The 56,115-nt window shown below is 64.6% G+C and carries 63 protein-coding genes and 1 pseudogene (2 of these 64 cut by a window edge); 31 read left to right on the top strand and 33 right to left on the bottom strand.

Features of this window, described 5'->3' with window-relative positions; all coding sequences use genetic code 11:
* From BN972_RS26040 to BN972_RS26015, 6 genes are all read left to right on the top strand, one after another.
* Positions 1–170, top strand: the 3' portion of a protein-coding gene (locus BN972_RS26040) for a thiolase family protein (RefSeq protein WP_036365198.1). It extends 982 nt beyond the left edge of the window; only the last 170 of its 1,152 coding nucleotides appear in the window; its start codon lies off the left edge, out of view; its stop codon occupies positions 168–170.
* A 95-nt stretch (positions 171–265) separates the two neighbouring features.
* Positions 266–871: a TetR/AcrR family transcriptional regulator gene (locus BN972_RS26035; protein ID WP_036365195.1), complete on the top strand. Its 606-nt coding sequence runs from the start codon at positions 266–268 to the stop codon at positions 869–871.
* An 8-nt stretch (positions 872–879) separates the two neighbouring features.
* Positions 880–1,383, top strand: a complete 504-nt coding sequence (locus BN972_RS26030; protein WP_036365192.1) for a hypothetical protein — start codon at positions 880–882, stop codon at positions 1,381–1,383.
* 104 nt (positions 1,384–1,487) lie between these two features.
* Positions 1,488–2,771: a cytochrome P450 gene (locus tag BN972_RS26025; RefSeq protein WP_036365189.1), complete on the top strand. Its 1,284-nt coding sequence runs from the start codon at positions 1,488–1,490 to the stop codon at positions 2,769–2,771.
* Complete coding sequence (locus BN972_RS26020) at positions 2,768–2,956, top strand: ferredoxin (RefSeq protein ID WP_036365186.1); 189 nt, start codon at positions 2,768–2,770, stop codon at positions 2,954–2,956. Before BN972_RS26025 ends, BN972_RS26020 begins: the two co-directional genes overlap by 4 nt.
* 12 nt (positions 2,957–2,968) lie before the next feature.
* Positions 2,969–3,262, top strand: a complete 294-nt coding sequence (locus BN972_RS26015) for a DUF1330 domain-containing protein (RefSeq protein ID WP_036365183.1) — start codon at positions 2,969–2,971, stop codon at positions 3,260–3,262.
* Between the two features lie 40 nt (positions 3,263–3,302).
* On the opposite strand, the gene BN972_RS26010 is transcribed toward BN972_RS26015, so the two are convergent.
* The 5 genes from BN972_RS26010 to BN972_RS25990 form a co-directional block, all read right to left on the bottom strand.
* The gene (locus tag BN972_RS26010) at positions 3,303–3,494 is read right to left on the bottom strand and encodes a ferredoxin (RefSeq protein ID WP_036365181.1); all 192 of its coding nucleotides are present in this window, start codon (positions 3,492–3,494) and stop codon (positions 3,303–3,305) included.
* Positions 3,495–3,502: 8 nt separating this feature from the next.
* Positions 3,503–4,711, bottom strand: coding sequence for a cytochrome P450 (locus tag BN972_RS26005; protein WP_036365178.1), 1,209 nt, complete (start codon positions 4,709–4,711; stop codon positions 3,503–3,505).
* Between the two features lie 108 nt (positions 4,712–4,819).
* The gene (locus tag BN972_RS26000) at positions 4,820–5,632 is read right to left on the bottom strand and encodes an NAD(P)-dependent oxidoreductase (RefSeq protein WP_036365175.1); all 813 of its coding nucleotides are present in this window, start codon (positions 5,630–5,632) and stop codon (positions 4,820–4,822) included.
* Positions 5,632–6,468 carry an alpha/beta hydrolase gene (locus BN972_RS25995; RefSeq protein ID WP_051545839.1) on the bottom strand — a complete coding sequence of 279 codons (837 nt, stop codon included), beginning with the start codon at positions 6,466–6,468 and terminating at the stop codon, positions 5,632–5,634. Before BN972_RS25995 ends, BN972_RS26000 begins: the two co-directional genes overlap by 1 nt.
* Before the next feature lie 142 nt (positions 6,469–6,610).
* Entirely contained in the window at positions 6,611–8,266 is a 1,656-nt protein-coding gene (locus BN972_RS25990; RefSeq protein ID WP_036365169.1) for a thiolase C-terminal domain-containing protein, read from the bottom strand.
* Positions 8,267–8,373: 107 nt separating this feature from the next.
* Between BN972_RS25990 and BN972_RS25985 the strand changes: the two genes are divergently transcribed.
* Both BN972_RS25985 and BN972_RS25980 read left to right on the top strand, forming a co-directional pair.
* Positions 8,374–9,159 (top strand): enoyl-CoA hydratase/isomerase family protein, encoded by a 786-nt coding sequence (locus BN972_RS25985; protein ID WP_036365166.1) that lies wholly within the window; start codon positions 8,374–8,376, stop codon positions 9,157–9,159.
* Positions 9,160–9,243: 84 nt separating this feature from the next.
* Positions 9,244–10,539, top strand: coding sequence for an acyl-CoA dehydrogenase family protein (locus BN972_RS25980; RefSeq protein WP_036365164.1), 1,296 nt, complete (start codon positions 9,244–9,246; stop codon positions 10,537–10,539).
* Here BN972_RS25980 and BN972_RS25975 read toward each other — a convergent pair.
* From BN972_RS25975 to BN972_RS25960, 4 genes are read right to left on the bottom strand one after another with little or no spacing between them, the layout of a single operon-like run.
* Positions 10,536–11,504, bottom strand: a complete 969-nt coding sequence (locus tag BN972_RS25975) for a phosphotransferase family protein (protein WP_036365160.1) — start codon at positions 11,502–11,504, stop codon at positions 10,536–10,538. The genes BN972_RS25980 and BN972_RS25975 overlap by 4 nt on opposite strands.
* Positions 11,492–12,277 (bottom strand): SDR family NAD(P)-dependent oxidoreductase, encoded by a 786-nt coding sequence (locus BN972_RS25970; protein ID WP_036365156.1) that lies wholly within the window; start codon positions 12,275–12,277, stop codon positions 11,492–11,494. Before BN972_RS25970 ends, BN972_RS25975 begins: the two co-directional genes overlap by 13 nt.
* The gene (locus tag BN972_RS25965; protein ID WP_036365153.1) at positions 12,274–12,570 is read right to left on the bottom strand and encodes a ferredoxin; all 297 of its coding nucleotides are present in this window, start codon (positions 12,568–12,570) and stop codon (positions 12,274–12,276) included. The genes BN972_RS25970 and BN972_RS25965 overlap by 4 nt, the downstream gene beginning before the upstream one ends.
* A 2-nt stretch (positions 12,571–12,572) precedes the next feature.
* Entirely contained in the window at positions 12,573–13,856 is a 1,284-nt protein-coding gene (locus BN972_RS25960) for an NADH-ubiquinone oxidoreductase-F iron-sulfur binding region domain-containing protein (protein ID WP_036365150.1), read from the bottom strand.
* 33 nt (positions 13,857–13,889) lie between these two features.
* Here BN972_RS25960 and BN972_RS25955 point away from each other — a divergent pair, with 33 nt between their 5' ends.
* On the top strand, positions 13,890–14,363 hold the full coding sequence (locus BN972_RS25955; protein ID WP_036365147.1) for a hypothetical protein: 474 nt from the start codon (positions 13,890–13,892) through the stop codon (positions 14,361–14,363).
* A 17-nt stretch (positions 14,364–14,380) separates the two neighbouring features.
* Here the strand turns inward: BN972_RS25955 and BN972_RS25950 are convergent, their stop codons facing one another.
* The 8 genes from BN972_RS25950 to BN972_RS25915 form a co-directional block, all read right to left on the bottom strand.
* The gene (locus tag BN972_RS25950; RefSeq protein ID WP_036365945.1) at positions 14,381–15,247 is read right to left on the bottom strand and encodes an alpha/beta fold hydrolase; all 867 of its coding nucleotides are present in this window, start codon (positions 15,245–15,247) and stop codon (positions 14,381–14,383) included.
* 17 nt (positions 15,248–15,264) lie between these two features.
* Positions 15,265–15,669: a Rieske (2Fe-2S) protein gene (locus tag BN972_RS25945; RefSeq protein WP_172831297.1), complete on the bottom strand. Its 405-nt coding sequence runs from the start codon at positions 15,667–15,669 to the stop codon at positions 15,265–15,267.
* Position 15,670: 1 nt separating this feature from the next.
* Positions 15,671–16,816 (bottom strand): amidohydrolase family protein, encoded by a 1,146-nt coding sequence (locus BN972_RS25940; protein WP_036365144.1) that lies wholly within the window; start codon positions 16,814–16,816, stop codon positions 15,671–15,673.
* A 22-nt stretch (positions 16,817–16,838) separates the two neighbouring features.
* Entirely contained in the window at positions 16,839–17,921 is a 1,083-nt protein-coding gene (locus tag BN972_RS25935; protein WP_036365939.1) for an amidohydrolase family protein, read from the bottom strand.
* Positions 17,922–18,128: 207 nt separating this feature from the next.
* On the bottom strand, positions 18,129–19,022 hold the full coding sequence (locus BN972_RS25930) for an NAD(P)-dependent oxidoreductase (protein ID WP_036365142.1): 894 nt from the start codon (positions 19,020–19,022) through the stop codon (positions 18,129–18,131).
* A gap of 2 nt (positions 19,023–19,024) precedes the next feature.
* A complete protein-coding gene (locus tag BN972_RS25925) occupies positions 19,025–19,405 on the bottom strand; it encodes a carboxymuconolactone decarboxylase family protein (protein ID WP_036365139.1) in 381 nt (126 codons plus the stop codon).
* A gap of 143 nt (positions 19,406–19,548) precedes the next feature.
* Positions 19,549–19,926: a DUF4189 domain-containing protein gene (locus BN972_RS25920; RefSeq protein ID WP_080697214.1), complete on the bottom strand. Its 378-nt coding sequence runs from the start codon at positions 19,924–19,926 to the stop codon at positions 19,549–19,551.
* Between the two features lie 199 nt (positions 19,927–20,125).
* A complete protein-coding gene (locus BN972_RS25915) occupies positions 20,126–21,265 on the bottom strand; it encodes a phosphotransferase (RefSeq protein WP_036365136.1) in 1,140 nt (379 codons plus the stop codon).
* A gap of 88 nt (positions 21,266–21,353) precedes the next feature.
* Here BN972_RS25915 and BN972_RS25910 point away from each other — a divergent pair, with 88 nt between their 5' ends.
* On the top strand, positions 21,354–21,998 hold the full coding sequence (locus BN972_RS25910; RefSeq protein ID WP_036365133.1) for a nitroreductase family protein: 645 nt from the start codon (positions 21,354–21,356) through the stop codon (positions 21,996–21,998).
* 1 nt (position 21,999) lies between these two features.
* On the opposite strand, the gene BN972_RS25905 is transcribed toward BN972_RS25910, so the two are convergent.
* The 3 genes from BN972_RS25905 to BN972_RS25895 are packed head-to-tail and all read right to left on the bottom strand — an operon-like array spanning position 22,000 to position 24,574.
* Positions 22,000–22,980: an NAD-dependent epimerase/dehydratase family protein gene (locus BN972_RS25905; RefSeq protein WP_036365131.1), complete on the bottom strand. Its 981-nt coding sequence runs from the start codon at positions 22,978–22,980 to the stop codon at positions 22,000–22,002.
* 2 nt (positions 22,981–22,982) lie between these two features.
* Positions 22,983–24,077: an NAD-dependent epimerase/dehydratase family protein gene (locus BN972_RS25900; RefSeq protein WP_036365128.1), complete on the bottom strand. Its 1,095-nt coding sequence runs from the start codon at positions 24,075–24,077 to the stop codon at positions 22,983–22,985.
* Positions 24,074–24,574, bottom strand: coding sequence for a nuclear transport factor 2 family protein (locus tag BN972_RS25895; RefSeq protein ID WP_036365125.1), 501 nt, complete (start codon positions 24,572–24,574; stop codon positions 24,074–24,076). Before BN972_RS25895 ends, BN972_RS25900 begins: the two co-directional genes overlap by 4 nt.
* 102 nt (positions 24,575–24,676) lie before the next feature.
* Here BN972_RS25895 and BN972_RS25890 point away from each other — a divergent pair, with 102 nt between their 5' ends.
* Both BN972_RS25890 and BN972_RS25885 read left to right on the top strand, forming a co-directional pair.
* Positions 24,677–25,675 carry an acyl-CoA dehydrogenase family protein gene (locus tag BN972_RS25890; RefSeq protein WP_036365122.1) on the top strand — a complete coding sequence of 333 codons (999 nt, stop codon included), beginning with the start codon at positions 24,677–24,679 and terminating at the stop codon, positions 25,673–25,675.
* Complete coding sequence (locus tag BN972_RS25885; protein ID WP_036365119.1) at positions 25,659–26,831, top strand: acyl-CoA dehydrogenase family protein; 1,173 nt, start codon at positions 25,659–25,661, stop codon at positions 26,829–26,831. Before BN972_RS25890 ends, BN972_RS25885 begins: the two co-directional genes overlap by 17 nt.
* Positions 26,832–26,846: 15 nt before the next feature.
* Here the strand turns inward: BN972_RS25885 and BN972_RS25880 are convergent, their stop codons facing one another.
* The 6 genes from BN972_RS25880 to BN972_RS25855 all read right to left on the bottom strand — a co-directional run bounded on the left by BN972_RS25880 (position 26,847) and on the right by BN972_RS25855 (position 31,549).
* Positions 26,847–27,509 carry a hypothetical protein gene (locus BN972_RS25880; RefSeq protein WP_390176238.1) on the bottom strand — a complete coding sequence of 221 codons (663 nt, stop codon included), beginning with the start codon at positions 27,507–27,509 and terminating at the stop codon, positions 26,847–26,849.
* The gene (locus tag BN972_RS25875; RefSeq protein WP_036365115.1) at positions 27,506–28,462 is read right to left on the bottom strand and encodes a hypothetical protein; all 957 of its coding nucleotides are present in this window, start codon (positions 28,460–28,462) and stop codon (positions 27,506–27,508) included. Before BN972_RS25875 ends, BN972_RS25880 begins: the two co-directional genes overlap by 4 nt.
* A 173-nt stretch (positions 28,463–28,635) precedes the next feature.
* Positions 28,636–29,031 carry a hypothetical protein gene (locus BN972_RS25870; RefSeq protein WP_036365931.1) on the bottom strand — a complete coding sequence of 132 codons (396 nt, stop codon included), beginning with the start codon at positions 29,029–29,031 and terminating at the stop codon, positions 28,636–28,638.
* Between the two features lie 196 nt (positions 29,032–29,227).
* Positions 29,228–30,619, bottom strand: a complete 1,392-nt coding sequence (locus tag BN972_RS25865; protein WP_036365113.1) for a cytochrome P450 — start codon at positions 30,617–30,619, stop codon at positions 29,228–29,230.
* A gap of 20 nt (positions 30,620–30,639) precedes the next feature.
* Positions 30,640–30,834, bottom strand: a complete 195-nt coding sequence (locus tag BN972_RS25860) for a ferredoxin (RefSeq protein WP_036365111.1) — start codon at positions 30,832–30,834, stop codon at positions 30,640–30,642.
* Positions 30,835–30,847: 13 nt separating this feature from the next.
* The gene (locus BN972_RS25855; RefSeq protein WP_036365108.1) at positions 30,848–31,549 is read right to left on the bottom strand and encodes an SDR family NAD(P)-dependent oxidoreductase; all 702 of its coding nucleotides are present in this window, start codon (positions 31,547–31,549) and stop codon (positions 30,848–30,850) included.
* Positions 31,550–31,895: 346 nt separating this feature from the next.
* Between BN972_RS25855 and BN972_RS25850 the strand changes: the two genes are divergently transcribed.
* The 9 genes and pseudogenes from BN972_RS25850 (at position 31,896) to BN972_RS25810 (ending at position 43,041) form a co-directional block, all read left to right on the top strand.
* On the top strand, positions 31,896–33,101 hold the full coding sequence (locus BN972_RS25850; RefSeq protein WP_036365105.1) for a CaiB/BaiF CoA transferase family protein: 1,206 nt from the start codon (positions 31,896–31,898) through the stop codon (positions 33,099–33,101).
* 311 nt (positions 33,102–33,412) lie between these two features.
* A complete protein-coding gene (locus BN972_RS25845) occupies positions 33,413–34,222 on the top strand; it encodes an MlaE family ABC transporter permease (RefSeq protein WP_036365103.1) in 810 nt (269 codons plus the stop codon).
* Positions 34,223–34,234: 12 nt separating this feature from the next.
* On the top strand, positions 34,235–35,080 hold the full coding sequence (locus BN972_RS25840) for an MlaE family ABC transporter permease (RefSeq protein ID WP_036365100.1): 846 nt from the start codon (positions 34,235–34,237) through the stop codon (positions 35,078–35,080).
* Positions 35,081–35,102: 22 nt separating this feature from the next.
* A complete protein-coding gene (locus BN972_RS25835; RefSeq protein ID WP_036365096.1) occupies positions 35,103–36,362 on the top strand; it encodes an MCE family protein in 1,260 nt (419 codons plus the stop codon).
* Entirely contained in the window at positions 36,359–37,381 is a 1,023-nt protein-coding gene (locus BN972_RS25830; protein ID WP_036365093.1) for an MCE family protein, read from the top strand. The genes BN972_RS25835 and BN972_RS25830 overlap by 4 nt, the downstream gene beginning before the upstream one ends.
* Positions 37,381–38,499 carry an MCE family protein gene (locus BN972_RS25825; RefSeq protein ID WP_036365928.1) on the top strand — a complete coding sequence of 373 codons (1,119 nt, stop codon included), beginning with the start codon at positions 37,381–37,383 and terminating at the stop codon, positions 38,497–38,499. Before BN972_RS25830 ends, BN972_RS25825 begins: the two co-directional genes overlap by 1 nt.
* A pseudogene (locus tag BN972_RS25820) lies at positions 38,496–39,928 on the top strand (MCE family protein). Before BN972_RS25825 ends, BN972_RS25820 begins: the two are co-directional and overlap by 4 nt.
* Positions 39,925–41,259, top strand: coding sequence for an MCE family protein (locus tag BN972_RS25815; RefSeq protein WP_080697212.1), 1,335 nt, complete (start codon positions 39,925–39,927; stop codon positions 41,257–41,259). Before BN972_RS25820 ends, BN972_RS25815 begins: the two are co-directional and overlap by 4 nt.
* Positions 41,260–43,041, top strand: coding sequence for an MCE family protein (locus BN972_RS25810; protein ID WP_036365090.1), 1,782 nt, complete (start codon positions 41,260–41,262; stop codon positions 43,039–43,041). It begins immediately after the preceding gene.
* 70 nt (positions 43,042–43,111) lie between these two features.
* Here BN972_RS25810 and BN972_RS25805 read toward each other — a convergent pair whose 3' ends face one another.
* The 3 genes from BN972_RS25805 to BN972_RS25795 form a co-directional block, all read right to left on the bottom strand.
* Entirely contained in the window at positions 43,112–43,633 is a 522-nt protein-coding gene (locus BN972_RS25805; protein WP_036365086.1) for an Rv2253/PknI dimerization domain-containing protein, read from the bottom strand.
* 121 nt (positions 43,634–43,754) lie between these two features.
* Positions 43,755–44,405, bottom strand: a complete 651-nt coding sequence (locus tag BN972_RS25800; protein WP_036365084.1) for a hypothetical protein — start codon at positions 44,403–44,405, stop codon at positions 43,755–43,757.
* Entirely contained in the window at positions 44,402–45,259 is an 858-nt protein-coding gene (locus BN972_RS25795; protein ID WP_036365081.1) for a hypothetical protein, read from the bottom strand. Before BN972_RS25795 ends, BN972_RS25800 begins: the two co-directional genes overlap by 4 nt.
* 208 nt (positions 45,260–45,467) lie before the next feature.
* Between BN972_RS25795 and BN972_RS25790 the strand changes: the two genes are divergently transcribed.
* Complete coding sequence (locus BN972_RS25790) at positions 45,468–45,863, top strand: hypothetical protein (RefSeq protein ID WP_235192589.1); 396 nt, start codon at positions 45,468–45,470, stop codon at positions 45,861–45,863.
* A gap of 1 nt (position 45,864) precedes the next feature.
* Here BN972_RS25790 and BN972_RS25785 read toward each other — a convergent pair whose 3' ends face one another.
* Positions 45,865–46,401, bottom strand: coding sequence for a TetR/AcrR family transcriptional regulator (locus BN972_RS25785; RefSeq protein WP_065139274.1), 537 nt, complete (start codon positions 46,399–46,401; stop codon positions 45,865–45,867).
* Positions 46,402–46,575: 174 nt separating this feature from the next.
* Between BN972_RS25785 and BN972_RS25780 the strand changes: the two genes are divergently transcribed.
* The 4 genes from BN972_RS25780 to BN972_RS25765 are packed head-to-tail and all read left to right on the top strand — an operon-like array spanning position 46,576 to position 49,032.
* On the top strand, positions 46,576–47,337 hold the full coding sequence (locus BN972_RS25780; protein WP_036365917.1) for a hypothetical protein: 762 nt from the start codon (positions 46,576–46,578) through the stop codon (positions 47,335–47,337).
* Positions 47,334–48,173: a hypothetical protein gene (locus tag BN972_RS25775; RefSeq protein ID WP_036365079.1), complete on the top strand. Its 840-nt coding sequence runs from the start codon at positions 47,334–47,336 to the stop codon at positions 48,171–48,173. Before BN972_RS25780 ends, BN972_RS25775 begins: the two co-directional genes overlap by 4 nt.
* On the top strand, positions 48,170–48,757 hold the full coding sequence (locus BN972_RS25770; RefSeq protein ID WP_036365076.1) for a cytochrome c oxidase subunit 3 family protein: 588 nt from the start codon (positions 48,170–48,172) through the stop codon (positions 48,755–48,757). The genes BN972_RS25775 and BN972_RS25770 overlap by 4 nt, the downstream gene beginning before the upstream one ends.
* Complete coding sequence (locus BN972_RS25765) at positions 48,754–49,032, top strand: cytochrome C oxidase subunit IV family protein (protein ID WP_036365072.1); 279 nt, start codon at positions 48,754–48,756, stop codon at positions 49,030–49,032. Before BN972_RS25770 ends, BN972_RS25765 begins: the two co-directional genes overlap by 4 nt.
* Here the strand turns inward: BN972_RS25765 and BN972_RS25760 are convergent.
* The gene (locus BN972_RS25760; RefSeq protein ID WP_036365069.1) at positions 49,025–50,326 is read right to left on the bottom strand and encodes a cytochrome P450; all 1,302 of its coding nucleotides are present in this window, start codon (positions 50,324–50,326) and stop codon (positions 49,025–49,027) included. The genes BN972_RS25765 and BN972_RS25760 overlap by 8 nt on opposite strands.
* Positions 50,327–50,533: 207 nt before the next feature.
* Between BN972_RS25760 and BN972_RS25755 the strand changes: the two genes are divergently transcribed.
* On the top strand, positions 50,534–51,235 hold the full coding sequence (locus BN972_RS25755; protein WP_036365066.1) for a TetR/AcrR family transcriptional regulator: 702 nt from the start codon (positions 50,534–50,536) through the stop codon (positions 51,233–51,235).
* Here the strand turns inward: BN972_RS25755 and BN972_RS25750 are convergent.
* Together BN972_RS25750 and BN972_RS25745 are read right to left on the bottom strand one after the other, a co-directional pair.
* On the bottom strand, positions 51,151–51,498 hold the full coding sequence (locus BN972_RS25750) for a hypothetical protein (RefSeq protein WP_080697236.1): 348 nt from the start codon (positions 51,496–51,498) through the stop codon (positions 51,151–51,153). The two genes, BN972_RS25755 and BN972_RS25750, sit on opposite strands and share 85 nt — an antisense overlap.
* An 80-nt stretch (positions 51,499–51,578) precedes the next feature.
* Positions 51,579–52,328, bottom strand: coding sequence for an enoyl-CoA hydratase/isomerase family protein (locus BN972_RS25745; protein WP_036365914.1), 750 nt, complete (start codon positions 52,326–52,328; stop codon positions 51,579–51,581).
* Between the two features lie 135 nt (positions 52,329–52,463).
* Here BN972_RS25745 and BN972_RS25740 point away from each other — a divergent pair, with 135 nt between their 5' ends.
* The 4 genes from BN972_RS25740 to BN972_RS25725 all read left to right on the top strand — a co-directional run.
* Positions 52,464–52,853, top strand: a complete 390-nt coding sequence (locus BN972_RS25740) for a lipoprotein LpqH (protein ID WP_235192588.1) — start codon at positions 52,464–52,466, stop codon at positions 52,851–52,853.
* A gap of 124 nt (positions 52,854–52,977) precedes the next feature.
* Entirely contained in the window at positions 52,978–54,168 is a 1,191-nt protein-coding gene (locus BN972_RS25735; RefSeq protein ID WP_036365060.1) for an amidohydrolase family protein, read from the top strand.
* Positions 54,165–55,616, top strand: a complete 1,452-nt coding sequence (locus BN972_RS25730) for a FadD3 family acyl-CoA ligase (protein ID WP_280531800.1) — start codon at positions 54,165–54,167, stop codon at positions 55,614–55,616. The genes BN972_RS25735 and BN972_RS25730 overlap by 4 nt, the downstream gene beginning before the upstream one ends.
* Positions 55,617–55,816: 200 nt before the next feature.
* On the top strand, positions 55,817–56,115 hold the beginning of the coding sequence (locus BN972_RS25725; protein WP_036365057.1) for a hypothetical protein. The gene runs 535 nt beyond the window's last position; 299 of the gene's 834 nt are visible here — the first part of the coding sequence; its start codon is at positions 55,817–55,819; the stop codon falls past the right edge of the window.

The raw sequence follows: 56,115 nt of genomic DNA, 5'->3' as shown, positions 1-56,115 counted from the left end.
ATCCGCTGGGTGGCGCGATCGCACTCGGGCACCCGCTGGGCGCGTCGGGGGCGGTGCTGATGACCCGCATGATCCACCACATGCGTGCCAACGGAATCAGGTTCGGGCTGCAGACCATGTGCGAGGGCGGTGGCACGGCCAACGCCACGCTGGTCGAGTTGGTGAACTGACAGCGGCCGAAAAGGGCCTTGTCAAGGGCGGACCAACCAACCTACTGTGTATTCACTAGGTTGGTTCACCTGATCGGCTCGACGAAGGAATCCGGGTGCCTGAGGTACGGCCATACGAGACGTTGTTGGCCAAGGGCGAGGACCGCAAACAACGCATCCTCGCCGTGGCGCAGCGGCTGCTGTCGCGCAATGGCTGGCGCAGCACCACGCTGGCCCAGATCGCCCGCGAGGCGGGCGTGACCCCAGCCGGCCTGCTGCACCACTTCGAATCGAAGGAGCAGTTGCTGCACGCAGTGCTGGACGCCCGGGACGCCGACGACGACACGCACTCCGACCGCGGCGGTGACCTGATCGGTGAGATTGCCCAGGTCGCGGACCGTTTCAGCCGGGCGCCCGAACTGCTGGGCACGTTCACGGTGCTCTTGGTCGAGAACATCGCCGCCGACGCCCCGCTGCACGACCGCCTGGTGCGACGGCAGCGGGATGCCACCGAGATCGTCGCCGAGGGCATCCGCCGCGGCCAGGCCGCCGGCCGGTATCGCACCGACATAGACCCCGCCGTCAAGGCTGTGGAAATTCTCGCTTTCATCCACGGAATGGAAATGACATGGTTGCTGGACCCTTCGATACCGCTGGCCGAGGTGTTCAAGGAGTACGCGGAGACGCTGGCGCGCGACTTTTCCCCCTCCAAGACGCCCTAGAACCCGACATGCGATACCGCCTCGACGTCGTGGCGTCCAGCGTGGTCGACGTCGTGAGGTTCGCCGGTGGTTGGCTCTTCGATCGAGCGATGGCAGGCTGGGATGTCACCGTCCTGCTCACCGACCATCCTGACGACCGGCCCCTGCACATTCTCGGCGCCAGAACCCTCGACCTGGAAAGCGCCCTGGCCTCGGTGGGTACGCGGCACCGCCCACAGGCTCTGGCGGCCGCGGCGGACCTGCTCGGATCCGACCCGCGGGTACGCACCGGGGTGCTGCAGGCGCTCGATCACGGCGTCACCGAGGTCACCCTGTGGGGCCGCACCTGGCCCGCCGAACTCGACGACAGCGTGGGCCGGGTGCAACACCGGCTCAGCATGGCCGCCCAGACGTTCAAGGCGAAGGCGCTGGCCGCGGCCGCAGTGAAGGCGAGTTCGATCAGCCCGGTCGAATCCTTCCGCAGTGGGCTGTTGGCCGGCCATTCGGTGGCCGCCGACCTGCTACCCGCCTGAGCCCTACAGTCCGGCATTGCGGCCCACCCGGGTCATGTGGAAATGTAATGCTCATCTGTGAGAGGCGGATTCTCGCTAGGTGAGATTCGAACGGAGCAAACGAGATGGAGAACGACGTCACCAAGCTGGACTTCTTCCGCGATAAGCAGTTGATCGAGGACCCCTACCCGTACTACGAGGGGCTACGGCAGCGGTGCCCGGTCACCCGCGAAGAACACCACGGCGTCACCATGGTGACCGGTTGGGAGGAAGCCTGCGCCGTGCTCAACGACGCCAAGACCTTCTCGTCGTGCATCTCGGTGACCGGCCCGTTCCCCGGCTTTCCGGTCCCGCTCGACGGCCTGGGCGACTCTGACATCACCGAACTGATCGAGCAACACCGCGACGAGCTGCCGTTCAGCGACCAGCTGCCTACCCTGGACCCGCCCACCCACACCAACCACCGTTCCCTGTTGATGCGGCTGATCACGCCCAAGCGTCTCAAGGAGAACGAGGATGCCATGTGGCTGCTGGCCGACCAGGTTCTCGACGGGTTCCTGGCGCCGGGCCGCGGGGAGTGGATCAAGGGGTTCGCCGGACCGTTCACGCTCCTGGTCATCGCCGACCTGCTCGGCGTCCCGATGGAAGATCGCGACAAATTCGTCAAGGGCATCCGCCAGCACTCCGGTGGCGGTATTGGCGGCACCGGCAAGGAAGCGCTGGCGCACAGCCCGCTGGAATTCCTCTACGGGCTGTTCTCCGACTACATTCGGGACCGCCGTCGGGAGCCGCGTGATGACGTGCTGACCGGTTTGGCGACGGCAACCTACCCGGACGGCTCTATCCCCGAGATCGAAGACGTCGCCCGCGTCGCCAGCAATGTGTTCTCGGCCGGACAGGAAACGACCGTGCGCCTGCTGGGCGCGTCGCTGCAAACGCTCGCCGAGCGTCCCGACATCCAGCAGCAGCTGCGCAAGGACCGCAGCTTGATCCCCAACTTCATCGAGGAGTCGCTGCGGATCGAAAGCCCGGTCAAGGGCGACTTCCGGTTGAACCGCGTGCCCGTCAACGTCGGCGGCGTCGACCTGCCGGCCGGGACGACGGTGATGATCCTGCAGGCCGCCGCCAACCGCGACCCGCGCCGCTTCGAGGATCCCGCGACCTTCGACCCGGCCCGCAAGAACGCCCGCCAGCATCTGTCCTTCGGCCGCGGCATCCATAGCTGCCCTGGTGCACCCCTGGCCCGAGCCGAAACCCGGGTCGCAATAGAGCGGCTGCTCGATCGGACCTCCGATATCAAGCTCGACGAGCATGTGCACGGACCAGCGAATGACCGCCGCTACCAATATGTTCCGACCTATATCCTGCGCGGGTTGACCGAGTTGCACCTGGAGTTCACCCCCGCATGAAGGTCTGGGTCGACGACGGGACGTGCCGCGGTCACGGCATGTGCCTGACGCTGTGCCCGGAAGTTTTCAGCCTGACCGATGACGGTTACGCCGAGGCGATAACCGAAGACGTGCCAATCGAATTGGAAGCCGCAACCCGGGAAGCCATTGAATGCTGTCCGGAGCAGGCGATCAAAGAGCACTGAAAGGATCTACGAATGTCCAACGGCCCCAAAGGGTATGTGATCCTGACCGAGGCCATCAAGGATCCGGACGGCATGAAGGCCTACGGCAAGGCCGCGGGTGCGGCGATGGGCGGGGTCAAGGTGCTTGCCGTGGACACCGCACCAGCCGTCCTCGAGGGTGATTGGCACGGGGATCAGACCGTCGTGCTGGAATTCGAGTCGGTGGACGCCGCTCGCGCCTGGTACGAATCCGAGGCGTACCAGAACGCGGCGAAGCTGCGTCAGGCGGCGGCGGACTGCAACGCTGTCATCCTCGCCGGCTTTTGAGCTTCAGCCCAACTGACCGACCGGCGTCTGCTCGCGGTGATTAGTCGACGATCGAGATCGCTTGGCGCGGGCACTGCCGCACGGCATCGCGCACCAGTTCCTCGTTCTCCGGGGTGACCTCGGGCTGCAAGACGGTCAGCATGTCGTCATCACCGAGCTGGAAGACCTCCGGAATGATGCCCATACAGACGCCGTTGCTCTCGCACAGCTCCCAATCCACTTCGATTCTCATCGCCGTTCCTACCGAATGACCCTGACCGGCACGTTCTTCCAGCCGGCGACGTTTTGCATCTGAACCCGGTTGCAGCCCGCCCAGTCCACCTCGTAGCGGGGCATGAAGTCCAACAGCTTCTCGAGCGCGATGGCGCTCTCCATGCGGGCCAGCGCCGCACCCAGGCAACTGTGGATCCCGTAGCCGAAGCTCAGGTTCAGCGCCTCGTGGCGGTCCCGATCGATGTTGAAGGTGTCCGGGTCGGTCCACGCATCGGGGTCCCGGTTGGCCGCGCCGTTGATCAAGAACACCGGTTTCATGGCCGGGATGGTGACGCCGTGCAACTCGACATCTTTCGTCGAACACCGGACCTGATACTGCGAGGGCGCCTCATAGCGCAGCAGCTCCTCGACCGCGGCCGGGATCTTGCTGCGGTCTTCCAGCAGCTTCTGCCATTCCCCGGGGAATCGGGCGAACACCACCGGCGCGTTGCCGACCAGTTTGGTCACCGTCTCGGCCCCGGCCCCGCCCAACAGCGTTGCGAAGCCCGCGATCTCGATGTCATCCAGTTTGGTCTTCTGGCCGTCCTCGCGCTCGATCTCTGCCTCGATCAGCTTGCTGAACAGATCGTTCTGCGGTTCAGCGCGGCGTTGCTGCAGGATCTCGTAGTAGAGCATGCCGGTTTCGATGTTGGCCTGCATGCCCTTTTCGCCGGTTTCGACCTGGCCCGGCTCGCGATGCAGCGACTCGTCGATCAGGTGGCGTACCCGCTGGGCGTGCTCTTCCGGCACCCCCAGCATCGTGGTGATGACCTCGACCGGGAAGGGTCCGGAGAACTCCTGCACCACATCGAACCTGTCGGGATCGACTCTGCTGAGGTACTTGTCGATCTTCTCGCCCACCATCTCGCGCTGCGATTGGATCGCACGCGGCGTGAAGACCTTGTTGAGCAGGCTGCGCATATGCCGGTGGTCCGGCGGGTCCATGAAGATGATCGATTTCTGTTCCGGTGGCTTGCCGGTCCGCACCATCGAAAGGTCAATGCCGAACGCCGACGAGTACTGTTCGAAATTCTTCAGCCCCGCGGCGACATCCTCGTGCCGGGTCAGCGCGTAGAAGTCGTACTGCTCGCTGTAGTACACCGGCGCTTCCTGCTGCATCCGCCGGTAGGTCTCCCAGGCGCCGTTGAAAAAGTCTTCGGAGAACGGATCGAAGACGACCGGCGATGTGGTGGTCATTGAACACTCCTCGCGTGTGAGCTGCGGGCTGGAATCATTACAGCTGAACGCCTGACTGTAACGGTAACGGTAGCGGTTTCTGGGCGTGGCGAAAAGGCATAGCCGGGTTCATCTGGCTACGTCCATCAGGGTCAGCGCGGCGTCGGCCGCATCGAGCGCGACGCCGCCGGATGCGGACGCCTGCTCGGCCAGGTCGGCCAGCAGTCGCACGTCTTTTCGCAACAACGTTCCGGCAAGTCCGGCCAGCCGCTCCAATCCGCCGGTCCTGCCAATCGACTTGAGCGCGAAGCTGTTCCCACTGCTGCGGGACACCACGGCCGCGAGCCGCTCGGGTGCGACGCCGAGGTCCGCCGCCAGCGCGAGCGCGGCAGCGGCCGTGCCGAGGTTCGCGGTGAACAGTAAATTGTTGAGCAGCTTGGCGGTCTGACCGGAGCCCAAATCACCCAGGTGAATGACCGCGTCGGAGAAGCTTTCGAAAACGGGTCGGCAGCGCTGCACCACGTCGGCGTCACCACCCGCCATGACCAGCAGGCGACCCTGCGCGGCTGCCGGCCCGCCGCCGCTCACCGGTGCATCGATGAGCCAAACACCGTGCTGCCCAGCCTGTTGCGCAAGGTCATGGCAGGTATCGGGATGCACCGTGCTGTGCACGGCGACCACCCCGTCCGGCGGCATCGCGGACAGCACCCCGCCTCCGACGAGGACTTGTTCGACGTCGGTGTCACCGGTCACGCACACGCACACCAGATCGCTCGCGGCGGCGAGTTCGGCCGGCGAACTGGCGGGCTTCGCTGTGGTGTCGGCGAATGGTTCCAGGGTGGCGGTTCGGCGGGCCCACAACGTCGTGGGGAAGCCGGCGTCGATGATCCGCCGTGCCATTGGCCCACCCTGGTTGCCCAGGCCGATGAAGCCGACCCGCATCAACCGGCCTCGCGGTCCTCGTCGCCCGCCCGCCTGGCCACGCAGTCGTCGACGAAGGCAAACACCTTGCGGTGATAGTCCGCGGCGTTGAGGCCGAGGCTGAGATTGTGACCGGCGTCGGGCTGCGTGTTGGCAGTGAAGCTCGGGGCTTGCGAGAACATTTCGGCGATCTCGGCGATGTTTTCGTCACCTCCGCGATACACCCGGTCGTGCTCGCCGAGGGTGAAGCGCACCGGCACCCGCACTGCCGGCGCCAGCTCCGGAAAATAGCGGTGCGGCCAGTTCAGGGCTACATCCCGCTCGTAGGCCGGGGCGGTCGACGAGTTGGTGACTCCGCGCAGAATGTCCGCCGGGTACAGGTGCAGCGGTTCCCACAACAACTCGCGCGTACCGGGTGGACGCTCCTTGACCTCGGCCGCTTTCATGATCTCCTTGGCGGCGTCGTGATAACGCCGGCCGGTGCCACCGAGCTCCACGCCTAGCAGTTCGGCGCCACGATGGTCGGCGGCCATCCGTGTCGCGAGTTCACAGCCGCCCGAATGGCCCAGCACGAACAACCCGGCGCCACGTGCTTGCTGACCCAGGATTCGGTCCACCGCGCCATAGGCGAGGTCGACTCGCTGCTGGGGGGTTTGCACGGCCTCGGGGTACGCAGCCGAACTGCCATGGCCCGGTCTGTCCAGCGCGATCACGGTGAACCCGAGCGTGGGACCGATACGTAGCAATGACAATTCGGGATGTCCGGGGCAGTCGAAGTACATCGCGGTAGTGCCGCCGCCGTGAATGGCCACGACGACGGCCTTGGGGTTATCGGCTGCGGCGATGATGCCGGACATGGGTACGCCGTCGACGATCACCACCCTCGGGCGGGGGTTCACGCGCCGCTCCTCCTCATCGCTTCGCTCTGCATCGTCGCCGGCGGGGATTCATGCGCCGCTCCTCCTCATCGCTTCGCTCTGCATCGTCGCCGGCGGGGATTCATTGTTCCGTCCTGAGCAACATCACACCGCTCGGGGTCAGCCCACCGCTGCTCACCACGCCGACGCGGGCGCCGGCGACCTGCCGTGCCCCGGCCTCGCCGCGCAGCTGGGTGACCGCCTCGTGCAGCAGACCCATGCCGTGGGTGCGGCCGTGGGAAAGCTGTCCGCCGTGCGTGTTGAGCGGTATCAGACCGTCGCGGGCGATGTTCTTACCGCCATCCAGGAATTCGCGAGCCTCACCGATCCCGCAGAACCCAAGCGCCTCCAGCCAGGACAAGCAGTTCATGGTGAACCCGTCGTAGAGCTCGGCGACGTCGACATCCGACGGCTTGAGCGCCGTGCGGCTCCACAGGTGTGCCGCTTGACCAAGCACCTGCGGTTCGTGAGTCAGCGTGCTTTGGTCCCAGTCGATGCGCTCGATGATCTGGGTGCCCACCGCCTCGACCAGGACCGGTGGCTTAGGCAGGTCCCGTGCGGCGTCGACGGCCGAGACGATGACTGCGACGGCGCCGTCGCAGGGAACATCGCAGTCGTAAAGGCCGAACGGCGTGGTGATGGGCCGGGCATTCAGATAGTCGTCCATCGTCATCGGGTCGCGATAGACCGCCGTCGGGTTGAGTTCGGCGTTGGCGCGCTGGTTCAGCGCGATCCAGCCCAGCGTTTCTTTCGTGGTGCCGTATCGATGGAAATGGCGTTGGGCGTTGAGCGCCAACGTGTGGGCGGCCGACGTAGCACCGAAGGGCCACTGCCAGCTAGCCGTCCGGCCGCCGGACGGGACGATCTTGCCCTGCTTCATCAGCTCGTTGAAGGTGGCTTCCCAAAGCGTCCGGAAACACAGCACATGCCGGGCCAGCCCGGTCGCGACGGCAAGCATCGCCGCGATCACCGACCCAGCTGGGCCGAAGGTCTCCATGCCGCCGTTGTGCCAGGTCGGCCGGATGCCCAGCGCCGCCTCCAGCGCGATGACGCCGCCCTCGCCGAAGCCGCCGAAGTTGCCGCCGCCGGGATAGGTGGACAGGCCGTCGATGTCGTCGAAGGTCAGCCCGGCGTCAGCGATCGCGGCCTCGCAGGCTTCGACGGTCAACGACAGCGGCGGTGCCATCAGCCGGCGGCCGATCTTGGACATGCCAATGCCGGTCAGTGCGACTTTGTCCTCGAATTTCTCCGTCGTCAGCATTGGCCGGACGTGTTCGCCGAATCGTTCCGCCGCGATCTCGTCGTCGGGTAGCGCGGCCGGCTCGGTATCGGCAGTCGGCCGGAACAGCGGCAGCCACACATCCTCGATATGTTCGAACACCACCTCGACGGGTTGCCCGAGCTGCAGTTGCTCCCAGTCTGCCTCAATGATGTTGGTGGTCAACCGGATACGCGGGTCCTCCACAATCGCCACCTGTGCCACCACGTAGGGCGCCGGCATACCAGGCAGGCTGAACCGGTGGTTCACGGTGAACCCCGCCAGCGTCGCCTTGCCGGAAACGTCCCGTACCCCCATGTTCCGGCTGCGGCAGTAGCGGCACACCGGTGCGGGCGGATGAATCAGTGCGGCGCACGCATGGCATTCCTGGAACCGCAGCGTCCCGTCGGCGCCAGCTGTCCAGAAAAACTCGTTCTCATCGGTGACCAGCGGTAGTGGTCGTCCCGGTGCTGTCGACACGTCACCTCCGGGGTGGCCGGCCCATTTGGTAGGCCCGTTATGCGAATCCGAGAATTACGTTATCATCTGCGGGCAGGGACGAAGCGAACAGCGGCGAGCGGGTTGATGTGACGGAGACGTTGGTTCAGGAGACACCGCGCCCCGGTGTCGCAGTGATCCGGCTCAACCGTCCCGAACGGCTCAACGCGATCAACGACGCGATGTTGGCGGAGTTCATGCACGCCTTTGCCGCCCTGGCCGATGCCGACTCCGATGCCTCGGTGCGCGCCATCGTGCTCACCGGCGCGGGGCGGGGCTTCTGCTCGGGCATCGACGTGCGCGACTTCGGGGCCGACGTGCCGGCGGCCACCGACCCCGCCATTGACCGGCTCCGGTTCCAGGAGGCGATGGCCGCGATACCGCAGGCGATCCGCAACCTGCCCCAGCCGGTCATCGCGGCGGTCAACGGCCCGTGCGTGGGCGCCGGACTAGCCCTATGCCTGGCGGCTGACATCAGAATCTGTTCAACCGCTGCAACTTTCGGCAACGCGGCGATCCTGCTTGGCCTGTCGGGCGCGGAAATGGGCATGAGCTACCACCTGCCGCGAATCGTCGGCACCAGTGTTGCCGCGGACTGGATGCTCACCGGGCGCACCGTGTCCGCTGAGGAGGCCGACCGCAGGGGGCTGGTCAGCCAAACGGTGGAGCCGCAACGGCTTTTCGACCACGCGGTGGAGTTGGCCGGCCACATCGCCGAACTCGCGCCGCTTGGGGTGCGCATGACGAAGCGGGCGCTGCAGGTCAATACCGACGCCGCCGGGTTCGATCCGGCGATCGAACTGGAGAACCGCAATCAGGTGCTCACGCATGCCACCGACGAGGCCGCCGCGCTGCGCCGCAAGTGGTCGCAGTGAGCCCGCTCCGCATTGAGTCTGCGCTCAGGGCGCGAATATTGCCGAAATCGCGCCCTGTGCGCAGAGTCAAGAAAGGACGAACCGGTGGCATGGGACTTTTCGACTGACCCGGACTGGGCGGCTCAGCTTGCCTGGGTGGACGACTTCGTGCGCTCGGAGTGCGAGCCCGTCGACCTGCTCGTCAAGGAGTCTCACGACCTCAACGACCCGGTGCGCCAAGCGCTGATCCCGCCCCTGCAGAGGATCGTCAAGGAGCGGGGCCTGTGGGCCACCCACCTCGGGCCCCATTTGGGCGGACCCGGTTACGGGCAGCTGAAGCTGGCACTGCTCAATGAAATCCTCGGCCGGTCCGAATGCGCGCCCATCGTGTTCGGTTCGCAGGCACCGGATTCGGGCAACAGTGAAATCCTGGCGCATTACGGCACCCCCGAGCTCAAGCAGCGCTACCTGGAGCCATTGTTGGACAACCGGATCGTGTCGTGCTTCTCGATGACCGAGCCTCAAGGTGGCGCCGACCCGAAGGTGTTCACCACATCAGCGGTGCAGGACGGGGATCACTGGGTCATCAACGGGGAGAAGTGGTTCTCCTCCTTTGCCTCGATGGCATCCTTCCTGATCGTGATGGCTGTCACCGACCCGGAAGCCCCGCCGTACGAACGGCATTCGATGTTCGTGGTGCCGGGCGAAACACCGGGTATCAACGTACTGCGCAACGTGGGACTTGGCTATCAGCCAGTGGGCGGCGGCCGGGAGGGCTACGTGCGCTACGAAAACGTCCGGGTGCCGGCCGATCACATGCTCGGCCCGCGCGGCGGTGCCTTCGTGGTCGCACAGACCCGCCTGGGCGGCGGCCGCATCCATCACGCCATGCGCACCGTCGGCCTGGTGCGCCGGATCTTCGACATGCTGTGTGAACGGGCGGTATCCCGCCACACCCAGGGCCAGCTGCTCGGCGACAAGCAACTCGTCCAGGAGATGGTCGCGGACTCGTGGATGGAGATCGAGGCATTCCGCCTGCTGACTCTGCAGACCGCATGGAAGATCGACCAGCACAACGACTACAAGGCGGTACGCGCCGACATCTCCGCGGTGAAGGCGATGATGCAGAAGGTGCTGCATGATGTGTCGGCGCGTGCCCTGCAGATACACGGCTCGCTGGGCACCACGCACGAAATGCCGTTCGTGCAGCACCTGGTCGAATCGTTCGTGCTGGGATTGGCCGACGGGCCGACCGAGGTGCACAAGACCGTACTGGCCCGCCTGCTCCTCAAGGAGTACAAGCCGGCGCCCGACCTGTTCCCTTCCGAGCACCTGCTGCGTCTGCGCGAGGCTGCCGAGCACAAGTTCGCCAAGCAACTGGCCGGCATACCGCGCGGCTAACCAAGCAACTCGCCGGCCCGTGAAAGCAAGTGGGGCAACGCTTTCGACATGGCCTCCAGGTCGCAATCAGGCTGTGGGCGCCGACGGTTGTGCTTGACGATCAGCGACCAGGTCGCCACGGATTTGAAACAGGCGAGCGCTTGAAACCAACCGAGACCGGGCACCGGAAACCCGACTGTTGTTTGGTAGATCCCGGCCAGTTCGTCGAGCGAGGGTGTGCCGCCGACATATCGGGTCGGGCGCCGATATGTCTCTGGGTCGCAATTGATCAGGAACCAACCGACGTCAACACGAGGGTCACCCACCGACCAGATCTCCCAGTCGATCACCCCGGTGATGCGGTTCGCTACGGCCAGCACATTGCCCAACCGGAAGTCACCGTGCACTACGGCGGGACCCAGCGGCGCCGGCACCCGACCAAGCAACGCGGCGCCGACCTCGCGCCACCCCGGCGCTAGCGTGGGGTCAACCGTTTCCAGTGTCCGGCACCATCGTTTGACCTCGGCCGTGGCGGTGATCACCGGCTCAGCGCTCAAACCGATGGCCGACGGCCGGACAAGGTGCAACTGCGCCATCGTGCTGGCCGCGCTCCGAAAGCGTTCGCGCACATCGGTTTCCTCGAGTCCCGTACTGTCCATATCGAACAACGGCTCCACCGAGCTGCCCGCCAGCATGGACATCACGAACAGCGGGGGATCGGCGGGGGGTTCGCCGGGGTCCTCCCACAGCACCTCGGGCACCGGCACGGCGCCGCCGGCCAGCGCTGCGATCAAGCGGCTCTGGCGCAAGACATCGCGGTGTCCGGTCGGTGCGATGCCGGCGGGGGCCACCTTGACCACTACTGGCCGACCGTCCCACCGCCCGGTGTAGGTCAGACTGGAAGCTCCGCCGGTGAGCGGACGCAGCCCCTCGATCTGGCCGAGCCTGCGGCGTAACCGATCGAGCGGGTCGCTCAGGTCAGCCATCCGATATCACGCAGGAACGTTTGGGTGTGGGCGATGCGGCCGGTAAGCGACTGCGGGTCAGCGGTGCACAATTCGAGTGCCGTCTGAGTGATCAGTTCGATGTCCTCGGTGTCCGTCTTGGCCAAATCCAGGGTGCCTGCGCCTGGGGTGGCGACCGGGTTGGACGGCGCCGCCGCATTGACGGCGATGCCGTCGTCATACAGTTCGGCGGCAAGGCTTTTGGTGAGCCGGTTCAGCGCGGCTTTGACGGTGCCGTAGATGCCGAATCCCGCGCTACGGTCGAATTCGTCGAACGGCGGACCGCTGGGCAGGTCACCGCCGACCGAGGTGACGTTCAGCACCCAGCCGCGGCCGCGTTCCCGCATCGCGGGGATGGCCAACTGGGTGAGGTGTAGTGGCGCCAGCACATGCATCTCGATCATCAGACGCGCCCGTCGCTCCGGGAAGCCGTCCAGCGGCCGCAGGAAGGTGACTGCCGCGTTGTTGACCAGGATGTCCGGCGCACCGATGCGGTCGACGACTTCGGCGAAAAGCCGTTCCCGGTCTTCGGTTTTCGACAGGTCGGCCTGGATCGCGATGGCCGAACCCCCGCCGCTGCGGATCGCGTCGAGTGTTTCCTGCAGCGAGCCCTGATATTTCGGGTCGGGTTCCAGGGTCCGCGCGGTGAGTGCCACGGTGGCGCCCTCGGCGGCCAACCGCTGCGCGATCGCCTTGCCCAGGCCCCGGCTGCTGCCCGTCACTAATGCGGTCAAGCCGGCGCACCGCCCGCTCAACGGGTGAAGCCCCACTGCGCTTCGTTGGACTCCGTCTTGAGATGCTCGGCGGGGTCTTCGTCGTCGTGCAGTTCAGGGTGCGGGATGCTCGGCTTGCGATCTCCGACTTCGGTGATGGCGTGCACCGGGCAGTCCAGCAGGGCCCGCATCACCGGGTCGTGGTCCTGCTCCGCCACGTTTCCGTCGCCGATCAGGGACGCGTAGCCCCAGTCGTCGAGCGAGAAGTATGCGGGGGCATGCTTGGCGCACAGCCCGAAGCCATCGCAGATGGTGCGGTCGAGACGGATCCTCATGGTCACCTCACCGATACCGATACTTCGTAAGGACGCTCGGCGCGGTATGCGCTGTGTCCGCAGTCTGGGCAGGTGCCCTCGAGATGACGCGTCACTTCCGCGGGGAACTGGTCGAGCAGGGTCGCCGCGACATTGGTGGCGGCATCCAGTGTCCCGCAGGCGCCACGGCCGCGTAGCACCACCGACCAGCGGCGCAACCGATCGACGTCCTCCGTTGTGGCGGCGAAGTCGCGCAGCGCTCCGGCGGCGGCCGCCATCGCCGCGGTGCCGTTGAAGCAGGAGCCGCACTGCCCGGCGTTCTCCCGGTCGAAGTAGGCCAGGACCGAGGCCGTCACCGCGACGGGGCAATCGTCGGTGATCAACGAGATTGCGCCGCAACCCAATCCGCTGCCAATGCCGCGCATCGTCTCGTGATCCAGCCGGGTGTCCAGCACGCTGCGGTTGAGCAGGCCGGCGAAGTAGCCGCCCATCAAGACACCTCGCAGTTGCTCCGAGGAAACCCCGTGCAGGGCAAGCAGTTCGGTGAACGGCAAGCCGTGGGGCAGTTCGTAGAGCGCCGGTGGTCGACTGGCCCCGGTGATCGTGGCCAGGAAGGTGCCCGGTGACAATACGGTGCCCTGGGTGCGAAACGCCTTGGCGCCGTGGCGTTGCAAGTGCGGCAGGTTCGCCAGGGTCTCGACGTTGCTGATCAGCGTCGGCAATTCACCGACGCCGAACTCGAACGGCCGTGGCGGCTTGTCGGTGGGTTTGGCCGGTCCGCCGTTGATCGCCTGGACCGCCGCGGTCTCCTCGCCGGCGACGTATCCGGGATCGACCGTCCACACTTCGACATCGAGGTCCTGCAGGACGGCCTCGCCGAGCGCGGCTTCGACGCTACGTGCCGAATCCGCGTCGGACACATAGACGTACACGCGGCGGGTGGACACGATTGCCGCGGCCAGTCGCAAGCCGTCCAGAACCAGATGCGGCCGGTGTCGCAGCAGCCAGCGGTCCTTAACCGACGCCGGTTCCCCCTCTTCGCCGTTCGCGATGACAACAGCGCCGCCGGCGGCGCGTCCGTTGTCGCGGACGGCGCGCAGCTTCACGCCGAGCGGAAAGGCGGCGCCGCCGCGACCGACCAGTCCGCTGGCGTCGACCTCGCCGAGCAGTTGATCGGCGTCCATCAGCGGCAGGTACCCGCCGCGCTCGCGGTAGACCGCAGCGTCCTCGCGCTCGCTGTCCTCGGTCAGCAGTCGGGGTTTCAAAGACGACCAAGCTGCGGTACGGATTGCGGCGTCCGTCTTCACGGCGCCTCCCGCCGTGCGGTTAGGCTTTGCGGCATGCGGACGGCGGTGGTACGGGTCGATGTCGACCCGGGTAGCTTGCTCACCGCCGGGCAACTACGCGAGGGCATGGCGGCGCTCCCCGGTCTGGCCGGCGACGCGGGCGCCGAGGTGGTGGACATCGATCTTGGGAGCCGCCCGCCCGGTCGCCGCGTGGTCGAGGTGCTCATCGCCGGCAGCGATGTCGAATCGGCCAAGATGACGGCGATCGATTTGTGCGGCAAGGCTTTCGGCACCAGCCCGGTGGCCGGAGTGGTTACGTTCGTGAGTCGGGGAACCGACGACGACGCCCATGGCGTGCTGGCCGCGTTCGGAGTCACCGGCGAGATCGTCCGGGAGCCCGGCGACGACGGATACGACGTCGTCCACGTCACGCTGCGTGAGGCCGATCTCGAGCGGGTACCGGAAAGCCGGATCCACACCGCCCTCGAGGCCTCGCTCAACTGCGAGGTTCACATCCGCACGGTCTGAATGCATTACGAGACTCATCACGAACCCAGGAATTCCAGAATTGCGGGCGCGGCCTGTACCCAGGTGTCGAACATGTTGAAGTGCGTCACTCGGCCGGCGGCGCGATCCTCCGACGCCCGCTCCCAAGCGTCCTCGGGCCAGGGCGGATCGATCAGCTTGGATCCCTTGATCAGGCAGCTGACTTCGAGTGAGGTGCGTTTAGGGTGGTCCATGTCGTTCTCGCCGCCGCGGATGATCAGGGTGGGAACCTTGATGCGATCGAACATTTCGTCCTCGACGCCCGGAATGGTCTGACCCGGCTTGGACACGAACGCGTTCAGCCAGCGCAACATCACCTTGAGGAACTCGTCCTTGTCGAAGTCAAGGAAGCGCTGCTTGTTGGCCGGGTTCTCCTCGATGCGGTCGCGCCATTCCGCCACCTTGATGACGCCGTCCATCCCGGTGCCGCGCACGGCGAGAATGCTGGGGATGATGTAGAAGGAACCCAGCACGAAGGTGCCGTAGATACCTCCGACGATGTTCCAGACCACCAGCTTGGTGACCATTTCCGGGTACAGCATCGTGGTGAGCATCGAATCCCTTGCGCCACCGGAACCGCCGGCCAAAATGCACTGCTCGAAGCCCAACCCGGTGATCAGTTTGTGCAGTGTCTCGGCGCGCATGTGCGATTCACTCTGCCCGTAGAACTGGACATCGGATGCGCCGCAATTCGGCCGGTCCCAGAGCAACACGCGATACCCGCCGTCGGCGAGCGCGTCGGCCAGCGGACGCAGCCCGTCGATGTCCTTGCTGAACCGTCCGCCGGGTGTCAGGGCGATGAGATCGCCTGTCTCCCCCAGGATTTCATAGACGACATTGCCACCGTTGATCTCCATCGACGACACGCGGTTCTCCTGCCGGGTCACGCCATCACCAACACATCTTTGCCGATAACCCGGACCGGGTAGGTCCGGATGCTCCACTCCGGTTTCACTGCGGTGGTGCCGGTCGCCAGCTCGAAGCCCCATTGGTGCCAGGGACAGTAGATGTACTCCAAGTCTCGGACCATGACCGCGTCCCCGGCGGCACTCTCGTCGACGACGGTCAGGCCCCGGGCCCGGCCCGAGCACAGCGGACCACCTTGGTGCGGGCAGTAATTCGCGATCGCATAGAACGTGCCGTTGACGTTGTAGACGCCGACGCCGTGTCGCCCGATCGGAACCAGCTTGTGGCTGCCCGGTGGAATTTCGTCGACGGTGGCAACGACATGCTCGCGGCCCTGAGCGAGGCGGGGCTGCTTCACGGCCCCGTTTTCTTCCGACGTCAAGTCAGTGGACCCGGGTCTGGCCCTCGAGGACCGGCACGGTCTCCGGCAGGTGATAGGTGGCGATGCCGTTCTTGAACATCACCGCTTCCCGCGCGGCTTTGGGCAGGTGCTTGACCAGCCACCGCGGGTCATCGAACGTCCAGTGCGGATAGTCCGAGGAATACAGCAGAATCTTTTCGCACTCCATCCACTCGAACGCGCGACTCAACTCGGTCTTGTCCTCCGGGTAGTCCAATGGCTGGGTGGTGAACTTGATGTGGTCCTTGACGTACTCCGACGGCTTGCGCTTGATCTCCACCCAGGACTTGCGGGCTTCGTAAATCGCGTCCATGCGCCACATCAACGGCAGTATCCAGGTGAACGCGTGCTCGACGAACACGATCCGAAGCTTCGGGAACCGGTCGAAGACTCCGTCGAAGATCAGGCTCATCACCTGGTTAGCGGCCAGCAACGAGTAGGTCACCATGAAGTCGTGGTTGTAGCTGGGGAATCCCACCGGCGGTATCGGTAACTCGTCGAACTGGCTGCGGGACAGGTGGCAGCTAACGGTGATGTCATGCTTGGTGGCCGCCGCCCAGATCGGGTCGTATTTCGGATTCCCCCACGACGGCCGCGGCTCGGCCTTGATCAGGATCTGTGCCATGTAGGGATGCCCGGCCCAGCGCTCGATCTCCTGCACGGTCGCTTCGGGATCCTCGATGGCGGCGCATATCGAACCGCGCCACCGCTGATGCCAGTTGTTGTGGCTGTCCAGCCAGTGGTTGGCTTGCCAGTCGTTCAGTGCGACCGACATCGCGTGTTGCGCTTCGGGGATGCGAGCCGGGTAGGCGGCCGGTTCCAGGATGGCGATGTCCGAGCCGGCTTCCATGATCAGCTGCCGAAACGCCATGTCCGGGTCGCTGCCCGGGAATTCGCCGTCCGGCGGGAAAGTGTCCACCCGCATCGCGTAGGCGTGCGCGTAATCCGGTGCGTCGTAATAGATCTGCTCACCGACGTTGCGGGTAAGGAAGTACTTGCTGCGCCACGGCTCCGGGATGTACTGGATGATCTCGCCGCGCTTGGGAACCGGGTGGACATCCGAGTCGACGCACCGTACGGCGATGCGCTCGGTGGGCGGGACACGTTCCTGCGTGTGGGTGAGCGTCATTTCGACCTCCTCGGCCTCATTTCTACTGTGCGCCCGAATCGACGGAGATGTCTATCCCGTACAGCTCGGCCGCGTTGCGCCAGCACAACTTCTCCCGCTGTTCGGCGGACAACGCGCTGGGCAACTTGGTGATGTCGCCGCACTGCCAGTGCGGGTAGCTGCTGCCGAACATCACCATGTCGTCCTTGCCGGTGAAGCTGAACCACTCTCCGGCGAATTCGGCGTCACCGGGACCGTCGAGGCTGCCCTGCACGAAAAAGACGTGGCCGGGCAGGTAGTCACTGGGGATGCGCGGTGCCCAGGGCGTCTGTTCCAGGTGCGGCCGGCCGAAGGTGTCCATCCGCCAGATGAACGGGGTCAAGAAGTCGGCGGCGCCGTCACCCCACACGAATCGCAGGCCGTCGAAGCGCTCGAACACGCCCTCGGCGATCATGTTCATCAGGTGATAGATGTAGTTCAGCGCCATAAAGCTGACGTACTGCTCGTAGGTGCGAGTGTTGCCGTTCGGGGTCGGCGGGAAGGCGATCCCGGAACCGACCTCAATGTGTGCGGCCACCGGCAAGTTCGCATCGACGGCCGCCTCCCACAGCGGCCAGAACTGTGGTTTGCCGTAGAGCTCGCGGGACTGCAGCGGCACGCCGATCTGGATCACGCGCGGGTGCCCGCGCCACTTGTCGATCTCGCGCAAGGCACCGGGGATGTCGTCTGGGTTGACCCGGATGGTGCCGCGGAACCGGCCGTCTGATTCCAGCCAGCGCGACACCATCATCTCGTTGTGGGCGGCGTGCAGCGCGCTCCCGAGATGCCGGTCGGGCATGATGCCGCGCGCCATCGGATGCAGCACTGCCACATCGACCCCGCGCTTGGAAAACAGCTCGTGCGCAACGAATTCGGGGTCAGAGCCCGGATACTGGCGGTCGAGCCCTGTGGTGTCCGGCGCGTACTCACCACCGGGGGCGCCGTACCAGTCCATTTCGTAGTCGGGAAATCCGCGGCTTTTGAACGGCTCGCGGAGAAAGCTGCGCAGGTCCTTGTTGGACGGGAAGAAGATGTGCACACTGGCGTCGATGACCGGCGTGCGCACCCCGTCTGAGTGTTCGATCACGAGCGCCACCCTCCGGCTGCGGCAGGGCCATATGATAGATAACCTAACATTTCGCCAGGCCATTCATCAATGGATATCCGGTAAGCATCTCGGTTAGTCATCTGTCCTGGTTAAGGCCGCTTTTCTGACTCGGCTGCAAGTGTTGTTCTTAATTCCGGATAATAACATTCTCCGGCTTGGTTGTAACACCGCGCGTCGAGTGGGGCGTTACTTGGCGCCCGGTCGCACGACGACGCCGGCAGCCTCTTCGAACGGCTTGATCACGGTGGTGAAGTCCGCATCGGCACCCTGGTCTTGCGCGGCGGCCTCCCAGATCCGGGCTACGGTGTCGGCAATCTCGATCGGAACACCCAGTGCCCTGGCCTCCTCGAGGTACAGCCGCACGTCCTTGACCATGAGGCCCGTCGCGAACCCGTAGTCGAAGGTGCGCGGCAGGATCGCCCGGGGAAACTTGTCCCGGCTGGCGCTGGTGGCGCCCGAGCCGGCGTTGAGCACCTCGATCATCACCGACGGGTCCAGGCCGGCCTTGGCGCCCATGACGACAACTTCCGCCGTGGCGGCCAGCACGTTGGCCGCCAGGATGTTGTTCGCCAGTTTCATGGTCTGCGCCGAGCCCGGTTTGTCGCCGACATAGAACGGCCGGCCGAGGGCTTGGAGCGCGGGCTCGACGATGTCGAAATCCGCCCGCGGACCGGACACCATCACCGCGAGGGCTCCGGACTCGGCGCCGCCGACTCCGCCGCTGACCGGGCTGTCCAAAGCGGCGATGTTGCGCTGCACCAGCCGGTCGTGGATCTGCGTCGCGGTGAATGCACCGACGGTGGAGAGATCGACGTACCGCTGGACCCGCGCGCCCGCAATCACCCCGGTGTCACCGGTGGCCACCTCGAGCGATACCGCGGGGGTGGGCAGGCTCGCGAGCACGGTATGGGCCCGGTCGGCCACCTCCCGCGGTGCGGACGCGGCCTGCGCCCCCAACCAGACGAGGCGGTCGACAGCCGGTCGGTGGGTGTCGAAGACGACAAGGTCGTGCCCCGCCTCCACGAGCCGGCGCGCCATCGGGCCGCCCATGTTTCCCAGCCCGATGAACCCGATCTGCACCGCTAAGCCTCGTCGAGTTCGGCGAAGATCTCGCCGGCGGTGCGGAAGCTGTCCACCGCGGCCGGCACACCGGCGTAGATCGCGACCTGCAGGAAGACCTCGCGGATTTCATCGCGCGTGACGCCATTGGTCAGGGCGGCCCTGAGGTGCGTCCGCAGTTCGTGGGGGCGGTTGAGCACCGAAGTCATGGCCAGGTTGAGCATGCTGCGCGTCTTGCGGCTCAGCCCGTCGCGGCCCCACACCGCACCCCAGCAGTACTCCGTGACCAGGTCCTGCAGGGGTCCGGTGAAGTCGTCGGCGTCGGCGATTGCCCGGTCGACATATTCCTTGCCCAGCACCTCGGAGCGGATCCGCCTGCCGCGCTGGTACGTCTCGCTGTTCAATCCGGTTCTCCTTCGCCGCGAAGCCCACTTGCCAGCAGCTTAGGAGGGGCCCGGATCCGACCTGCGAGCGGCAACACGGCAGGCCGTCGGTGTCCGGCCAATCAGCCTGTCGGGCAACAAACTTGGCTTAGGGTCGGCAGTGCCTAGTTGCAGACCGAGCTGACGATCCAGCCGCCGCCGAGCCGGGCGACGGCGTGCGCCTCGGCTGCGCTGCGCGACAAACCCAGACCGCCGTGGTAGGTATCGCCGTCGTGAGCCACCGCCCCGCAATGAGTGAAGGTGGTCAGGATCGTGCAAGTCTCAGAGCCGCAACGTTGCATAGCTTCCTGCTGTGCGCCCAGCTTCGACTTGTGGCGCCGCGCTGTACCGGAGGAACCGTCGTGGCCGTAGGCGATCGCACCGTAGTGCCTGAGCAGGGGTGGGATATTTGTGGGCGCGTCGGTCGGCACGCTGGGGGCCGCCTGGATCGGCGGAGCCTGATGGGTACGGGCGCTGGCCGGATGGATCACTGTGAAGGCCATCGTGCAGGCAGCTAACAGGCTTGCGAAGGCAAGCGCGACGCGACGTCTTTGTCGTGCCGTCATGGTCATGAACCCTTTCTCGAAAAGTGGCGACCGAACACGTGTGAGCACATGTTTACAACGACGAAACATGCACCTTCTACCATATCAGCCCGAGTGGGCTGCCCCGCCTGAGCGGTGCCGGGGGCGGCGCCGGCAATCAGAGTGAAGTACGCAGCGCCGCAACCGTTTCCAGATCCTCGAGCGCGGTGGCGCTGCGTCGCAGGCCTTCCATGGCGATGGCGTCGTCCTGCATTCCACCCATCCCGGCGGTGATCAGCGCGGCGACATAGGCGTACAACGCGCCCTGCCGGTAGCGCCGATAGAAGTCGTCACCGTCCAACTCGGGCCCGCCCGCGGCGGCCAGCGCGCGCCGATAGACGTCGAGCAGGTCGCGTTGGGCGGCTCGTCGGTCTTCCGGAGTCAGGCTGGTCACCAGCGTGTACGCCAGTTCGCGCGACGGGTGGCCACGCCGCACCGCCTGCCAGTCGAGCAACCCGGGTCGGCCGTCCCGGAAGTAGACGTTGCCGGGATGGGCATCGCCGTGCATCACGGTGTGCGGGGGAGTGTCGATCAGTGCCGCGACCGCGCGATAGTTGGCGGCGATGAAGCGGCCCTGTCGATCGTGGGTGTCGACCGGGGCATCGGTCCGCTCCGCGAGGCGTTTGATCGAGGCGTTCATCAGCGCACCGGTCAGCAGGGAGGTGGCGTCGCCTGACGGGGTGTAAAGCCAACGCGGTGGTCGTCTCCACCACGTGGCGTGCAGCCGGGCCAGCAGCTCGACGATCAGGCCGGCTTCATCCACCGACAGCGGGTGCAGGGTGTCCGGGAACTTACAGGAGGCCGCGGGCAGCGCTTCCAGTACCAGCAGATAGCGGCCGGTCCAAGGATCGAATGCGGTGCCGTAGGCCCTCGGAAGCCCGGTCAGTGCGGGGGCCAGGTCGCGGTAGAACCGCACCTCGGTATGGCCGAGCCGGCCGAGTTCACCCATTAGGCGGGTGGCCGCGGTCTGTGCCGCCAGCTTGACGAACACCGTCTCCGGCACGTCTTCTGCGGCGTCACTGCCGGACAACCGCAGCCGGGCCCGCGAGGATGTTCCGGCGTCGCTGTCCAGGACCTGTACGACGGTCACAGTGCTGCCCATCGCCGCGGAGAGGGCGCCGGGGTCGAGTTCGCCGACCGTGCGGGGCAGTCTTCCACGGCTGCCGACCGCCGCATCAGTCGCCACCCGGCGCAGCCCGCGGCCCAGGTGCGCGGCCAGTCGGGCGACCGAAAGGGCTTGTATGAGGTGCTGTTTCATCGCGATTCATCCTCGCTGGCGGCGGCCTGCTGCGTAGCCATTGACTTTACATATTTGCCGAATATTGTCACGCTGGGAAAGGAGCGTGATGACCGGAGCAACGCGCGACATCTGGGAGGTCCTCTCGACCGCCCGCACCATCCGGCGATTCACCGATCAGCCGGTGGACGATGCCACGCTGACCAGGTGCCTGGAGGCGGCCAGGTGGGCGCCCTCAGGGGCCAACGCCCAGGGCTGGCGATTCGTAGTGCTGCGATCGCCGGAGCAGCGGGCCGTTGTGGCCAAGGCCGCCGCGCAGGCACTCGCTGTGATCGAACCCGTATACGGGATGAGCCGGCCCGCCCCCGACGACACCAGCCGGCGTGCCCGCACCAATCGCGCGACCTACGAGTTACACGACCGCGCGGGCGAATTCACCTCGGTGTTGTTCGCCCAGATCCGTTACCCCACCGCCTCCGAACTCCTGCTGGGCGGCTCGATCTTTCCGGCCATGCAGAACTTCCTGCTGGCGGCTCGTGCCCAGGGCCTGGGTGCCTGCATGACCAGCTGGGCGTCCTACGGCGGCGAGCGACTTCTGCGGGAAGCCGTTGGCGTGCCGGATGATTGGATGCTGGCGGGCCACATCGTCGTTGGTTGGCCCAAGGGCAATCACGGGCCGGTCCGGCGTCGTCCCCTCGCCGAGGCGGTCAACCTCGACCGTTGGGATCGGCCCGCCGGTGAGCTACTCCGCTGAGCTACTCAGCTGACTGGCCGGTGAAGAACCGCGCCGCCTTGCGGATCGATTCCTCGACGGGTTCAGGTTTCCAGCCCAGTTCGCGTTCGGCCTTGCCGTGGTCCAACGGGGACATCAGTTCGGCCATGCGCGCCCCAACGTAGGCGAAGGGTAGGTCGCGGTTCAATACACCGGCGGCGAAGTCGTTCACACGCGCCGCACCGCGGAGGACAGCTATCGGTATCGGGATGCGCGGCGGGCGCCGCCCAACCGCGCGGGCGGCGATCTCGTGCAACTCCTTGGTGCTCATGTAGCGGTCGGAGATGATGTAACGCTCGCCGACGTGTCCCCTTTCGGCCGCCAGAAGCATTGCGCGGGCGGCATCTTCGATCCCGACGACCTCGGAGGAGAAGCCCAGGTAAAACGGGAACCGTCCGTTGGCGACGCGGGCGAGCAGGCCGCCGTGCGGTGTCGGCGCCCAGTCCCGCGGGCCGTAAGTGGTCGAGATGCACATCGCGACCGCGGGCAGCCCGTGCTCACGTGCATAGCCCAGGACCAGATTCTCGGCGGCGACGCGCGAGTCGATGTAGGGTCCGCCATCGTTCCAGTTGTGCGGATCGTCCTCGGTGACCGGCCGGTGGTCGTTGATCGCCAGTGTCCCAGTGCTGCTGGTGAACACGAACTTCCGCAAGTTCGCGCCGAGCGCCGCGTCGAGCACGTGCCGCAGACCCTCGACGTTGGTACGGAACAATGGTGCCGGGTCGCGCAGCCACATCCGCGCGTCGACCACGCAGTAGTACACGATGTCACAACCGGCCATCGCCGTCCGCAAAGCCGCGTCGTCGAAGATATCGCCGTAGCAGCGTTCGACCGGTAGGTCGTCGAATCCCTTTGTCGCGCTGGTCTTGCGGATCATCACCCGCACGTCTTCGCCGGCTGCCACCAGTTGGCGGGTGACGTGCGAGCCCACAAATCCGCTGGCGCCGATGACCAGTTTCTTCATGCTTACGTCCCCTCGGCGAGCATGCCGGGACCGTACTTGGCCCGCAGGAACGTCCACGGGTCGGCGTAGGGGCCGCGGCGTTCGATGCGGCGCTGCAACGCCAGCAGCGTCCGCAACAGCGGGCGGACCACCGGTCCGAGGGCACGCAGCAGCAGGCGGCGCCGGCCCATCGACTCACCGACCCAGGCAACGGTCTGCGACCAGTCGTGCTCCTGATACTCAAGCAGCGCTTGGGATTCGGTGGTGTCGAACCAGCCGGTGAAGCTCCACCCGAGGTCGTCGTCGGGATCACCGGGCAGCCCGATCGACGGGCCGAGCCGCCCCAGCCCGACCGCGGCCATCATGTCGTCCTGCACATCACTCATCAGGTGGAGGTTGGTCTCATCGCCGGCTATCACCAGTACCTTCCCGTCGACGCGGTCGCGTCGGTCCACCGCGTTGGCGAACGCCAGGGCGACATCGCGGGCGTCGGTCATGTGCATCCGGTTGTCGACGGGAGTGGCGCGCACCAGCATGAGGTAGTCGCCGTCGAAGTTGGCCGCGCCGTCGGGTGAGACGATCGCGGCCAGTCGCAGAATGGCGTAGGGCAGTCCGCTGCCGCTGATGACCGCCTCGGCCAGCACCTTGTCCTCGCCGTACTGGTCGATCGGGTTGACCGGGGTGTTCGCGGTGATGCGCTCCGGATACCGGTAGGGGTTGCGGGATCCGTAAACCGCGGCGCTGGAAGCGAATACGAACAGCGGTGGTTCGCTCAACGTCTGAGCCGCCGTCACCAGGTGACGCGTGCCTTCCACGTTGACTCGGCGCGCCAGTGACGGGTTGCGGTACGACGGCGGCGAGACGAGGGCCGCCAGGTGCACGATCGCGGTGGGTTGATGGCGCGCCAGCACCGCGGCGACCGCGTCGGAGTCCAGCAGGTCGGTGTATTCCGGGATCAGCGTGCCGGGGCGGGCGGCCGCGGACAGGGCCGCTGCCCCGGCGACTGAAGCGTCGTTGGCCAGGTCCATGGCTACCACGGTGTGACCACGGCTGAGCAGGATTTCCGCGCAACGCTTGCCGACCTGCCCGAAGGCGCCGGTGACCAGGGTGGTGTTCACCGGGTGAACCTGCGCGCGAGCGCGGACCCTGCATCCCGTAACCGAGGTGAGATTCGCACGGAGAACAGCGGGTTGAAGAAGTCCTCACGGAGCCGGGTCAAAGTCGAGGTCTTGATCAACCATCGGCCGTCGAGTTTTTGGTAGGTCTCGTGATAGTGCCCCCGCCCGTCGAGATTGAGGCCGGGCGCCAGGCGCACGACGTCCTGCAATGCCCAGATCCCGGTCGCGGTGGTGTCGGAGGTGAGCGTGATCTCCGGTGCGTGCACTTGATGCGCCGTGGGCTGGGACGGTTTGCCCAGCGCGCCGCGGACGAACGCCACGAACTCGTCGGCGCCGTGGATCACCTTGCCACCCGACCCCGAGGTGTCGCTGACGAAGTCGTCGGTGAAGAGCTGCCGCCAATCGTCCCACTGCTTGGTGTCCAGGTAGCGGCAGTATCGGGCCTTCAATTGCTTGATCGCCTCGATCTCCCACAGCGTGGCTGCGGTATCCAGCATCGTGGCCCTTTCGGTATAAAGTCATAGCCGGTTTTGAGATTACAACTTCCGCCAAAGAGAATGTTATTCTCGCTAGATATTTCCTGACGGGAGGCGGCCCGGATGCTTTTGGAGTTCGATGCTGATCAGCGGCTGTGGCAGGACACCGTGCGCGATGTCGTCACCAAGCAGTGCCCGCCATCGCTGGTGCGCAGTGTGGCCGAACAGGGTGCTGACACCGAGCCGTTGTGGAAGCTGTACGTGGAGCTGGGCTGGACCGAGCTGAACGACCCGGCCAGTGCGGTGGAGCTGGCGATCGTGCTCGAGGAACTCGGCCACGCCACCGACCCGACGCCGTTCCTGGCGACGATGAGCCAGTTCGCGCCCCTGGTCGGGGAGCGGTTCGACCCGAACCAGTCCGGTACCGCGGTGTACGGCGGGGTCTCCGCGCGCCGTGATGTCGATGGATGGGTGCTCGACGGCACGGCGCGCCACGTGCTCGACGGCGATCGCGTCGAGCGCGTCGCGGTGGTGACCGAAGCGGGAGTGTTCCTCACCGACGCCAGGGCGCTCACCGCCCGCCGGGAGTCGGTGTTCGACCCGGTGCTGCACGTGGCGGACCTGTCCTTCGGCGGCGTCCGAGTGCCCGAAAGTGACCGGCTCGCAGTGAATCCCGAGCACGCGCGCCATATCGCGCTGACCGGGATGGCCCTGACGATGGTGGGCGCCTGCCAGCGCGTCCTGGATCTCGCGCTCGAGCATGTCCGCAGTCGTCACCAGTTCGGGGTGGCGATCGGTTCGTTCCAGGCCGTCCAGCACAAGGCCGCCGACATGCACGTCGCGATCCAGCGCGCGCGGGCGTTGGCATACTTCGCCGCACTGACCATCTCCGCCGACGATCCTCGGCGGCGGCTGGCCGCCGCCATGGCCAAGGCGTCGGCGGGTGAGTGCCAATCGCTGGTGTTCCGGCACGGGCTGCAGCTGCACGGAGCAATGGGATTCACCTGGGAGAACGATCTGCAGTTCGCATTGAAGCGGGCCAAGGCGGGGGAGCTGATGCTGGGCGGCGCATCGGAGCACCGGGCACAAATTGCCAAGGAGTACCGTGCAGCTGACTTTTGATTCCGACGTCGAGGAGTTTCGGGCGGAGTTCTCGGCCTTTCTCGACGAGAACCTTCCCCCCGCAAGCGACCTGCAGGAGCGTCCGCGCTCGGTGTCGCACATGCCGCAGTGGGCACGGCGGTGGCAGCGGCTGCTGTTCGACCACGGGTGGCTGCTGCCCAGTCAGCCACCGGAGTTCGGCGGCCGCAATGCCACAGTGCTGCAGCAGTTCGTCTACCTGGCCGAGCTGGGCCGCCGGCGCATCTATCACAGCTTCAACCCGCAGGGCGTGAATATCGTTGCGGCATCGCTGTTGTCGTTCGGTAACGAGGAACAGAAGCACCGCTGGGCGGTGCCGATCCTGCGCGCCGAGATCACCGCGTCGCTAGGCATGAGCGAGCCGAGCGCGGGCTCCGACCTGGCCTCGTTGCGCACCCGCGCCGTGCTGGAGGGCGACCACTTCGTGGTCAACGGGCAGAAGGTGTGGACCTCGGGCGCGCACGACGCCGATGTTTTGCTGACGTTCGTGCGGACGGACCCTGACGCCCCCAAGCACAAAGGCATCAGCGTGCTGGTGATCCCGACCGACACCGAAGGTGTTGTGCGGCGCCCCTTTCCGTCGATCTGCTCGGCCGACGACCTGGACTTCAACGAAGTGTTCTTCACCGACGTGCGGGTGCCGGCGGAGAATCTGGTCGGCGAGCTGAACCAGGGCTGGCGGGTGGCCAACGGATCACTTGGCCACGAACGCACCATGATGTGGCTCGGATTCGCCGATCGCCTGGACAACGCCATCGCCGACTTCCGCCCTGCCAATGAGCTCGAGCGCGATCGCTACGCAAGCACCATCATGGACAAACAGGCGCTGCGGCTGCTGGGTTCGGTGGCGCTGGCCCGCGCGGCCCGGGGCGAGGACGACGTGGCGGCGATCTCGGTGCTCAAGTTGTTGGGTTCGGAGGCCGAGCTGCGGGCGTTCGAGCTCGCGCTGGAGTCCGCCGGCGGTGACGGGCTGATCAGCCCGGCCCTGACCGGACCGTACGAGCCGATGAACCTCGACCACTACTACTCGAGCTGGTTCGAGCGTTATGCGCGAAGCTTTTCGGGCACCATCGCCGGCGGCACTTCGGAGATCCAGCGCAACATCATCGCCCAGCGAGTGCTCGGCCTACCGCGTTAGGTCCCGCGCTCACTCCTAGACGGGGTCGAATTTGGTGATCAGCCAGTTGCCGTTGGACCGGATCATGCTTACCAGGACGCTGCTGGCCGTCATGGCGGGTTCCGGTTTGTCCTTGCTCGTGGTGCTCTGGTCGACGTACACCAGGACCACCGCCGAATCCGGGTGCAACTCTGACACGGCGGCCCGTATCACGTGGGCGGTCGTTTTCAGCGACTTCTGCTTGGCCGCCGGAGCCACGATCTGCTCGGTGAACTGGTTGTAGTACGACAGGAAATCCCCGGACAGGTGCAACTTCGCATTGGCAAAGTCCTTGTCAAGCGACTCGGGAGAATAGGACAGCAGCGCGACGGTTCCTTCGGATGCCGCGCGGACGACGGTCTGGGCGACGCCGGGGTCGGTCTGTCGGTTCGGCTGATAGCGCGCAAAGTACAACCACGTCGCCACACCAGCGGATGTCAGCAGCAGTAGGACCAGGGCTACGGTAACGACGTTCACCTTGGGCAGCCGGGGAGACCGGTTACGACGCTCGCGCCTCCTTGGTTCTTCGGAGTCATCATCCGCGGGAGCCTCGGTCACCGAATCGGTGGCCTCATCCTCGGCGGGGTCCGGATCGTTGTCGACAACCTCTGCCGTCTCGGTAGTTTCGATGTCGTCGGATACGCGGCTTTCCTTTGTCACGCTACGAACTCCAACTTCGACATCTTGTACTGTCCGCCTTCTTCGGTCACCGTCACCCGGAGCCGCCACACGCGTGGTTCATCCTTGGCGCCCGCGGCATTGGTGATCCGCGATGTCGCCGTGACCAATACCGATGCGGAATTGTCGTTCATGGATTCGACGGCTGTTGCGGTGATAGTTCCCTGGGTGACCACCTTGGACTGCTCGACGACGGTCACGAAATCCTTCGCACGCTGCGCGAAGTCGTCCCTGAACTCACCGGTCGAGCTGTCGAGCAAGCGCTGGACATCTTCCTTGGCCCGGTTGAAGTCCAGTGAGGTCATGTTGATGACGCCCTGCTTGGCCCCGGCGACGAAGTTCGCGGCCCGCTGGTGTCGCTCGTTGGCGTTGTGTTCGTACCACAGCATGTATCCGCTCACGGCAACAAACGCGCAGGTGAGGATGATCGCGGCCACTTTGAGAGTGGTTGACAGGGACGGCCGCCGGCGTCGCCACCGCGATGACCGGGATGGCAGCGCTGCGGCTTCGACCGTCTCCTCGTCGCTGTCCGAATCGGACTCTTCGACCTCGTCGGCGTCCCGGTCCTCGGCTTCGGCGTCAGTGGCCTCAGACTCGGTGTCGGTGGTCTCCGCCTCGGTGTCGGTGTCGGCGGCGGCGTCGGTGTCGGCGGCGGCGTCAACGGCCACGACGTCGGTGGCCTCGGCATCAACCGCGTCGGTAGTCTCGGCTTCGCTTGGGCCGGCGTCAGTGGTTTCGACCTCGGCGCCGGTGGTTTCGGCCTCGGCCTCCCTCGCTAGCATTTCGCGCCGGAGGCGGGCGGCGCGGGCCCGCGCCCGAGCCGCAGCGGCTAACGCTTCGGCTTCGGCGGCTTCTGCCTCGGCTTCCTCGAGCAACGCCATCGCGTCGGCTTTCGAAGTGGCCGAATCATCCGGCGGTGGTTTCGTCTCACTCATCGCGCTTCCCGCCCGTCGCCCTCATCATCGTCGCAACCCCGGTGTCACTGGTTTGGCCATTCCTGCATGAGAATCGCTTGTGGAAAAGTGCGCATCGACGGAGCGGCCGGGCCGGCGCGAGCGAGCACTGGGTCAGCACGGGGATTCGTCCCAGGAGACTAAGGCTCTCGCGCCTACCATCGCATGAGCGTAAAGGGATAAGTGTCTGTTCCCCCCGGGCCGCCTCCGCACCCGGTGTCGTATGTGGTGACCAATTCACCGCTCAACGAGACTGCATCCCACGAATAGACGTCATGTGAGGGGAAGAACTGGACCACACACCGCACGCCATCCGGCACATCGACTGCCATGGTGTAGCGGCCATTGGCGAGGTGGGCGTCTGCCTGCCACCACGCCGCTTGCCCGTTGGGTTGCGGTACCGATTGGACGGTCACGCATCCCGGCTGGCGTGTCGTGCACGGCCGAACAGCCCACAGCCAGTTGTGGCCACGATCCCGGTCCGTATTCGCGGTGTAGTTGCCAACCAACATGTCCGCGTGGGCGGTCGGCGTAACAGTCAGCGCGGACACGGCGATCAGCAGGGCGAGCGCAAGGTTCACTGCGAGAGTCTTCACCGATGCCTCTCCCGTCTGTATCCCATCTGTAGGACACGCGCTCGACCTGAATATAGAGCGCGGTCACGCTGCACAGGCCTACTCTGAAAAATTGCGCCCGTCAACGGCCAGGCTTCCAGGTGGACGGCGACCTGCCGGACGGTGAGACGGCTCAATCGATGACCGCGGCTTCTTTGCGTTCGGTGACCGGCCTGGCCAATTCTTGCTCTTCGCAAATGCGTTGCAGCTTGTCCAGTGTCTCGTCCAAGCCGGCGCCGACCTTGCGGCCCGGGGTGAAGGTGGCCGGCAGGTGGCGCATGCCTTGAATAACACCGATGCTCTCGTAGTGGACCGCGCCGTCGGGGTCGCAGTGGTAGTCCGGCATCCGGTCCAAGACGGCGGTGAGCATCGACTTGAACACCGTGCGCGCCACGTTGGATCCGACGCAGCGGTGCACACCTATGCCGAAGCTGAAGTGGCGGTTGCCTTTACGGTCCAAGACGACCTTGTCCGGGTCGGCGAACACCGTCGGGTCGCGATTGGCCATGGCCCACGAAATCCACAGTCGCTCACCTTCTTTGAACTTGTAGCCGTTGACTTCGACGTCGTCGGAGAATGTTCGCCCGTCACCGGGGGCCGGTGTGAAGAAACGCAGGAACTCCTCGGTCGCTGGGTCAAGCAGCGTATCGAGGTTGTCGTACAGGCGTTTTCGCTCATCAGGGTGCTCTGAAAGCCATTCCAGTGAGTGGGCGGTCAACGCCGTGGTGGTGTCGAACCCGCCGCCGATAACCAGGCCCAAATTGCCGAGGATCTCCAGATCCGGTGCCGGCTCGCCGTCGATCCGCATCTGCAGCAATCCGTTGACGATGCCGGGTCGCGGATTTTCGCGGATCTCGAGCATGTTGTTGACCATGTCGAGCCCCATCTCGCGATGCATCGCGGTGACGCGTTCGATGTCGGGGGAGTGCTCGGGGGTGTAGACGGCGGCATGGACCGGCTCGCTGTACATCTTCCACTTTTTGAGCGGGATTCCCAGCATCGCCAGGGTCAGAACGGCGGGCACGATGTTGGCCAGATCGTCGACAAAGTCGATGTTGCCGGACTCGATCTTCTCATCCAGGCAAGCCCGGGTGACGTCGTCGACGAAAGGTACCCAGCGCTTGACCGCTGCCGGAGATAGATAGGGATTCAAAACGGTGCGGTAGGTGCGGTGTTCGGGGTCGTCCATTTCCAGGATGCCGCCCCGCACTGCGCTCACGCGGCTGGCCGTCGGAATCGAAATACCTTTATAGCCACGCCGTTCGCCATGAATGTCATGGTCGTTGGAGACCGCCGGGCAGCGGGCCAGTTCGAATACCTCGTTGCTGCCGGCGGCAACCCAGTGCCCCCCGTAGGTATCGGTCCATGCCATCGGGCACTTGGCGTGCATCTCCTCGGTGATCGACTTGAATCGCGACCGGTAGTCCGCGGAGTGCCGATCAAAGTGGTAGCGGTATTTCTTGCGATCACCCTCGGTGGTGGCCATCTCATCCACGCTGTCATCCACGCTGTCGTCCACACTCAAAGCGCTGTCTCCCTTAGCGTTCAGTCGGTCAGGATGATGGCCTGCTCCGGGCAGGACTGGGCGGCTTCCCGTACCTGGTCAAGCTGATCCTCGGGTACCACTTCGCTGACGGCCGACGCGCTGCCGTCGAGTTCGCTGAGTGCAAACGAGTCCGGCGCGATCATCGAGCACAACGTGTGACCCTGGCAGCGTTCAGGATCGACCCACACTTTCATCGCTTCTCCTCGTTCAGGTGTTCCGGCCGCCGTTGACCCCCAGGATCTGGCCGGTGATGTAGCCGGCTTCCTCGGAGATCAGAAAGGCACATGCGGCGGCGATGTCTTCCGGCTTGCCGATCCGGCGTACCGGCGTCCTGGCGATGTTCTGCTCGATGTCGCCGAGGAACCCGTTCGCCTCCGCGCTGCGCAGCATCGGCGTGTCGATGAAACCCGGTGGTATCGCGTTGACGGTGATGCCGCTTGGTCCGTACTCGAGTGCCAATGACTTGGTGAGTCCGTTGACGGCGGATTTCGCCGCCACGTAGTGCGACATATATGGCGTGCCCGAATGGGTGCTCGACGACGAGATGTTGACGATCCGTCCCCACCCTGCTTCCACCATGTCCGGCAGGACCGCCTGGATGGTGTGGAACACGCCATGCAAGTTGACGTTGATGACCTTTTGCCAGTCCTCGAAGGTGATGTTGGTAAAGCGTTTGAAGCCATCCAGGCCGGCGGCGTTGACCAGAATCGTCACCGGGCCCAGTCGGTCGCGGATCGCCGACAGTGCGTCGTCCACCTGCGAGCGTTCGGTGACGTCGGCGGTGAAGCCCAAGTCGTCCTCGGAGGGTTTGAGGTCGATCGCTGCGACGTTCAGGCCGTCGGCGCGCAGTCGTTTGACGATGGCAAGTCCGATACCGGATCCGCCGCCCGTCACCACCGCGGTCTTCACTGCGCGCCCTCGCGCAGCAGCTTGGAATGCTTTCGACCCGCCGCCGTCTCGGCCACAAAGAATCTCCCTTGCATTTATGAGAATCGTACTCTCAGGCTGAAGGCGGCTGCAAGCGGCTTGGAATACCCGGTCTAACCAGGGCCTTGCCGACTGTTGAGTGCTCCGCTGAGCGACCGCTCAGATGTTCCACAGGTCAATCGAGTCTGGTCACTTTCTTGAGTTCTTGCCACTCGAATGTAAGATTCGCCAGGGATGAGAATGAAATTATCGTGACCGACGCCACGCCGGTATCAGCCAGTTCGACACCCGAGGGGCTCACAATGTCAGCGCAGCAGACGGCGACCGCATGAAACCGCTGGAAGGCATGCGGGTGCTGGAAGTGGCCATGTACGGCTTCGTGCCGTCGGCCGGCGCGGTCCTCGCCGAATGGGGCGCCGACGTGGTCAAGGTAGAGCACGCGGTCACCGGGGATCCGCAGCGCGGACTGCGTCAGACCGGGATGCTTCGCGTCGAGGGCGACCCCAACCCCAACATCGAGCACGCCAACCGCGGCAAGCGCAGCATCGGCCTGGACATGTCGGTGCCTGAAGGCAAGGAAGTGCTCTATGAGCTTGCCCGCCGCTCGGATGTATTTCTGACCAGCTTTCTGCCCGAGCATCGGCAGAAGTTCGGCATCGACGTCGAGCACATTCGCGCGGTCAACCCAGCCATCATCTACGCCCGCGGTAGTGCACTCGGCCCGCGGGGCGCAGAGTCCGTCAAGGGTGGCTACGACATGACCGCCTTCTGGTGCCGGGCCGGGACCGCTGCCACCGTCACCCCGATGGGCTACGACGGCATGATCAACCCGCCCGGGCCCGCCTATGGCGACACCATCTCGGGCACCAACCTCGCCGGTGGCATCGCAGCAGCATTGCTCAAGCGCGAGCGCACCGGTGAACCGTCGGTCGTCGATGTCTCGCTACTGGGCAGCGGGCTGTGGTCGCTGGGGCACACCGTCGCGCTCACAAATCATCTCGGTCAGCTGATGATGTCGCCGCCGCCCGGAATCCACGGCTCTCCGGTCAACCCGTTGGTCGGCGTGTACCCAACCGCCGACAACCGCTATATCTCCCTAGTCATGATGCAGCCCACCAAGTTCTGGGCCGACGTATGCCAACACATCGATCGCCCGGAACTGGCAGACGACCCGCGCTTTGCCGATTCCGAGAAGATCGCTGCGAATACTGCTGAAGCGGTTGAGATCTTGACCAAAGTCATTGCAACTCGCACCCTTGCCGAATGGAGCGAGCGTTTCGCGACGCTGGCGGGTCCCTGGGCCCCGGTGCAGGACACGCTGCAAGCCGCCGCCGACCCGCAGATCCGGGCGAACGAATACATCGTGCGCGCAGGCGAACTCGAGCTAGTGGCCAACCCGGTGCAATTCGACGTCGCCGCACCGAAGACTGGCCCGGCGCCCGGATTTGCCGAGCAGACCGATGAGATTTTGTTGGAACTTGGACTCGACTGGGATCGCATCATCGAACTGAAGACCGCTGGTGCGGTTACCTAGCGATGCCGAGATGCTCCATCCCTCTGCCCGTTCCCTCCATGACTCCCCGCTACTTTTGAGACCCCTGTTCTCTATAACGGTTGTACGTTTTCCATTCCCACCGGACGTGATATGAGTCATAATCGCCAAGCGCTCCAAGACATGCGGCTCGGGAGCCAACGTGGCTGGAAGCGTCAACTCACGCAACAGAATGGAGGAGTGGCGTGAGTAGGAACGCCATTTGGAAGCTGAGCTACGGCAAATGTCTAAGCAGTTCGTATAACTGGCTGCGAGATGTTTAGCGCTCACCAAGCCGACAGGGGTTGACGCCGATGGCGAAGGGAGGCAGCGATCGGTGGTCGCCCGGCGTGGCGTTGCCCAGCAGCCTGGCTGGGCCGATGCAGGCCGTCGGCGCGTTGTTCGCGATGACTCGGGACGCGGTCAGGTTCCTGTTCCGCCGGCCCTTTCAGGGCCGAGAATTCATTGAACAGTCGTGGTTTGTAGCCCGCGTGTCGTTGGCTCCAACATTGTTGGTCGCTATCCCGTTCACCGTCTTGGTCAGTTTCATCCTGAACATCCTGTTGCGCGAACTCGGCGCAGCGGACTTATCCGGTGCCGGTGCGGCTTTCGGTGCCGTCACCCAGGTGGGGCCACTGGTCACGGTGCTGATCGTCGCCGGCGCGGGTGCCACGGCGATGTGTGCGGACTTGGGTTCACGGACCATCCGCGAAGAGATTGACGCGATGGAAGTACTCGGCATCAACCCGGTACAACGGTTGGTGACGCCACGGATGCTGGCTTCAGGACTGGTTGCGTTGCTGCTGAACAGTCTGGTGGTCATCATCGGCGTCCTAGGCGGTTACATCTTTTCGGTCTTCGTCCAAGACGTCAATCCTGGCGCGTTCGCTGCGGGCATCACGCTGTTGACCGGCGTACCCGAAGTCATTATTTCCTGTGTGAAGGCAGCGCTTTTCGGTCTGATCGCGGGTGTCGTGGCTTGTTACCGAGGGCTGTCGATCACCGGTGGGGGCGCCAAGGCTGTCGGCAACGCCGTCAACGAAACCGTCGTATACGCGTTCATGTCCCTGTTCGTCGTGAATGTGGTCGTCACCGCCATAGGCATCAAGGTGTCAGGGAAGTAGGGGCACGCAGAGGTGGCGCTGAGGGCCGTATACCCGCGATTATCAAGGCAACTGGACAAGCCAGTCGCTTTGATGGGGCGTCTCGGCGACCACACCATGTTCTACGGCAAGGCGCTGGCAGCCATTCCTTTTGCCGCCACTCGTTATCGGCGCGAAGTGATCCGTCTCATCGCCGAAATCAGTATGGGCGCTGGAACGTTGGCGATGATCGGCGGAACTGTCGTGATCGTCGGGTTCCTGACGCTGGCGACCGGCGGCACGCTGGCCGTCCAGGGTTACAGCTCACTGGGCAACATCGGCATCGAAGCGCTGACCGGCTTCCTGTCCGCTTTCATCAATGTGCGTATCGCTGCGCCGGTGGTTGCGGGAATCGGTCTGGCGGCAACGTTCGGCGCCGGGGTGACCGCGCAATTGGGCGCCATGCGAATCAACGAAGAAGTCGACGCGCTGGAATCCATGGCGATTCGACCCGTCGCCTACCTGGTGAGCACCAGGATCTTGGCCGGCATGATGGCGATCACGCCGTTGTACGCCATTGCGGTGGCGTTGTCCTTCGTCGCCAGTCAGTTCACCACCGTGTTTCTGCTCGGCCAGTCAGCGGGCTTGTACAACCACTACTTCGACACTTTCCTGAACCCGTACGACCTGTTGTGGTCATTCCTACAGGCCACTCTGATGGCGCTGACCATCCTGTTGATCCACACCTACTACGGATATTTCGCTTCGGGTGGGCCATCCGGTGTTGGTACCGCGACCGGCAATGCGGTCCGCACCTCTCTGATCGTCGTGGTATCAGTGACCCTGCTGGTGTCACTGTCGGTCTACGGCGCCAACGGCAACTTCAATCTTTCTGGATAGCGGATGGTGGGGAGGTGAAGAGGTGACCACGCGGGTACCGTCGGGTCGCGGCGCGCCGAGCGCGCGCGGCCGGTCGCATGGTTCAGGCCGGCCAAAGCCACGTACCTATGTCCGTCCGTTACTGGGTGTTGTCACCATCCTGGTGATCGCCGGGATAATCACTTTCGCGATAACGCTATTCCAGGGTGGACTCACCGAATCTGTACCCGTGACGGTGGTGTCGCAACGCGCGGGCCTGGTCATGAACCCGGACGCGCGGGTCACCTTGCGTGGCGTACCGGTGGGCAAGGTCGACTCGATAGAGCCGCTGCCGGACGGCAAGGCCGCGCTCCACTTGGCAATGTTCCCGTCGGCGCTCAAATACATTCCCGCCAACGTGCTTGTCGAAATCGCCTCGTCGACGGTGTTCGGTGCCAAGTCTGTCCAATTTATAGAGCCCGCCGAGCCCTCGGCGCAGCGACTACATGCGGGGCAGCGGCTGACCGGCCAGCACGTCATGGTCGAGATCAACACGGTGTTCCAGCAACTGGTTTCGGTGCTGGATCAGATTGACCCGGCGAAGCTCAACGAGTCACTGGGTGCGCTGGCCAAAGCATTCAGTGGACGCGGCGCACAACTCGGCCAGTCATTGAGCGACCTGGATTCGTTCCTGGCCAGACTGGAACCGAGCCTTCCCGCGTTGAACCATGACCTCGCGGTGTTACCAGTGGTGTCCAACGCCTATGCCGATGCGTCGCCGGATCTCATCCGGACCGTGGCCAACGCAAACCGGATCAGCAAGACGATTGTCGACGAACAGCACAACCTGGATGCCTTGCTGATCAGCGCGATCGGCCTTGCCGACATCGGCAACGACGTCCTGTCGACTAACCGCCAACCGTTGACGAATGTGCTGCACCTGCTGGTGCCGACGACCGATCTGACCAATGCGTACCACGAAGTGTTCACCTGCGGCCTCGGCGGGCTGGTACGGATAGCGCACGGTCCGCCGTTGTTGGAACCGAGCATCAACATCACGGCAAGCCTTACGTGGGGCGCTGAACGTTATCGATACCCGGCGAATTTGCCCAAGGTCGCGGCGACGGGCGGTCCGCGGTGCCTGGGTCTACCGCAGCTGCCGTTCAACAACCCACCGCCGCAGCTGATTACAGACATCGGTGCCAACCCGGTGGTGTACGGAAACCAGCAGCTGCTGATCAACTCCGATCTCCTCAAACAGCTCTTGTACGGTCCGATCCAGGGCCCACCGCGCAACTCCGCCCAGGTCGGAATGCCCGGATGAGGACGCGCGCTACGCTGATCAAGTTCGCGATCTTCGCGGCCGTGATGACGGTGCTGACCGGCTGTCTGTTCTTTATCTTCGGCCAGTACCAGACCGGTTCGACGACCGGGTATTCGGCTGTGTTCAACGACGTGTCGCGTCTCAAAGTTGGGCAGACGGTGCGGGTCGCCGGGATCCGGGTAGGCACTGTCAGCGATATCACGCTGCGCCCGGACAAGAAGGTTGTGGTGGAGTTCGACGCCGACCGCGACATCGTCCTTACCGAGGGCACCAGGGCAGCGGTCCGCTACCTCAACCTTGTCGGCGATCGCTACCTGGAGCTCATCGACGGCCCAGGCCCGACCAAGCGTCTGGCGGACGGCGCCCAGATTCCGGTCGACCGTACCGCGCCGGCGCTTGACCTCGATCTGCTTCTTGGGGGATTGAAACCTGTTATCCAGGGCCTGAATGCGCAGGACGTCAACACGCTGACTTCGGCGTTGTTGCAGGTCTTCCAGGGTCAGGGCGGAACGCTTGACTCGCTGTTCGCCAAGACGACATCGTTCTCAAACGCATTGGCCGACAACGACGAAACCGTTCAGCAACTGATCGACAACCTCAACACCGTGGTCGCCACGATCTCCCGGGACGGCAAGCAATTCTCCGGCGCGGTCGATCGCCTGGAGCGGCTTGTCAGCGGGCTCTCGGATGACCGAAACACCATCGGCGCCGCCATCGAGGCGTTGGACAACGGAACCGCCTCGCTGGCCGATCTTTTGAGCAGTGCGCGACCGCCGCTGTCCGGCACCATTGACCAGTTGAGCCGGCTGGCGCCGATACTCGATGACGACAAAGACCGCCTCGACACCGCTATCGCTAAGGCGCCAAAGAACTATCGCAAATTGGTCCGGCTCGGAGTGGCCGGCGCCACCATCCCCTACTACCTCTGTCAGCTGGAGCTCCGCGGCACGGATCTTCAGGGCAAGACGGTGATATCGCCGTTCTTCAGGTCAGAAGCTGGAAGGTGCACCGAACCCTGATGCTGAAGTATCGCGGAGCTGAGCTCGTCAAGGCCGGATTCATCGGCGCGATCTTGATCGTGCTGGTCATCCTGGTGGGCCTGGCACCAGATCGGTTGACCTCGTGGGCGACCGCTGTCCGATACAAGGCGGTGTTCACCGAAGCCGGCGGCCTCGCGGCGGGGAACCCCGTGACGGTGTCCGGGATCAAGGTGGGCACGGTGTCGGATGTGTCCCTGCAGAACGGCGATGCCCTGGTGACCTTCGCGGTAAAGGGCAATATCCTGCTCGGGTCGGAGACCACCGCGCACATTCGTACCGACACACTGCTGGGTGCGCGGATGCTGGCGCTGGATTCCGCCGGCAGCGGCAATATGCGTCCGAATGCCGTCATTCCCACTTCTCGCACGTCCTCGCCCTACTCGTTGACGGAAGCGGTCAGCGAATTAACCACGAACACCAGTGAAACCAGCACCGCGACACTGAATCAGTCGTTGGACACGCTGGCGGCGACGCTCGACCAGATTGCACCCAAGTTGGGCCCAGCCTTCGACTCGCTCACCCGGTTATCGCGAACCCTCAACGGCCGCAACAAAAGCCTGAGTGAGCTGTTCAAGAGTGCCAGCGACGTCACCGGGGTCCTCTCCGAACGCAGCCAACAGGTCAACAAGCTGATTCTCAACGCCGACGATCTGCTCCAAGTCTTGGTGGCGCGCCGACAAGAGATCGTTGACCTGCTGGCCAACACGTCGGCGGTGGCGAAGCAGCTGACGGCACTGGTGCATGAGAACGAGAGCAAGTTGGCACCGACGCTGGAGCGGCTGAATTCGGTGACGGCGATGCTGCAGAAAAACCGCGACAACATCAGCAAGGCGCTGCCGGGTCTCGCCAAGTTCCAGATCACCGTCGGTGAGGCTATCTCCAGCATGTACGCCTACTCGGCGTTCGTCCCGAACCTCCTGCAGCCGCCGCTATTCCAGCCATTCCTTGACTACCTCTGGGGATTCCGCACTTTCGACACGGGTCGCGGCCCCGGCTTCCCGTCGACGGTTCCTCGGTCGCTGTTCCCCTGGCCGTACAACGGCATGCCGGAGTGCCCCAACTGCACGCTGGGCGGCAGGATCGGAGGATCGCAATGATTTCTCGGATCTCCCGCGTCCCGCGCAAGAGGCTGGTGGTCGTCGTCGCGGTTGTCCTGGTGGGGCTGATCGTTGCCGGTGCGGGCATGGTCATCCGAAATACGTTCTTTGCCCCAAAGACGATTACGGCATACTTCACTACCGCCACGGCGATCTACCCCAGTGACGAGGTGCGGGTGTCGGGGGTCAAAGTCGGCACGATCGAGTCCATAGTTCCGCAGGGGCCACAAACCAAGATGACCCTCGAGATCAACCACGGCGTGCCCGTTCCGGCGGACGCGAAAGCGGTGATTGTGGCGTCGAACCTGGTGGCCGCCCGTTACGTGCAACTCACCCCCGCCTACCGGACCAGCGGCCCGGTCATGGCGGACGGCGCGGTGATACCCGTCAACCGCACCGCGGTACCCGTGGAGTGGGACGAAGTGAAAACCCAGTTGATGCGTCTGGCAACGGATTTGGGACCCCGCAGCGGTGTATCGGGTACTTCGGTGGGCCGGTTCATCGACAGCGCCGCCGACGCGCTCGAAGGCAACGGCGACAAGCTGCGGCAGGCGCTGGCCCAGTTGTCCGGAGTGGGCCGGATACTCGCCAACGGCAGCGGCAACATCGTCGACATCATCAAAAACCTGCAGACCTTCGTGACCGCGCTGCGCGACAGCAACACCCAGATCGTGCAGTTCAACGACCGCCTGGCCACGCTCAGCAGCGTGGTCAACGACAGCAAGTCCGAGTTGGACGCGGCGCTGACCGACCTGTCGACCGCTGTCGGCGAGGTGCAGCGGTTCATCGCCGGCTCTCGCAACCAGACCAGTGAGCAGGTCGCCCGGTTGGCCGACGTCACCCAGACCCTGGTGGATCAGCACATGGCTCTGGAGAACATTCTGCACGGTGCGCCGAACGCGCTGGGCAACTTCTTCAACGACTACAACGCAGACACCGGGACAATCGTGGGCGGGTTCGGGATCATGAACTTCGCCAATCCGACGTTCTCGGGTCTGATGATTCCGTTGCCGATTCCGGGCTGCTCACAAATCGGCGCCCTCGAGAACGTCACCTCCACCGAATCGGGCAAGCTGTGCTCGCTGTTTCTAGGTCCCGGGTTGCGGTTGCTCAACTTCAACAATCTGCCCATTCCCATCAACATCTTCATCCAGAAGTCGGTGGACCCCTCGAAGATCCTCTACACCGAAGAGCGGTTGGCGCCTGGTGGCGAGGGCCCGAAGCCCGGGCCACCGGAGATCCCCCCGCGGTGTCGGCCTACACCGGCCTGCCCGGTGATCCCGTAGGAGCGCCGGGGGCCGAGCCACCTCCGCGGATACCGGGCCTGGCGATGCCGCTGCCGCCTCCGCCGTCGACGCCGATGCAAGCGCCACCGCCACCGCCGGGTGTGTCGGGCATGCTGCTGCCCGCGGAAGGGCCGCAGCAATGATGGCCCGGACTAGGGCTCGGCGGATGCTTGCCATCGGTGGTTGCGTGGTGTTGACGGTGACCGGGTGCGCGTTCCACGGCCTGAATTCACTACCACTGCCCGGGGCGGTCGGACGCGGCCCCGGGGCCGTCATCTACCACGTCGAAATCCCGAATGTTGGCACAATGGAGTCGAATTCGCCGGTGATGATCAACGACGTCGTGGTCGGCAGCGTCGGCACGATGAAGGTGAAAGGCTGGCACGCCGACGTCGAGATTTCAGTGAACCGCGACGTCGTGGTTCCGGCCAATGTGGTGGCGAGTGTCGGTCAGACCAGCCTGTTGGGGTCGATGCATCTGGAGCTCAATCCACCGCTCGGCCAAACGGGGAGCGGACGGCTGCAGCCGGGAGCGACCATCCCGCTTGCCCGGTCATCTGCCTACCCATCGACCGAGCAGACGCTGTCGTCGCTGGGCGCCGTGGTCAACGGCGGGGGGCTGGGACAGATCGGGGAGGTCATCCACAATTTCTCCGTAGCCGTGTCCGGGCGTGCCGGCACCCTGCGCGATCTCCTCACCCGCCTCGACACGTTCGTCGGAACACTCGACCAACAGCGGAACAACATCGTGGACTCCATTGAAGCGCTGAACCGGCTTGCCGGCACCTTCGCCGGGCAACGTGACGTTCTCGCCGAGGCGCTGCGCAAGGTACCTCCCGCGCTCGACGTGCTGATCAGGGAGCGGCCACGTCTGACGACCGCGCTGGACAAGCTGCGCGCCTTCAGCAATACCGCCACCCGGCTGATCAATGACAGCCAGGCCGACCTGGTCAAGAATCTGCAGAACTTGGAGCCGACCATCCGTGCGCTCGCCGACGTCGGGCCGGAGCTCGGCACAGCGATCGCGGCAGGGTTCGTGTTCCCCTTCACTCAGAACTTCGTCGACCGTGCGGTGCGAGGCGATTACTTCAACCTGCACGTCCAGCTGGACCTCACAATTCCGCGGCTCAAGCGGGGACTGCTTCTGGGGACCCGCTTTGGGCAGCTGGACCAGCCGCTGGTGCCGATGCCCGGGGAGCCGTACTACTTGAGGTACACACTCGATCCGCTGCATTCCGCGGTGCGGCCGCCTTGGATCGATCCCGATGCCCTTCCGCTGCCTCCGCTGCCAGGACCGCCGCCCTATCAGGCATCGCTGCCTGGGCCGCTTCCGGGTGGGGCGCAGTTGCCTGGGCCCCCTCCAGCTGGGGCGCCATCGGCGTCGTTGCCCGGGCCTCTTCCAGCTGGGACGCCCTCTGTGGCACCGGTGCCGAATCCAGGTCCCGGTCCATTGCCGGCGGAAGGTGACGGATAGATGCTGACCCGCTTCGTTCGGATCCAGCTGGCGATATTTTCGATCGTCGGGACCATTGGCGTGATTGCGATGGTGCTCTACTACATCCAAGCGCCGATGTTGCTGGGCATCGGTCGGATCACCGTGACGCTGGAGTTGCCGGCGGCCGGCGGCCTGTACCGCTTCTCCAACGTGACCTACCGTGGCGTTCAACTCGGCAAGGTCACGTCGGTGGAGTTGACGCCGAGGGGCGCGAAAGCGACACTCTCACTGGCGACTTCACCTAAGGTCCCCGCGGACTTGTCACCGTGTCCGGAGCGTCCTGGTCCCCCCAATCAGTGCGGTGCGCATGTGCTCAGTGTCTCCGCGGTGGGCGAACAGTATGTGGACCTGCGCCCCAAAACCGATTCACCGCCGTACCTGCACGACGGGTCGGTGATCGCGGTGCGCGACACGACGATTCCGCAGCCGGTGGGGCCGATGCTCGAGCAGGTCAATGCTTTGGTCACCAGCATCCCGAAGACCAAACTCGGCCAATTGCTCGACGAGACCTTCCGCGGTTTCAATGGATCCGGTTACGATCTCGGGTCACTGTTCGACTCCACGACGACGCTGTCACGCGACGCCAACGGCGTCGTCGATCGCACAAAAACCCTCACCGAAGACAGTGGGCCGCTACTGGATTCGCAAGCACGCACCACCGATTCAATCCGGCAGTGGGCGCGCGGTCTCGCGGGGATTTCGGACGTGTTGGCGAACGACGATGCCAACGTTCGTACCCTGCTGCGAGACGGTCCTGACGCGGCCAACGAGGCGTCCCGGCTCCTCAATGACCTCAAGCCGACGCTGCCGGTGTTGCTGGCAAACCTGACCACCATCGGGCAGATCGGCGTCACCTACCACCCCTCACTGGAGCAGTTGCTGGTGTTGCTGCCATCGGCGGTTGCCATCGAGCAGGCTGCGGGACCAGCATCCCACCCGGAGGGTTCGGCCCAAGGCGACTTCGCGCTCACGATCGACGATCCACCCATTTGCACGGTCGGTTTCATACCGCAAAGCCAGTGGCGATCCCCGGACGATCTCACTGAAATCGATACACCGGACGGGTTGTATTGCAAACTGCCGCAAGACTCCCCGCTCTCGGTTCGCGGCGCCCGTAACTATCCGTGCATGGGTCATCCGGGCAAGCGAGCGCCTACGGTCGAGATCTGCAACAGCGACCAGCCGTTCATGCCGCTGTCGATGCGTCAGCACGTTCTCGGTCCTTCTCCGATCGATCCGAACCTGATCGCTCAGGGCATCCCGCCCGATGACCGGGTGAACCCCAACGCCAGGATTTTCGGCCCGGTCGAGGGAACACCGCTGCCGCCGGGCGCGGTGCCGCGCGGCACACCGGCGGGTCCGCGGGGAGAAACCGCGCCACCAGGTACGGTGGGCGCCGCTGTTCCACCGGAGCCGTCGTCAAGGCCGATGTGGGCTCCGTCGTCGCAGATGTCGTTTGACCTTCCGCCGATAGCGCCACTCGACGTGCCGTTGCCGGGAGAGCTTCCGGCGCCGCCTGCCCCGTCCGCACCGGCTCCTCCGGCGGAAGTCGCTCCACCCGGCGCGGCTGTCGGTGCAGGCGGCCAGGCGGCGCCGAGTTCGTTCGGTACTGGCGCCGGCAAATGGACGCCGTCAGTCGCGATCGCCCACTACGACCCGCATACCGGTCGATATGTCGGGCCGGACGGAAAGCTATACGAGCAAGCGGATCTCGCGCCCGCGAAGGCGCCCAAGACATGGCGGGACATGATTCCCAGCTAGGACGGGTGGCGATCGCAACAGTTGAGGGCGGCGCGTGGGTCGCCGCCATGAATCCACTAAGAATGTGCGATCAGGCTAGCCGGTCCAACCGCAGCGGCATCGCGACGTCGAGCCACTGGTTCTGTCCGCAGGCGCCGCTCGGGCCGTACGTCTTGTCCCTCCCGGCCATGACCGGAGACCCGAGTTTGTATTCGCCATTGGTATCGACTGGATAGAAGTAGTAGGTCTGCTCGCCGGTGTACGCGGTGCCGTCCTCGCAGTGCTCCCAATTGACCACATTGCGCCTGACCTTCCACATGATCCCGTCGTTCATGTACAACGGCGCACTCCAGCCCTGGTCGCTCGTCACCGTGCCGTGGCACTCCTGGAACGTGACGCATGACGAGCTGATAGTCCAGGTCTGATAGACGGTTGGTTCGCCATGGTACTGATCATTGGTCTGGGCCCAATCACCGATCGACGTAACGCGAAATGTGCCGTTGACGGCCACTTCTTCCTTAGTCGTTGCGCCGGCTGTGGCTGCTGTGCCCAAACCGTCAAATACGGTGGCAGCCATCAGGGTTGCGGCGGCAAGTATTCGAGCTGGACGCATCAGGTGCTCCTCGACGCGCAATTATTGACCGACAAAGTTCGGCCCATTTCGGCTGTCTGAATCGAGATTAACACCGCGCAAGTCCCGACAAAATGCCGATTAGCGCTAAAGGTTGGCGCGCTCACCCAACGGGGTCGAAGTTTGCGATCAGCCACGAACCGTTGATCTTCGTCAGCTTGACCAGGATGCTGCTATGAGCCTCAATGGGTTCCGGCTTTCGCTTGCTCGTAGTGGTCTGGTTGACGAACACCAGCACGATGGCCGACTCGGGATGCAAATCCGAAATGGCGGCGCGAATCACCTTGGCGGTGGTCGTCAGTTGTCCCTGCATGGCCCCCGCCGCAATCTGTTCGCTGAACTTGCTGTAGTAAGCCAAGAAATTGCCGGTCAGACGCGACTTCGCCGCGGCGAAATCGCGATCAAGGGTGTCGACGGAGTAGGAGAGCAGCGCCACGGCGCCGTCCGAAGCCGCCTGGACCGCTTGGCGTGCGGCGGCGTCGCTCAGCTGCTGATCCGGACGGTACTGAAGGAAGAACAAACCCGCGGCGGCGCCGACGGTGGCAACGACCAGCGCCGTCGCGAGTATTGAACGCCATTTGGCCAAGCACCGGCGAGTCCATCGACCGACGGCCTTGCGCGGGGTGGCGCGTGCCGGTCGCTGCAGTCCGCGGGGTGCGTCCGCCTCGTCAGGAGTCGGGGCTTCCGAGCTGTCGTCCGTGCTGTCGTCGTGTTCTCCCGCGGTGTCGACCGACGAATCCTGCTCAATATTCATTGCAGGAATTGGACTTTCGACATCTTGAACTGGCCGCCCTCACGGACGATCTCCATGCTGAGCCGCCACAGTTGCGGCGGCCGCGTCTTGTTATCTGCGTCGGTCACTTCGGATTTGGCCACGACGAGCGCGACCGCAGAGCTGTCCGTCGCCGACTCGACGGCGACCGCCTCCACGTTCACCTTTGTGACGGTTTTCGATTCTTGTGCGTTCTCGAGCATAAGGCTTGACATCGCGGAGATTTGGTCCTTGAGCGGTCCCGTGGAAGCGTCGATGATCCGCTGGATGTCGTCCTTGGCGTGGTTGGCGTCAATCGACATGAGCGTGGTGACCGCCTGCCGGGCCGCCGCGGCATAGTCCTGGGAGAGTTGCCGTTTGTGCGCGATCGTGTGGTGTTGCTGCAGCATGTAGCCGATGGCGCCCAGCGACGTCGCGGCAAGCGCGGCGCCCACGCCCATTGCTACCGCCGTCCGCCTCGAGCGGCGGCGCCGCCGTGTTCGCCGGGATCGCCGCAGCCCCCATGACCGTGCCTGAGTCCATTTCGGGTGGCGCCGCTTAACCTCTCGAGAGTCGGCGACGTCTTGGGAGGCCGCGTCATCATCTGCTTCGTCGTCTGCGTCGTCGTCGCCGTCGTTTTTGGGGGGCTCGATTTCCGCGACCCGGCGCAGCCGGGCCACGCGTGCGCGAGCTGCCTCAGCCTCTGCTTCGGCCTTCGCCACTTCGTCTTCGAGGTCCGCCTCGGAAACGGCCTCAGCGCCAGAGCCGATCACTGAGCCAGCGCGTGGTTCGTGGGGATCGATCGCGCCCTCGGGGTCCTCACCATGGTCGGCGTCAGGCCCGTCCGGATCGTGCACGGAGAACGAGCCTATCACCCTGGCATAGGCTGAACGTCCTTATCGGGCAGCTGCCTTCGAGGTCCTGAAGGCGGAAATGCGCCCCACCGGGCAGCGGGCCGACTGGCGTTTCGGGTCGAGCCCGACATCAGCGGCTGGCCGGCTCGCGACGCTCTCCGACCAGGAGAAATTGCTTTTCAGAAGCTTTCGGGTGTGGCAAAGTTATGGCGTGCGATCCATCGTGGCATTGTTTGCTGCGCTACTCGGCGTCGGCTTGCTGGCTGCGCCGCCATCCTTCGCCGGGCCGACGGTGTGCGACTATCCCGAGTGCACCCCCGGCATCATGGGGCATCAGGTTCTGGGCACGCCGTGTGACAACACCACCTATTACGCCTTTGGGATCGACAGCATGCCGACCGCTCCAGAATCTGGGCGACTCATGTTCTGCGGCTCGCCGCGAAGGTACGAGCCGCGATGGTTCCGCTCACCTCCGATGGCAGGGGTCAAGGAAGAAGGCGCCGAGTGCCACCAGTGGCTGAATTACGTCGCGCAGGCGCCCGATGGCCTGTTCCTGATCTGCATAGCCCACGACGGTGTAACGACCTGGGTTCGCGCCGACACGTAATTCACGGCGGCACCCCATCGCTCGCCTCAGTCGCACCGATCAGCCGATGGATGACGCGGCGCAGTTGCGAACGCAGCGTGTCGTCGTCGACGTCTGCGACCAACGGGTGCATGACACCCACCGCGATCGCGCCTGAAAGCACCGCGGCAGACACCCGCGCGTCCTCGGACGTGTCGTCGACCAGCACGCCGTAGAGCCGCGCGATGAACTGCTGAAACTCTTCGTGCTCGGCCAGCAGCCGCACAATGACCGGATCGAACTGGAGGGTGCTCGCCGCGCCGCGACGCTCGATGGCCATGTCGATGACCCGACCCAGCAGGACCTCTCGCGCCCGGGGAAAGTCGTCATGGGCCTCGGCGGCCTCCAGCGCTTCCTCCAGACCGCCAAGTTCGCGTTCCGTGAGGGCAACGACGATCTGTTCCTTGGTCTTGAACTGGTGGTACACAGCTGCCTTCGTGACTCCGATCGCATCGGCGATCATCTGCAACGAGGTTCCACCGACACCGTGCTCCGCGATCAATTTCAAAGCCGCGTCCAGGACGCGCGTCTGCGCGGCGCTACGCGCGATGAAACGAAACCGGCTGCGGGTCGGACTCCCAGCCTGCTCTGACGACACACCGAGAGCCTAGCCGATCGGCTATTGACCGTGCCTAGCCGATCGGCTACTTTCGGCTCACGGGCTGAGTGATCACGCCCCCGGAGGGAGTTGCTGATGTCCGAGGCCGCCGTCGGGCGCGATTCACCGAGACAAATCGACGGCGAATTGATCCTGCTGTGGACACTGCCCGTGACGGCGATCATCTGGATCGCCGCATTCTTCTTGTTCCCGGGATTCAGCCCGCCCATGTCGCCCACCATGTCCGCCGAGAAGGTAGCGGCTTTCTACCGCGATCCGGCGCACACCGCCCAAATCCGCTACAGCATGGTCCTTTTCAACTGGTTCGGTGTGTGCCTGATCCCGATTCTGGCGCTCATCGTGATGCAGATCCGGAGGATGGCGCATCGCACGCCGATCTTCGCCTATGCGACGCTGGGTTGCGCGGCAGGCGGACCCACCCTGTTTCTGATCGCCGACGTCTGCTGGCTGCTGGCCGCGTTCCGCCCGGAACGAAGTCCTGAGCTGACGCAGTTGCTCAACGATTTCGCCTGGGTCACCTTCACCGTCGTGGTTCCCTTTTTGATCGGGCAGGGTGTGATTCTCGCGGCGGCAATCTATTTCGACGATCAGCCGCGGCCGATATTCAGCCGCTGGGTGGCTCACTTCAACCTTCTGGTTGCCGCGGCGCTTGTGCCGGCAGCGTTCGTCGGCGTCTCGTTGACCGGACCGCTGGCATGGGACGGCGCGTTGTCGTTCTGGTTGAAAAACATCGCCATCGGCGTCTGGGTCGTCGTGATGGGCGCCGTACTGGGGCGGGCGATTTATCAAGAGCGCGCCGAGATGCACCTTCCCGCAGCGGGTCTGGACGGCGCATGAGTACGCTGACGACTCCACCGGATTCAGGGGCCCCACTGGATTCCGGGCCTGTGTCAGGCCCGCCCGGAGGTGGCTTGCATCGTCGGATCGCCTGGCACCTGCGCCACAACCCCAAGCGTGAGTTGTGGCTGGCTTGGTGGATGCTCGCCGCCTTCTACAGCCTGTTCTTTCCGATGGTCTTCGTCTTGGCGCGAGCCCAACCGCCGCCACAACCGACCTGGGACCTCGCGACGCAGACGCACTGGTTCACCGAGCGCCAGCTCGGGATACCGATCGGCCTGGGCGTCGTGTTCGCGATCACCGGTATGACCGCGATGAACAATGCCCTGATTGCCTATTCGATGCGTCGCATGTCGGTCAGCCGCATCTTTGGGTATTCGTATTTGCTCATCTACTCGTTCAGTGCGGTGCCCGGCCTCTTGCTGCTGTGCATCGCGTTGGTCGTCGGGACGCTGCGGCCCGAGCGTGATCCCCAGGTGATGGGTTGGCTCTACGACTTCGCCTTCCTGTCTTTCGACGGAACCATGGGCGTGTTCCTGATCGGGTCGCTGCTCTGGATGGTCGCGATTCTGATCGACAAGAATCGAGTCTTCCCAAAGTGGTTCGGCTATCTGAACTTGTGTAATGCACTGACTGAAGTCGTCGTGGCGCCCTGCTGGATCTTCCGCCGTGGCGTTCTGGCCTGGAACGGCCAGATCGCATGGTGGCTGGATATGGTCGTATTCGGCATCTACCAAGTCACATTCGTTGTCATGCTCTTCAAGATGATCCGGCGGGAAGACTTCGGTACCGGGATCCTGCCCGACGGGCATGCCAAACGGGTGATTGCGTCATGACCGATCTCAGCGAGGAAAGCAAGGACGCGTCTTTCGTGCCGGGTCAGCCGGACATGTGGGCCTTCGTGTTGTTCGAAACGCTGATCTTCACAGGATATTTCGGTTTCTACCTGTTCTACCGCACCCGAAGCCCCGAGCTTTTCCTGCTCTCGCAGGCGCACTTGGACCTGCGAATAGGCGTCGTCAACACCCTTGTCTTGCTGTTGAGTTCCTGGTCTGTGGCGCGGTGCGTTCAGTCGTCCCGTGCCGGTGCCTATCGGGAAGCCCTCAGAGATGTATTCCTCACCATCGCATTCGCCGCAGTATTCCTGTGCTGCAAAGTATTTGAGTGGAGCCGGTTGGTCGGTGAGGGACACGGGCCGGACAGCGACGACTTCTTCGCGTATTACTTCTTCCTCACCGGCATACATTTCATTCACCTACTGATCGGGTTCGTTGTCCTCGGCATCATCGTTTATCGACTCCGAGGCGCACGGCGTGGGTCTCAGGAATCCCAAGTGCTCGTAGAAACCTGCGCAACGTATTGGCACACAGTCGATTTCCTCTGGGTGCTCATTTTTGCGTTGCTGTACGCGGTGAGGTGATGGTGAAGTTCAACAAGAGGCTACTGGTTGCCTGGGTGGTGCTGGCCGCCTTCACGGTGGGTTATCTGGTGATCGACCACTCAACAACGAGCGCCAGTGCGATTGTGACATCAAGCGTGATCGTCATCGCACTCATCAAGGTGCGCATCATATTTCGCGAGTTCATGGAAGTCCGGCAGGCGCCCGCGCTGCTGTGCAGGCTTACCGACGCCTGGGTGCTGCTGATCGCGGCCGGATTGTTCGGCAGCTATTTCATCGGCCTGGCGATCAACTGACAGGGCGTCCGGGTGGGGGATCCTGGGGCGTGAACGTGAGGTGCAGGTTGTTGAGCCCCCGCAGGATATAAGTGGGCTCATACAGCCAGCGGCGCGCGCCGGACGGGCCGTGCTCGGTCTCGTCGGCGGAGATGTCGGCCATCCGGTCCAGGATGCGTTCGATGGAGACCCGGCCCTCCACCCGGGCCAGCGGCCCACCGGGGCAGGAGTGCACCCCGCGCGCAAAAGCCATGTGCTCGCGCACGTTCTTGCGGTCCAGCCGGAACTCGTGCGGGTTCTCGAAGCGGCGGGGGTCGCGGTTCGCCGCACCCGGAAGCACCATCACCACGGTGCCGGCCGGAATATCCACTCCGCCAATTTGAGTGCTGCGGCGGGCCAGTCGCGAGTCGCTCTTGACGGGACTCTCCATGCGCAACGATTCCTCGATGAAACCGGGAATCAGGCTTCGGTCTTCGCGGAGTTGTTGCTGGATGTCGGGACGGTCGCCGATTACCTGCAGCGCGGCACTGAGCAGCTTGGCCGTTGTCTCCTGTCCCGCGGCGAACAGGAACGTGGCCGATCGGACCACGTCGATGACCTCAGGCGTCGACCCGTCCGGGTACTTGGCCGTCGCCAGAGCGGTCAGGACATCCTCCCGCGGGTGCGCGCGCCGGTCTTCGATGTAGGAGCAAAACTTGTCGTCAAGCCATTCCAGTGGATTGACGCCCACCGACTCGTGGTCCAGCGCCCCGACGCGCCCCGGGCGGTCGGCACCTAGCACCACCCGGAATTCCTTGTGGTCCTCCTCCGGGACGCCGAGCAGGTCGGCGATCACCAAGGTGGCGAACGGCTTTGAATACTCGCTGATGAACTCGCACTTGCCGTTGACCAGGAACTCGTCGAGCTGGCGGTCGGCGAGGCGCCACATGAACTCCTCGTTCTGCTTGAGCCGACTTGGCGTCAGCAGCCTGCTCAGGATCGATCGCGCCCGGCTGTGGTCGGGCGGATCCATCGTGACCATGTGCTCGAACATCGGGAAACAGTGTCGGTGCTCGTCGATCTGGTGGTTGATGTCGTCGCCGTCGGGCTGGAACGGCAACGGCGGGAAGGGGCCGCCGAGCGCCACGCAATTGGAAAAGGAGTCGGTGTCCTTATAGACCGCCGTCGCCTCCTCGTAGCCGGTAACCGCGACGACCCCGTAGTGGGGAAGCCGTAGGACCGGACCCTTGTCGCGCAGATAGTCGAAGTACTCATACGGGTCGGGTACCAGCGACGGGTCGGTAAAGAAGTCAATTGTGTCGTAGGTGCTGCTCATCGTGCATTCCTCCCGAAGCCGGCCCCAAAATCATGTCGCCAAATGGTCAGTCGGCGACGAGAGCTGGCGTCGCCCGAAATAGAAAGTCTGCTGAGCACCTGCTTAGCATGGCGGTATTGTCGTGGTCAAGATCACGCGGCCGGACCGATGGCAGTGGCTACGATCGGCCTGACCGCTAGGGGAACGCAGAGAGCACGGGGTATCGGTATGACATCGGCCCGCAGGATCGGGGCGCCGGACGCGAAGAATCGCGGCTTGCTGCTCGACGCGGCCGAACGGCTGATGATCGAAGAGGGCTACGCCGCGGTGACGTCGCGCCGGCTGGCCCAGAAGGCCGGACTCAAGCCTCAGCTGGTGCACTACTACTTCCGGAAAATGGAGGAGCTTTTCCTCGCGGTCTTCCGGCGGCGCGCCGAGGAAGGGTTGCTCGCGCAGGCGCAGCTGCTTGAGTCGCCGCAGCCGTTGTGGGCGCTGTGGAGATTCGGCACCGATCCCGCCTTCACCCGCATCTCGATGGAGTTCATGGCACTGGCCAATCACCGCAAGGAGATGCGGGCCGAAATCGCCCATTACGCGGAACGTTTCCGCGAGGAACAGCGCCAAGCGGTGGCCGCCGCGCTGCGTCGTTATGAGGTGGACACCGACTTCATCCCGCCGGCGGTGTTCACCGTGCTGATGACCAGCTTGTCCCGGTTCCTGGTGCTCGAGCAGGCCTTGGGTGTATCCAGCGGTCACCCCGAGACGCTGGAGTTTGTCGAGAGTCAGTTGCGCCGGCTGGAAGGCGAACCGCAGCCGATTGCGGACATCCCGCCGACCTGGGTTGTTCACCAGTTCCGAATGGAGCAGAGCACGCCCCTGGGCCCATCCTTGGACACGACGACGGCCCCATCTACCGACAGGTCGCAGTGAAACTCCGGCGTGCCGGGCTCGGTGCCGGTGTTGACGACGACCATCGCCCAGTATTCGGGTCTCGCTAGATTCAGTTCGTAGCTCCATGGTTTGCCAGGAGCGATGTCGGCCTGGACGTTGGGTGTGAAGCGGTAGGGATCGTGACTGTAATCGGCGAAAATGGTCGGCTCTTGATCGATGTAATAGATGTTGGCGTAGATCGGATTCTTGGCGCTGATGGTGTATCTGACGTGATGCATGATCGGGTCATCGGCGTGTGCCATTCCGGTGCTGACCGCCGAGCCTGCCCCACCTGCCAAGACAGCGACCACGATCGCCGAGCTTGCACACACCAACCTGTGCATCACGTCGCTCCTCGAGCCTCAGGGCGCGGACTGGCCGTGCGGTTCGTTACCTGCTCTGCGGCCCGCCAGTGTGCGTCGTCAACCCATAGCCGCGCAAAGGATGCTATCGCCTCATCGGGCGAGACTCCCCTGATTACGCGCTTTATTTCAGTCGCCGGTTGACGGGCCAGCGATCTTGCGATCGATCGCCAGCCCTCGTCGAATGACGAGCGGGGCAGAACTCGATCCACCAGGCCGATCCGCTCGGCCTCGACGGCGCCAAGGGCGGTCCCACTGCCCGCCAGCAGCAGCGCCCGGCCCTTTCCTACCAGCGCGGCCAGTCGTTCGGCTCCGCCCCAGGCCGGCATGATTTCCAGCGCCACCTGGTTGAAGGCAATCTTGATGTCGTCGGCGGCCACCCGAATGTCGGCGGCGACGGCGACTTCGGCACCGCCCCCGAAGGCGTGGCCGTTCAGCGCGGCGATCACCGGAGCCGGGAAGTTGGCCAGCTGATCGCAGATCGACCGCATCCGTTTGGCCATCGCCGAGGCGTCCTCCTCGGTCCGCAGCGCGCTGAGCTCCTTCAGGTCGCCGCCCGATACGAAGGCCCGGTCCCCGGCACCGGTGATGACCAGCGTTCGGGCTCCCGCGGACGCATCGAGCGCTTCTTGGAGCTGTTGCATGGTGTCCAGCGCAATTGCGTTGCGCGCGTGCGGGCGATCGATGGTGAGGACCGCGACGCCGGACTCGTCGACTTCCAGGCCCACCATGCGCATTGCTCCTCGGACGAAGAGGCCGATATTGGCATTCTCTAAACGGGAGAATAACATCATCGCCGCAGGCCGAATCACTTCCGGAGAGGGATGGAGGGTTCGATGCGTCGCCCTATCGCAGCTGCCGTTGCGGTGCTCGGTGCCGGCGCGCTGGCGGCATGCGCATCGCCACCGCAAACCCCGCTCGCCAGCACCGCCTCTGTCACGGTCAACGGAGTCAAGGCGACGTTCGATGTCGTGAAGTGCACCCAGGTGCAGTGGTACCGGACGATTCAGATTGGCGGCAAACTTGCCGGGGCCACCGTTGTCATCGATGGGCGGGCGGCCAAGGCAGTCGCCGAGTCCGCCCGCATCCGCGATGTGGGCGGCTTTACCGGCATGTATTCGCAAGGCGCCGGTGACGCGGCAGACACCCGCTTCGATGGCAGTACATACCTGATCAGTGGCGTTGCGGCTGGCTCCAGCACCGCGAATCCATCCGAACCGGCGACTGCGGAGTTCAAGATAAGCGCGAAGTGCTGAACGGCGAGCAGACGCAAAAGCTCCCTTTCGGGGCCCGAAACGGGAGCTTTTGCGTCTGTTCGCGGGACATTGCTAACGTCTGAGTAAGAGAATAGTATTCTCACAAAATGCGAAGGAGGATTTCATGGGCCAGTTGTCGCATCGGGAGGACGTTCCGTTCCCGATCTTTGACGCGGATAACCACCTCTACGAGCCGCCGGAGGCGCTCACCAAGTTCTTGCCCAAGGAGTACAAGAACCACGTCCAGTACGTGCAGGTCAACGGGCGCACCAAGATTGCCATCCGCGGCCAGATCAGCAACTACATTCCCAACCCCACCTTCGAGGTCGTAGCTCGGCCCGGTGCCTGGGAGGAGTACTTCAAGTTCGGCAACCCGGACGGCAAGAGCAAGCGCGAGCTGTTCGGCGAGCCGATGCGCGCGATTCCGGCGTTCTTCGAGCCCGGACCGCGGCTGGAGAAGATGAACGAGCTGGGTCTGGACCGCACCCTGATGTTCCCGACCCTGGCCAGCTTGCTCGAGGAACGGCTGCGGGACGACCCGGTTGCCATCCACGTCCTGATCCATGCGCTCAACGAGTGGCTCGATGAGGTCTGGGGTTTCAACTACGAGAACCGCATCTTCACCACCCCGGTCATCACCCTGCCGATCGTCGAGAAGGCGATCGAGGAGCTGGAATGGGCGGTCAAGCGTGGCGCCCGCGCCATCCTGATCCGCCCCGCCCCGGTCCCCGGGTTCCGCGGTCCCCGGTCGTTCGCGGTGCCGGAGTTCGACCCGTTCTGGGAGCGCGTCGTCGAGTACGACCTGTTGGTCGGCATGCACTCCAGCGACAGCGGCTACTCCCGGTACACGTCGGAATGGGACGGCGCCGAACAGGAAATGCTGCCGTTCCAAACGAATGCGATGGGCATCCTCAACGAGTGGCGACCGATCCAGGACGCGGTCGGGTCGTGGGTCATCCACGGCGCGCTGTACCGCCACCCGAAGCTGAAGGTCGCGATCGTCGAGGCCGGTTCGAAGTGGATGACCCCGTTGCTGGACGGGCTCGCCGAGGTATTCCGCAAGGCGCCGGAAGCTTTCCCGAGTGACCCCGTCGAGATGGTCAAGAACCGCATCCACGTCAGCCCCTTCTTCGAGGACGGCATCGACGACCTGATCAATCTCGTGGGGGTGGACCAGGTCTTGTACGGATCGGACTGGCCGCATCCGGAAGGGCTGGCGGAGCCGACCTTCTACGTCAACGCGCTCTCGCACCTGTCCGTCGAGGACCAGGCCAAGATCATGGGCGGCAACCTCGGTCGACTCGTCACGGTGTGACCCGGCCCGGGCGGATCGAGCCGCCATGGCAGACCATCCCCGACATGGTCTTGAGTGCGGCGGACCGCTTCGGCGACGCCGAAGCAGTCGTCGATGGTCCGTTGCGCCTTAACTTCACCGAACTCGTCAACCGAATCCGTTGCGCCGCAGGCGCTTTCGCTGACCTCGGCGTCGACAAAGGTGATCGAGTCGCCATTTGGGCGCCCAACTCCGCGGAATGGATCATCGCGGCCTTCGGGCTGCTCGCTGCGGGCGGCGTCCTGGTTCCGGTCAATACCCGGTTCAAGACCGCCGAGGCCGGCGACATCCTGCTCCGCAGCGGGGTGAAGGCCGTCCTGGTCCAGTCGGGGTTTTTGGATCAGGACTACTCGGCGCCCGCAGGGATCCCCGTCATCGACCTCAAATCCGACTTTCTTTCCAGCGGTTCACCATTCGAGCGCCGGGTGGATGGTGATGACATCTCCGACATCATCTTCACCTCAGGCACCACGGGGCGCCCCAAGGGGGCGATGATGAACCATCGCCAGACGCTGCGGATGTATGAAGAGTGGGCGACGCTGGCCGACCTGCGTCCGGGTGACCGTTATCTGCAGATCAATCCGTACTTCCATACATTCGGGCTGAAAGCCGGGCTGGTGACGTCCTTCTTGCGGGGCGCGACGATGTTGCCGGTGGCGGTGTTCGATGTCGAGGTCGTGGTGGATTTGATTGAGCGCGAACACATCACGATGCTGCCGGGACCGCCGACGCTGTATCACTCGCTGCTGACGGTCGCCGACAAATCAAAGTTGTCGACGTTGCGGGCCGGGGTCACCGGGGCAGCCGACATCCCCGTCGAGCTGGTCCGGCGGATCCATGGCGAGTTGCCGTTCAAGACGCTGATGACCGGCTACGGACTCACCGAGGCCGGCAACGTGACCCTGTCCAGACCCGGCGACTCCTTCGAAGATGTCGCGACGACGGCGGGGCTGCCCTGTGCCGGGGTCGAGGTGCGCATCGCCGACGACGGCGAGGTGCTGGTCCGGGGTTATGGCGTGATGCAGGGATACCTCGACGACCCCGTGGCGACCGCAGAGGCGATCGACGGTGACGGCTGGCTGCACACCGGGGATCTGGGCAACATAGACAACGCCGGCCGGCTGCGCATAGTGGGCCGCAAGAAGGACATGTTCATCGTCGGTGGATTCAATGCCTATCCCGCCGAGATCGAAGGTTTGATGATCGGCCATGCGGCTGTGGCGCAGGCCGCCGTCATCGGCGTACCCGACGAGCGGCTCGGGCAGGTAGGCAAGGCTTTCGTCGTCCGCAAGGGCCCGGTTGAGGCGCAGGAATTGATCGACTGGTGTCGGCAACGGATGGCGGGATTCAAGGTCCCGCGCTCGGTGGAGTTTCTCGAGGCCCTGCCGCTGAATGCGACCGGCAAAGTGGTCAAGGACCTGTTGCGTTAGCGGTGAGGTCTCCCGATGAGCAGTCGCGCGCCGTTGTGGGCGCCGAGTAGGGTGAGCCAACGGCGACGCCCGTCGCATCACAACAGCGCTGGAAGAGGCGGCCAGCGGATCTTCATCACCGGCGGGCAAGCGGTGGTAGAGGAGTTTGGTTTGGGCGACGATAAGCCTCGTTCGACGCTCCCGGAACGGAATCACTTCCGGTGAGCAGGGAAGACGCGCCCCAGACGGCGGCCGAATTTCGGTCGCTGGCGGATCAGGCCGAGGCTGAGGCGACCGAAGCCGAAGCTCTTGCCACCGCGGCGCGCGCCCGGGCCCGCGCCATCCGCATGCGCCACCGAGCCGCGACTGTGGTTGCTGAGACGAAGGCCGCAGAACCGGTTATCCACCATCCGGTCACCGCGGAACCGAAGGCGTATTCCGAGTCAGCTGACGCCGACACCATTGAGCCGGAAGTCGTCAACGCCGACGCGAGCGAGATGGGTGATAAAGACACCGAGTG

Source organism: Mycobacterium asiaticum DSM 44297 (assembly GCF_000613245.1).
Taxonomy (GTDB): domain Bacteria; phylum Actinomycetota; class Actinomycetes; order Mycobacteriales; family Mycobacteriaceae; genus Mycobacterium; species Mycobacterium asiaticum.
Note: the sequence above shows the minus strand (reverse complement) of the source record. Positions and strands in the feature narration are given on the sequence as shown.

Coding starts and splice junctions, on each gene's coding strand:
- BN972_RS26030 (WP_036365192.1), top strand. CDS start 880: ATGCGATACCGCCTCGACGTCGTGGCGTCCAGCGTGGTCGACGTCGTG.
- BN972_RS26025 (WP_036365189.1), top strand. CDS start 1,488: ATGGAGAACGACGTCACCAAGCTGGACTTCTTCCGCGATAAGCAGTTG.
- BN972_RS26020 (WP_036365186.1), top strand. CDS start 2,768: ATGAAGGTCTGGGTCGACGACGGGACGTGCCGCGGTCACGGCATGTGC.
- BN972_RS26015 (WP_036365183.1), top strand. CDS start 2,969: ATGTCCAACGGCCCCAAAGGGTATGTGATCCTGACCGAGGCCATCAAG.
- BN972_RS26010 (WP_036365181.1), bottom strand. CDS start 3,494: ATGAGAATCGAAGTGGATTGGGAGCTGTGCGAGAGCAACGGCGTCTGT.
- BN972_RS26005 (WP_036365178.1), bottom strand. CDS start 4,711: ATGACCACCACATCGCCGGTCGTCTTCGATCCGTTCTCCGAAGACTTT.
- BN972_RS26000 (WP_036365175.1), bottom strand. CDS start 5,632: ATGCGGGTCGGCTTCATCGGCCTGGGCAACCAGGGTGGGCCAATGGCA.
- BN972_RS25995 (WP_051545839.1), bottom strand. CDS start 6,468: ATGTCCGGCATCATCGCCGCAGCCGATAACCCCAAGGCCGTCGTCGTG.
- BN972_RS25975 (WP_036365160.1), bottom strand. CDS start 11,504: ATGGCTGACCTGAGCGACCCGCTCGATCGGTTACGCCGCAGGCTCGGC.
- BN972_RS25965 (WP_036365153.1), bottom strand. CDS start 12,570: ATGAGGATCCGTCTCGACCGCACCATCTGCGATGGCTTCGGGCTGTGC.
- BN972_RS25955 (WP_036365147.1), top strand. CDS start 13,890: ATGCGGACGGCGGTGGTACGGGTCGATGTCGACCCGGGTAGCTTGCTC.
- BN972_RS25940 (WP_036365144.1), bottom strand. CDS start 16,816: ATGACGCTCACCCACACGCAGGAACGTGTCCCGCCCACCGAGCGCATC.
- BN972_RS25920 (WP_080697214.1), bottom strand. CDS start 19,926: ATGGCCTTCACAGTGATCCATCCGGCCAGCGCCCGTACCCATCAGGCT.
- BN972_RS25915 (WP_036365136.1), bottom strand. CDS start 21,265: ATGAAACAGCACCTCATACAAGCCCTTTCGGTCGCCCGACTGGCCGCG.
- BN972_RS25910 (WP_036365133.1), top strand. CDS start 21,354: ATGACCGGAGCAACGCGCGACATCTGGGAGGTCCTCTCGACCGCCCGC.
- BN972_RS25905 (WP_036365131.1), bottom strand. CDS start 22,980: ATGAAGAAACTGGTCATCGGCGCCAGCGGATTTGTGGGCTCGCACGTC.
- BN972_RS25895 (WP_036365125.1), bottom strand. CDS start 24,574: ATGCTGGATACCGCAGCCACGCTGTGGGAGATCGAGGCGATCAAGCAA.
- BN972_RS25890 (WP_036365122.1), top strand. CDS start 24,677: ATGCTTTTGGAGTTCGATGCTGATCAGCGGCTGTGGCAGGACACCGTG.
- BN972_RS25875 (WP_036365115.1), bottom strand. CDS start 28,462: ATGAGTGAGACGAAACCACCGCCGGATGATTCGGCCACTTCGAAAGCC.
- BN972_RS25860 (WP_036365111.1), bottom strand. CDS start 30,834: ATGAAAGTGTGGGTCGATCCTGAACGCTGCCAGGGTCACACGTTGTGC.
- BN972_RS25850 (WP_036365105.1), top strand. CDS start 31,896: ATGAAACCGCTGGAAGGCATGCGGGTGCTGGAAGTGGCCATGTACGGC.
- BN972_RS25845 (WP_036365103.1), top strand. CDS start 33,413: ATGGCGAAGGGAGGCAGCGATCGGTGGTCGCCCGGCGTGGCGTTGCCC.
- BN972_RS25830 (WP_036365093.1), top strand. CDS start 36,359: ATGAGGACGCGCGCTACGCTGATCAAGTTCGCGATCTTCGCGGCCGTG.
- BN972_RS25825 (WP_036365928.1), top strand. CDS start 37,381: ATGCTGAAGTATCGCGGAGCTGAGCTCGTCAAGGCCGGATTCATCGGC.
- BN972_RS25815 (WP_080697212.1), top strand. CDS start 39,925: ATGATGGCCCGGACTAGGGCTCGGCGGATGCTTGCCATCGGTGGTTGC.
- BN972_RS25810 (WP_036365090.1), top strand. CDS start 41,260: ATGCTGACCCGCTTCGTTCGGATCCAGCTGGCGATATTTTCGATCGTC.
- BN972_RS25805 (WP_036365086.1), bottom strand. CDS start 43,633: ATGCGTCCAGCTCGAATACTTGCCGCCGCAACCCTGATGGCTGCCACC.
- BN972_RS25800 (WP_036365084.1), bottom strand. CDS start 44,405: ATGAATATTGAGCAGGATTCGTCGGTCGACACCGCGGGAGAACACGAC.
- BN972_RS25780 (WP_036365917.1), top strand. CDS start 46,576: ATGTCCGAGGCCGCCGTCGGGCGCGATTCACCGAGACAAATCGACGGC.
- BN972_RS25775 (WP_036365079.1), top strand. CDS start 47,334: ATGAGTACGCTGACGACTCCACCGGATTCAGGGGCCCCACTGGATTCC.
- BN972_RS25770 (WP_036365076.1), top strand. CDS start 48,170: ATGACCGATCTCAGCGAGGAAAGCAAGGACGCGTCTTTCGTGCCGGGT.
- BN972_RS25760 (WP_036365069.1), bottom strand. CDS start 50,326: ATGAGCAGCACCTACGACACAATTGACTTCTTTACCGACCCGTCGCTG.
- BN972_RS25755 (WP_036365066.1), top strand. CDS start 50,534: ATGACATCGGCCCGCAGGATCGGGGCGCCGGACGCGAAGAATCGCGGC.
- BN972_RS25750 (WP_080697236.1), bottom strand. CDS start 51,498: ATGGCACACGCCGATGACCCGATCATGCATCACGTCAGATACACCATC.
- BN972_RS25745 (WP_036365914.1), bottom strand. CDS start 52,328: ATGGTGGGCCTGGAAGTCGACGAGTCCGGCGTCGCGGTCCTCACCATC.
- BN972_RS25735 (WP_036365060.1), top strand. CDS start 52,978: ATGGGCCAGTTGTCGCATCGGGAGGACGTTCCGTTCCCGATCTTTGAC.